The organism is Micromonospora sp. DT4 (genome assembly GCF_049841675.1).
Lineage (GTDB): Bacteria > Actinomycetota > Actinomycetes > Mycobacteriales > Micromonosporaceae > Micromonospora.
This window is the reverse complement of sequence record NZ_JBNCKT010000006.1, coordinates 57672-111996: the sequence shown is the minus strand read 5'-3', so window position 1 is coordinate 111996 and position 54325 is coordinate 57672. Positions and strand designations below refer to the sequence as shown.

52 protein-coding genes and 1 pseudogene (1 of these 53 running past the window's edge) are annotated in these 54325 nt (G+C 71.7%); 23 read left to right on the top strand and 30 right to left on the bottom strand.

The genetic code is table 11. The features are described 5' to 3' along the window. The coding region (locus tag ACLQ24_RS04365; protein WP_425889099.1) for a hypothetical protein at positions 1-227 on the top strand (227 nt) is incomplete at its 5' end. Positions 228-296: 69 nt separating this feature from the next. On the opposite strand, the pseudogene ACLQ24_RS04360 reads toward ACLQ24_RS04365, so the two are convergent. The 3 genes and pseudogenes from ACLQ24_RS04360 to ligD all read right to left on the bottom strand — a co-directional run. Further along, positions 297-919, bottom strand: a pseudogene (locus ACLQ24_RS04360) (DUF222 domain-containing protein); the annotation flags it as partial. 211 nt (positions 920-1130) lie between these two features. Next, on the bottom strand, positions 1131-1454 hold the full coding sequence (locus ACLQ24_RS04355; protein ID WP_425889091.1) for a hypothetical protein: 324 nt from the start codon (positions 1452-1454) through the stop codon (positions 1131-1133). Between the two features lie 245 nt (positions 1455-1699). Beyond that, complete coding sequence (gene ligD, locus ACLQ24_RS04350; RefSeq protein ID WP_425889090.1) at positions 1700-2722, bottom strand: non-homologous end-joining DNA ligase; 1023 nt, start codon at positions 2720-2722, stop codon at positions 1700-1702. Between the two features lie 47 nt (positions 2723-2769). On the opposite strand from ligD, the gene msrB reads away from it, so the two are divergent. Next, positions 2770-3174, top strand: coding sequence for a peptide-methionine (R)-S-oxide reductase MsrB (gene msrB, locus ACLQ24_RS04345; protein WP_425889089.1), 405 nt, complete (start codon positions 2770-2772; stop codon positions 3172-3174). A gap of 9 nt (positions 3175-3183) precedes the next feature. Here the strand turns inward: msrB and ACLQ24_RS04340 are convergent, their stop codons facing one another. The 3 genes from ACLQ24_RS04340 to ACLQ24_RS04330 all read right to left on the bottom strand — a co-directional run bounded on the left by ACLQ24_RS04340 (position 3184) and on the right by ACLQ24_RS04330 (position 5014). Beyond that, complete coding sequence (locus ACLQ24_RS04340; protein ID WP_425889088.1) at positions 3184-3822, bottom strand: DUF305 domain-containing protein; 639 nt, start codon at positions 3820-3822, stop codon at positions 3184-3186. 61 nt (positions 3823-3883) lie between these two features. After that, a complete protein-coding gene (locus ACLQ24_RS04335; RefSeq protein WP_425889098.1) occupies positions 3884-4606 on the bottom strand; it encodes a lytic polysaccharide monooxygenase in 723 nt (240 codons plus the stop codon). A 132-nt stretch (positions 4607-4738) separates the two neighbouring features. Beyond that, entirely contained in the window at positions 4739-5014 is a 276-nt protein-coding gene (locus ACLQ24_RS04330; RefSeq protein WP_425889087.1) for an isoamylase early set domain-containing protein, read from the bottom strand. Between the two features lie 652 nt (positions 5015-5666). Between ACLQ24_RS04330 and ACLQ24_RS04325 the strand changes: the two genes are divergently transcribed. Further along, complete coding sequence (locus tag ACLQ24_RS04325; RefSeq protein ID WP_425889086.1) at positions 5667-7196, top strand: substrate-binding domain-containing protein; 1530 nt, start codon at positions 5667-5669, stop codon at positions 7194-7196. A gap of 138 nt (positions 7197-7334) precedes the next feature. Continuing rightward, positions 7335-7814, top strand: coding sequence for a GNAT family N-acetyltransferase (locus ACLQ24_RS04320; RefSeq protein ID WP_425889085.1), 480 nt, complete (start codon positions 7335-7337; stop codon positions 7812-7814). Between the two features lie 64 nt (positions 7815-7878). Here the strand turns inward: ACLQ24_RS04320 and hemQ are convergent, their stop codons facing one another. Genes hemQ through hemE form a run of 3 tightly spaced genes read right to left on the bottom strand, consistent with a single transcriptional unit; the run spans position 7879 to position 11091 of the window. Continuing rightward, positions 7879-8580, bottom strand: a complete 702-nt coding sequence (gene hemQ / locus ACLQ24_RS04315; protein ID WP_425889084.1) for a hydrogen peroxide-dependent heme synthase — start codon at positions 8578-8580, stop codon at positions 7879-7881. Next, positions 8577-9986: a protoporphyrinogen oxidase gene (gene hemG, locus ACLQ24_RS04310; RefSeq protein ID WP_425889083.1), complete on the bottom strand. Its 1410-nt coding sequence runs from the start codon at positions 9984-9986 to the stop codon at positions 8577-8579. The genes hemQ and hemG overlap by 4 nt, the downstream gene beginning before the upstream one ends. A 7-nt stretch (positions 9987-9993) precedes the next feature. Next, positions 9994-11091, bottom strand: a complete 1098-nt coding sequence (gene hemE, locus ACLQ24_RS04305) for a uroporphyrinogen decarboxylase (RefSeq protein ID WP_425889082.1) — start codon at positions 11089-11091, stop codon at positions 9994-9996. Between the two features lie 137 nt (positions 11092-11228). Here hemE and ACLQ24_RS04300 point away from each other — a divergent pair, with 137 nt between their 5' ends. Beyond that, a complete protein-coding gene (locus tag ACLQ24_RS04300; RefSeq protein WP_425889081.1) occupies positions 11229-11801 on the top strand; it encodes a DUF3000 domain-containing protein in 573 nt (190 codons plus the stop codon). Positions 11802-11832: 31 nt separating this feature from the next. On the opposite strand, the gene ACLQ24_RS04295 is transcribed toward ACLQ24_RS04300, so the two are convergent. Both ACLQ24_RS04295 and ACLQ24_RS04290 read right to left on the bottom strand, forming a co-directional pair. Next, positions 11833-12735, bottom strand: a complete 903-nt coding sequence (locus ACLQ24_RS04295) for a hypothetical protein (protein ID WP_425889080.1) — start codon at positions 12733-12735, stop codon at positions 11833-11835. 141 nt (positions 12736-12876) lie between these two features. After that, positions 12877-14100, bottom strand: coding sequence for a S1C family serine protease (locus ACLQ24_RS04290; RefSeq protein WP_425889079.1), 1224 nt, complete (start codon positions 14098-14100; stop codon positions 12877-12879). Positions 14101-14310: 210 nt separating this feature from the next. On the opposite strand from ACLQ24_RS04290, the gene ACLQ24_RS04285 reads away from it, so the two are divergent. The 3 genes from ACLQ24_RS04285 to ACLQ24_RS04275 all read left to right on the top strand — a co-directional run bounded on the left by ACLQ24_RS04285 (position 14311) and on the right by ACLQ24_RS04275 (position 19260). Beyond that, positions 14311-15636 (top strand): ribonuclease D, encoded by a 1326-nt coding sequence (locus tag ACLQ24_RS04285; protein WP_425889078.1) that lies wholly within the window; start codon positions 14311-14313, stop codon positions 15634-15636. A gap of 361 nt (positions 15637-15997) precedes the next feature. Next, the gene (locus tag ACLQ24_RS04280; protein WP_425889077.1) at positions 15998-17194 is read left to right on the top strand and encodes a thiolase family protein; all 1197 of its coding nucleotides are present in this window, start codon (positions 15998-16000) and stop codon (positions 17192-17194) included. Continuing rightward, positions 17191-19260, top strand: coding sequence for a 3-hydroxyacyl-CoA dehydrogenase NAD-binding domain-containing protein (locus tag ACLQ24_RS04275; protein WP_425889076.1), 2070 nt, complete (start codon positions 17191-17193; stop codon positions 19258-19260). The genes ACLQ24_RS04280 and ACLQ24_RS04275 overlap by 4 nt, the downstream gene beginning before the upstream one ends. A 229-nt stretch (positions 19261-19489) precedes the next feature. Here the strand turns inward: ACLQ24_RS04275 and ACLQ24_RS04270 are convergent, their stop codons facing one another. Next, positions 19490-20665: a sensor histidine kinase gene (locus ACLQ24_RS04270; protein WP_425889075.1), complete on the bottom strand. Its 1176-nt coding sequence runs from the start codon at positions 20663-20665 to the stop codon at positions 19490-19492. Then, complete coding sequence (locus tag ACLQ24_RS04265) at positions 20662-21330, bottom strand: response regulator transcription factor (protein ID WP_425889074.1); 669 nt, start codon at positions 21328-21330, stop codon at positions 20662-20664. The genes ACLQ24_RS04270 and ACLQ24_RS04265 overlap by 4 nt, the downstream gene beginning before the upstream one ends. A 272-nt stretch (positions 21331-21602) precedes the next feature. On the opposite strand from ACLQ24_RS04265, the gene ACLQ24_RS04260 reads away from it, so the two are divergent. Then, the gene (locus ACLQ24_RS04260) at positions 21603-23432 is read left to right on the top strand and encodes a hypothetical protein (protein ID WP_425889073.1); all 1830 of its coding nucleotides are present in this window, start codon (positions 21603-21605) and stop codon (positions 23430-23432) included. Here the strand turns inward: ACLQ24_RS04260 and ACLQ24_RS04255 are convergent, their stop codons facing one another. Together ACLQ24_RS04255 and ACLQ24_RS04250 are read right to left on the bottom strand one after the other, a co-directional pair. Further along, positions 23433-25211, bottom strand: a complete 1779-nt coding sequence (locus tag ACLQ24_RS04255) for a hypothetical protein (protein ID WP_425889072.1) — start codon at positions 25209-25211, stop codon at positions 23433-23435. Continuing rightward, on the bottom strand, positions 25211-27031 hold the full coding sequence (locus ACLQ24_RS04250) for a hypothetical protein (RefSeq protein ID WP_425889097.1): 1821 nt from the start codon (positions 27029-27031) through the stop codon (positions 25211-25213). Before ACLQ24_RS04250 ends, ACLQ24_RS04255 begins: the two co-directional genes overlap by 1 nt. A 413-nt stretch (positions 27032-27444) precedes the next feature. Between ACLQ24_RS04250 and ACLQ24_RS04245 the strand changes: the two genes are divergently transcribed. Beyond that, entirely contained in the window at positions 27445-28641 is a 1197-nt protein-coding gene (locus ACLQ24_RS04245) for a hypothetical protein (RefSeq protein WP_425889071.1), read from the top strand. A gap of 263 nt (positions 28642-28904) precedes the next feature. Here the strand turns inward: ACLQ24_RS04245 and dxs are convergent, their stop codons facing one another. The 3 genes from dxs to ACLQ24_RS04230 form a co-directional block, all read right to left on the bottom strand. Next, positions 28905-30851: a 1-deoxy-D-xylulose-5-phosphate synthase gene (gene dxs / locus ACLQ24_RS04240; RefSeq protein ID WP_425889070.1), complete on the bottom strand. Its 1947-nt coding sequence runs from the start codon at positions 30849-30851 to the stop codon at positions 28905-28907. 81 nt (positions 30852-30932) lie between these two features. Continuing rightward, the gene (locus tag ACLQ24_RS04235) at positions 30933-32198 is read right to left on the bottom strand and encodes a class I SAM-dependent RNA methyltransferase (RefSeq protein WP_425889069.1); all 1266 of its coding nucleotides are present in this window, start codon (positions 32196-32198) and stop codon (positions 30933-30935) included. Then, on the bottom strand, positions 32191-34260 hold the full coding sequence (locus ACLQ24_RS04230) for an APC family permease (protein ID WP_425889068.1): 2070 nt from the start codon (positions 34258-34260) through the stop codon (positions 32191-32193). Before ACLQ24_RS04230 ends, ACLQ24_RS04235 begins: the two co-directional genes overlap by 8 nt. Positions 34261-34432: 172 nt before the next feature. Here ACLQ24_RS04230 and ACLQ24_RS04225 point away from each other — a divergent pair, with 172 nt between their 5' ends. Together ACLQ24_RS04225 and ACLQ24_RS04220 are read left to right on the top strand one after the other, a co-directional pair. Further along, entirely contained in the window at positions 34433-35098 is a 666-nt protein-coding gene (locus tag ACLQ24_RS04225; protein WP_425889067.1) for a potassium channel family protein, read from the top strand. A 3-nt stretch (positions 35099-35101) separates the two neighbouring features. Next, positions 35102-35791, top strand: a complete 690-nt coding sequence (locus tag ACLQ24_RS04220; RefSeq protein ID WP_425889066.1) for a potassium channel family protein — start codon at positions 35102-35104, stop codon at positions 35789-35791. A 27-nt stretch (positions 35792-35818) separates the two neighbouring features. Here the strand turns inward: ACLQ24_RS04220 and ACLQ24_RS04215 are convergent, their stop codons facing one another. From ACLQ24_RS04215 to dut, 4 genes are all read right to left on the bottom strand, one after another. Next, positions 35819-36502, bottom strand: coding sequence for a DUF3159 domain-containing protein (locus tag ACLQ24_RS04215; protein WP_425889065.1), 684 nt, complete (start codon positions 36500-36502; stop codon positions 35819-35821). A gap of 25 nt (positions 36503-36527) precedes the next feature. Then, positions 36528-36908, bottom strand: coding sequence for an OB-fold nucleic acid binding domain-containing protein (locus ACLQ24_RS04210; RefSeq protein WP_425889064.1), 381 nt, complete (start codon positions 36906-36908; stop codon positions 36528-36530). Positions 36909-37034: 126 nt separating this feature from the next. Next, entirely contained in the window at positions 37035-37691 is a 657-nt protein-coding gene (locus tag ACLQ24_RS04205; RefSeq protein WP_425889063.1) for a DUF3710 domain-containing protein, read from the bottom strand. 25 nt (positions 37692-37716) lie between these two features. After that, on the bottom strand, positions 37717-38253 hold the full coding sequence (gene dut, locus ACLQ24_RS04200) for a dUTP diphosphatase (RefSeq protein WP_425889062.1): 537 nt from the start codon (positions 38251-38253) through the stop codon (positions 37717-37719). A 91-nt stretch (positions 38254-38344) separates the two neighbouring features. Here dut and ACLQ24_RS04195 point away from each other — a divergent pair, with 91 nt between their 5' ends. Then, the gene (locus ACLQ24_RS04195) at positions 38345-38872 is read left to right on the top strand and encodes a DUF3093 domain-containing protein (protein WP_425889061.1); all 528 of its coding nucleotides are present in this window, start codon (positions 38345-38347) and stop codon (positions 38870-38872) included. Between the two features lie 23 nt (positions 38873-38895). Here ACLQ24_RS04195 and ACLQ24_RS04190 read toward each other — a convergent pair whose 3' ends face one another. Continuing rightward, positions 38896-39693, bottom strand: a complete 798-nt coding sequence (locus ACLQ24_RS04190; RefSeq protein WP_425889060.1) for a hypothetical protein — start codon at positions 39691-39693, stop codon at positions 38896-38898. A gap of 121 nt (positions 39694-39814) precedes the next feature. Continuing rightward, positions 39815-40111: a DUF4193 domain-containing protein gene (locus ACLQ24_RS04185; protein ID WP_007075406.1), complete on the bottom strand. Its 297-nt coding sequence runs from the start codon at positions 40109-40111 to the stop codon at positions 39815-39817. A gap of 434 nt (positions 40112-40545) precedes the next feature. Between ACLQ24_RS04185 and ACLQ24_RS04180 the strand changes: the two genes are divergently transcribed. Then, positions 40546-41064 carry a LytR C-terminal domain-containing protein gene (locus ACLQ24_RS04180; protein WP_425889096.1) on the top strand — a complete coding sequence of 173 codons (519 nt, stop codon included), beginning with the start codon at positions 40546-40548 and terminating at the stop codon, positions 41062-41064. A 31-nt stretch (positions 41065-41095) separates the two neighbouring features. Here the strand turns inward: ACLQ24_RS04180 and ACLQ24_RS04175 are convergent, their stop codons facing one another. After that, positions 41096-41917, bottom strand: a complete 822-nt coding sequence (locus ACLQ24_RS04175) for an inositol monophosphatase family protein (RefSeq protein WP_425889059.1) — start codon at positions 41915-41917, stop codon at positions 41096-41098. 290 nt (positions 41918-42207) lie between these two features. On the opposite strand from ACLQ24_RS04175, the gene ACLQ24_RS04170 reads away from it, so the two are divergent. Both ACLQ24_RS04170 and ACLQ24_RS04165 read left to right on the top strand, forming a co-directional pair. Continuing rightward, a complete protein-coding gene (locus tag ACLQ24_RS04170; protein WP_425889058.1) occupies positions 42208-43815 on the top strand; it encodes an RNA polymerase sigma factor in 1608 nt (535 codons plus the stop codon). A gap of 245 nt (positions 43816-44060) precedes the next feature. Beyond that, the gene (locus tag ACLQ24_RS04165; protein ID WP_355234582.1) at positions 44061-44294 is read left to right on the top strand and encodes a DUF7455 domain-containing protein; all 234 of its coding nucleotides are present in this window, start codon (positions 44061-44063) and stop codon (positions 44292-44294) included. Positions 44295-44728: 434 nt separating this feature from the next. Here the strand turns inward: ACLQ24_RS04165 and ACLQ24_RS04160 are convergent, their stop codons facing one another. The 3 genes from ACLQ24_RS04160 to ACLQ24_RS04150 all read right to left on the bottom strand — a co-directional run bounded on the left by ACLQ24_RS04160 (position 44729) and on the right by ACLQ24_RS04150 (position 47542). After that, positions 44729-46462: a DEAD/DEAH box helicase gene (locus ACLQ24_RS04160; protein ID WP_425889057.1), complete on the bottom strand. Its 1734-nt coding sequence runs from the start codon at positions 46460-46462 to the stop codon at positions 44729-44731. A gap of 179 nt (positions 46463-46641) precedes the next feature. Further along, positions 46642-47283 carry a trimeric intracellular cation channel family protein gene (locus tag ACLQ24_RS04155; RefSeq protein WP_425889056.1) on the bottom strand — a complete coding sequence of 214 codons (642 nt, stop codon included), beginning with the start codon at positions 47281-47283 and terminating at the stop codon, positions 46642-46644. Positions 47284-47323: 40 nt separating this feature from the next. Beyond that, on the bottom strand, positions 47324-47542 hold the full coding sequence (locus ACLQ24_RS04150) for a DUF3039 domain-containing protein (protein ID WP_007456912.1): 219 nt from the start codon (positions 47540-47542) through the stop codon (positions 47324-47326). Between the two features lie 88 nt (positions 47543-47630). Here ACLQ24_RS04150 and ACLQ24_RS04145 point away from each other — a divergent pair, with 88 nt between their 5' ends. Together ACLQ24_RS04145 and ACLQ24_RS04140 are read left to right on the top strand one after the other, a co-directional pair. Then, the gene (locus ACLQ24_RS04145; protein WP_425889055.1) at positions 47631-48566 is read left to right on the top strand and encodes a pseudouridine-5'-phosphate glycosidase; all 936 of its coding nucleotides are present in this window, start codon (positions 47631-47633) and stop codon (positions 48564-48566) included. Continuing rightward, positions 48566-49465 carry a carbohydrate kinase family protein gene (locus ACLQ24_RS04140; RefSeq protein WP_425889095.1) on the top strand — a complete coding sequence of 300 codons (900 nt, stop codon included), beginning with the start codon at positions 48566-48568 and terminating at the stop codon, positions 49463-49465. The genes ACLQ24_RS04145 and ACLQ24_RS04140 overlap by 1 nt, the downstream gene beginning before the upstream one ends. Before the next feature lie 30 nt (positions 49466-49495). Here the strand turns inward: ACLQ24_RS04140 and ACLQ24_RS04135 are convergent, their stop codons facing one another. Then, entirely contained in the window at positions 49496-49855 is a 360-nt protein-coding gene (locus ACLQ24_RS04135) for a DUF3099 domain-containing protein (RefSeq protein ID WP_425889054.1), read from the bottom strand. 104 nt (positions 49856-49959) lie between these two features. Here ACLQ24_RS04135 and ACLQ24_RS04130 point away from each other — a divergent pair, with 104 nt between their 5' ends. Further along, complete coding sequence (locus tag ACLQ24_RS04130; protein WP_124771959.1) at positions 49960-50247, top strand: hypothetical protein; 288 nt, start codon at positions 49960-49962, stop codon at positions 50245-50247. 14 nt (positions 50248-50261) lie between these two features. Continuing rightward, positions 50262-50573, top strand: coding sequence for a hypothetical protein (locus ACLQ24_RS04125; RefSeq protein WP_363660806.1), 312 nt, complete (start codon positions 50262-50264; stop codon positions 50571-50573). Between the two features lie 3 nt (positions 50574-50576). Here ACLQ24_RS04125 and ACLQ24_RS04120 read toward each other — a convergent pair whose 3' ends face one another. Then, entirely contained in the window at positions 50577-51152 is a 576-nt protein-coding gene (locus ACLQ24_RS04120) for an HhH-GPD-type base excision DNA repair protein (protein ID WP_425889053.1), read from the bottom strand. 184 nt (positions 51153-51336) lie between these two features. On the opposite strand from ACLQ24_RS04120, the gene ACLQ24_RS04115 reads away from it, so the two are divergent. The 3 genes in view from ACLQ24_RS04115 to ACLQ24_RS04105 are tightly spaced (at most 56 nt apart) and all read left to right on the top strand, a layout consistent with a single transcriptional unit that may run on beyond the window. Beyond that, positions 51337-52917 (top strand): DUF262 domain-containing protein, encoded by a 1581-nt coding sequence (locus tag ACLQ24_RS04115; protein ID WP_425889052.1) that lies wholly within the window; start codon positions 51337-51339, stop codon positions 52915-52917. A 25-nt stretch (positions 52918-52942) separates the two neighbouring features. After that, positions 52943-54118: a type II toxin-antitoxin system HipA family toxin gene (locus tag ACLQ24_RS04110; RefSeq protein ID WP_425889051.1), complete on the top strand. Its 1176-nt coding sequence runs from the start codon at positions 52943-52945 to the stop codon at positions 54116-54118. 56 nt (positions 54119-54174) lie between these two features. Then, positions 54175-54325, top strand: partial view of a DUF7059 domain-containing protein gene (locus ACLQ24_RS04105; protein ID WP_425889050.1) — the 5' end (the start) only. It continues 1334 nt past the right edge of the window; 151 of the gene's 1485 nt are visible here — the first part of the coding sequence; the start codon lies at positions 54175-54177; its stop codon lies beyond the right edge, outside the window.

Below are 54325 nucleotides of genomic sequence, written 5' to 3'. Positions count from 1 at the left end.
TCGAACGCCAGGTCAGACACGCTCTGACCGCCCTGGGCCGGACCACCATCGCCGGTCTCTACGCCGGCCGGCCCGCCGTCCCGACCACCCGACTGATCTTCCAAGCCCTCGCCGGCATGAGACTCATCCCCACGACCAGCGGCGACCCACACACCATCCCCCAACCCACACCCCTGCAACTCGAAATCCTCGACCTGCTCGACGTCAATCCGCTGGAATGGTGCTGACGATCGCCGACGTGCGGAATGCAGGGCTAGCCCGTCGAAGCTGGTAGTGACGACGAGCTGCGCGGGGTCGCCGCCGGTCTCGGGCAGTTCGCCGGTGCGCAGCGCCAGCCTGCACACGTCTGCGAGGGCGTCATGGCGGCGCTGGCCGGCACAGCGGGTGTCATCCGGCCCGGAAGGCGCGCCAACGGGTCGATGGCGGCCCGCAGCAGCGCGGCGGCCTCCGCGTCGAGGATGCCGCTGAGCCGGAGCCGCCCGCCGGTCTGCTCAGAGATGGTGACGTGCCGGTCGCGAGCCGCCCGGGCGGCCTCGGCGTCCAGGGCCGCCGCGTCGGCGGCGTCGGCGAGGTCGGGAGCGACGTGGTCAAGGATCCGGGTGCCCATCCGCCGCAGCAGCGTCGGGTCGAACTGCCCCGCCCACTCGACGAGCACACCGACCGCCTTGTCGGCCACCTCGCCGCCCGCCGACGCGGTCACCGTGGCGGCCGTGTCGGCGATGACCCGGGCCTGCTCCACGCTGACCGTTCCGTCCGCCAGCGCCTTTCGCACGGCCGGTGGAGCCGCGTCGACCGAGGCCGCGAGCCCGACCAGCCGACGTGCGGCGGCGACGTCGAGCCGCAGCCGCTCACGCAGCCACACCGCCGTCGAGGACGCGCCCTGCGCGACCGCGGTGCCCCGACCGTCCAGCTCGCGCACGAGCGCCAACTGCGCCGCCGCCAACCGCTGCGTCAGCCGGTGGGTGGCGTCGAGCGCCGCGATCAGGTCGTGCTCGGAGAGAGCCCAGGCGGCGGTGTCGGCGCACGCCGCCACCACCCGGTCCGCCCGCGCCAACTCATCGATCACCAGCAAATTCTAGAACAGGCGTGCGACAAGAACAGGTCGCGCCGCTGGGCTGGACCTGGGGGACTCAGCCCTCGGCCAACTCCAGACGGTGCTCTCGAATCCAGGCCATCACGTCCGACCTTCGCCAGACCTTGCCCTGCACGAGATCAGCAACGGGCTCCGGAAAATTCCGGTGGCTGGTGATCACGTAAACACGCTGCTTGCCGATGCCGCCACGCATCACGCGAATCTCCGCAGCGCCCACCAGATCCAGATGGCCGACGGTAAACAGATGACCTGACTCCTTGACCCGGGTCAACTTACCGGTCACCGTCAGGGGCATGTCTACGTCGAACCGAACGCCGCCCCCGGCGGGCCACTGACCGGCTTGCATCCGGTGCACCAGCACCTACCGCGCAGGCCGACCTGGCTCTGCCGGGTGTGCGCCGCCACCTGGCCGTGCGCAAGCGCCCGCATGTTGCTGCGAGTGCAGTACGGAGCCGACCGGGTGGGACTGTCGGTCTATCGGGCGAGCCAGTTGTTCGAGGCTACGGCCGACCTGCTGAAGCTGAACCCGGACGCGGTACCCGACTCTCGAGGGTTGTTCGACAGGTCCGTGGCGTGGACGGCTCGGCCGCCCTCAGGAGAACGGACTTAGGGGGTGCGCTTGGCGCGGCTGGGCTGCACACGCTTGGGCTCACCGGGCATCTTCGGATGGTCCGGCGGGTACGGCAGGTCACCCTGCCCGGCGGCGGCGTCGCGTTCGGCCCACTCCAGCAGGGGCGTGATGTCCCACGGGGAGTCGTCGATGCCGGCGTGCGGGTCGCCGATCTCGGCCAGTCGGGCCGGGACGGTACGCAGATCGAAGTCGTCCGGGTCGACGTCCGGCAGCTCAGCCCAGGTGACCGGGGTGGAGACGGTGGCGCGCGCGTTGGCCCGCAGCGAGTACGCGCAGGCGATCGTCCGGTCCCGGGCCATCTGGTTGTAGTCGACGAAGACCCGGCTGCCGCGCTCCTCCTTCCACCAGGCGGTGGTCACCAGGTCGGGATTGCGGCGTTCGACCTCGCGGGCCAGGGCGATGGTGGCGCGACGCACCTCGGTGAACGTCCAGCGGGGTTGGATGCGCAGGTAGACGTGCACGCCGCGCCCGCCGGAGGTCTTCGGCCAGCCGGTCGCGCCCAACTCGTCGAGGAGCGCGCGGACCTGGGCGGCGGCCCGGGCCGCGTCGGCGAAGTCGGTGCCGGGCTGCGGGTCGAGGTCGATGCGCAGTTCGTCGGGGCGGTCCACGTCGGCGGCGCGCACCGGCCACGGGTGGAACACGATAGTGCCCATCTGCGCCGCCCAGGCCACGTGTGCCAGGTCGGCGGGGCACAGCTCGGCCGCGCCACGACCGCTCGGGAAGGTGATCTGGGCGGTGGTGATCCAGGCCGGTACGCCCCGGGTGGGCACCCGCTTCTGGAAGAATGCCTCGCCCTCGACGCCCTCGGGGAAGCGTTGCAGCGTGGTGGGCCGGTCCCGCAGGGCACGCATGATCCCGTCGCCGACGGCCAGGTAGTAGTGGAAGACGTCCGCCTTGGTGAACCCCCGCTCCGGGAAGATCACCCGGTCCGGGCTGCTCAGCCGTACGTTGTGCCCGGCCACCTCGACCTCGGCGACCGCTGCCTTGGTGCCACCCATCCCGCGACCTTATGCCACACCCCCGACGTTCGACGTACCGTTGACGGGTGAATCTTGATGACAACAACCTGCCCAAGACCGAGGACGAGTGGCGTGTCCGCCTGAGCCCCGAGGAGTTCCACGTCCTGCGGGAGCACGGCACCGAACGCCCGTGGGTCGGCGAGTACGTGGACACCAAGACTCAGGGGGTCTACCACTGCCGGGCCTGCGGCTTGGAACTCTTCTCCAGTGACACGAAGTTCGACTCGCACTGCGGGTGGCCGAGCTTCGACGACGCCATTCCGGGCCGGGTCAAGGAGATCGACGACCGCAGCCTCGGCATGGCCCGTACGGAGATCCGCTGTGCCCGCTGCGACAGCCACCTGGGGCACGTGTTCCACGGCGAGGGTTTCACGCCGAAGGACACCCGGCACTGCGTCAACTCGATCTCGGTCCGCTTGGAGCCGCGCTGATCCTCGCGCTCAGGGCGTACCCCTGAGCAGCTCGACCTCGGCGGTCCGGGACTGCTCGATCCGCCGGGCCAGGCCGCGGACCCGCTCGTCGCGGCCGACGCCGACCTGGGCCCGGGCCAGGTCGGCGGCGGCCCGCTGGTGATCCGTGAGGACCTCGCGTAGCACCTGGTCGACGTCGGCGTCCGGCGCGGCCCGCAGCCGGTCGGGCGCGCTGTCGTCGCCGTGCCCGGCGTGGTCGTGCCCGGCGTGGTCGTGCCCGGCGTGGTCGTCCCCGGCGTGGTCGTCCCCGGCGTGGTCGTGCCCGGCGGCGCTGGCGCCCGGCCCGGTCGTCGGCAGCCACCCGCGCATGGCCGACAGCTCGTCGGCCTCGGTCACCTCGATGGCGGCGGCCAGGGTGCGCAGCGTGTCGTCGCGCAGTCGGTCCCGGGCGAGCCGGACGATCTGCAGGGTGCGTTCGCTGTGCCCGACCATCGTGCTCAGGAACACCACGTCGATGCCGCTCAGGTCGACAGCGGTCGGCGCGGGCCCGGCCACCGCGGAATCGGCCACCACCGGGGACGCGGGGGTCGGTGGGCGCGGGGACGGCCCGGCGCAGGCGGCGAGCAGCGACGTGGCGACCAGGCACGTCAGCAGGGTTGCGCGGGGCATGCCGAGGGCTCCGATCATCCGGGACGGCGACATGGGTGCGGCCGGGGCCGCACCCGCGCGGTCAGACCTGTTGCCAGAGCGCCGGTACGTTCGGCGGCTCCCAGCCGGAGATCGCCGTGTGGGCCTGCCGGCAGCGGTACGTCAGCCCGCCGTAGGTGACCTGGTCGCCGACCTGGTACGCCCGGCCGGCCGTCCAACTGCCACCCGTCGCGGGCGGGGTCGTCGGGGCGGTGGTCGGGCTGGTGGTCGGCCGGGGCGTGGGTGAGGTGGTCGGCGTCGGGGTCGGCGTGGTCCCGCCGCCGCCGATCTGCACGTCGATGCAGGAGTAGAAGGCGTTCGCCGTGTCGGAGATGTTCCACACGGCGAGGATCTTCTGCCGCCCGGAGAAGCCGCCCAGGTTGACGGTGTGCGAGACCGTCGCGCCCGGCTGCTGCCCGTTGCCGTTGACCACGCCGACGCGGGTGCTGCCGATCCAGTACTCCCAGTTGCTGGTGGCGTGTCGGGCGGTGTTGACCCAGGTGAAGGTCAGCGAACTACCCACCGATGTGGCCGGCCAGCCCCGACTGTCATCGTTGAGGACGGCGAACTGGCTGACGCCGGCGTTGCAGCTCTTGAGGCCCTTGGGCCCTTCGACGCTCTGCGGCTCGTACTTGATCTGCCCGCAGTCGGGCACCCGGCCCTGCGCGCAGAGCGCCTGCCGGCTCGGTGGGGCGGAGACGTAGCCGTGCGCCTGGGCGGGCGCGGCGACGGTGAGGGTGGCGGCGACAGCGCCCACCGCCACCAGCGGGACGGTGATTCTTCGACGCGTGGGGGCAGCTCCTTCTGCAGGTGCGGTGAGGTGCCCCACGGTAATTTAAACTTTATTAACAGTAAAGACTGGGATCGATAAATACATCGATGGTGACGAGTTGACCTCTCAGAGTCGCAGCAGGCCACCGCCGTCGTCGATCTCGTCGGCCGACTCGTCGTCGAGCCATACACCGCCGCTGGCGAGGTAGCGGAACCGATACTCCCCCGGACCGAGCTTCACGGTCACCGTCCGGGTGCCGTCGCGGCGGGCCACCAACTCGTGCCGGCCGGGCTCCCAGTCGTTGAACGAGCCTACGACGCTCACCGGACCGGGCGGCGCGTCCCGCGGGAGACAGAAGGTCACCCGGGTCTGGCTGCCGAAGAGCTTGTTGCGTTTGATCATGGCGATCCTCCGGGGGTCACGGCGATTCACCGGGCCTAACGGTCGACACGCCGACGTCGACACGCCGCCCCCATCCCCGGCCGGCTGACGGCAATTCGTCCCCCGGCCGCCCCGCCGAGCCGAGCCGAACGCAAGGCTTGACCAGACCGTCGCCACTGACGCACCGGAAATTCATCTGGTTCCTTGCAAAAATCTTGCAAGGAACCATATGCCTGCTTACTACATCGGAGTACCCGCCTGTCCGAATCCTGGACTCCTACTGCCGATCGCCCTTAATGCAATTTTCGCGACCGGGTTCAGCTTCCTGAAACCTTATCGAGGTAAGTTGGATGAAGACTGGTTCCGTCTGTTGATCGGGGCTGGGTTCATCGCGTCTGAAACTGTGAGAGAAGACATGACTACCGATAGTGGTGGCACGGATCGTTTGCGGGCGAATACTGACCGCTATGGCCAGTACCGTGCGGACTGGGGCGGGGGTGAGCCGCCGCGAAGTCATCGCCACCGGCCTCGGCGCCGGAGTAATTTATTAGCGTTGGCCTCTATCATTGTCGCAGGACTGGTAATCGCCGCCACAACGAATTATGCAGGGCTTATTAACAGGCTGTCGCCGGGATCGTCCTGCGATAAGGGTACGAACTCCCTGCGCGTTGTCGTGGCTTCCGAGATCGTGCCTGTCGTGGCAGCGGCGGTAGGAAAGATGGGTAATCAGGGATCTGCCTGCAGCCCGGTTGATCTCATCGGGGAAGAGTCGGCGATGACGGCGCAGAAGGGCGCGCCGCGAGCGCTACAGGTGTGGATTCCGTCGTCTCGTGTCTGGCTGGACAGCGTCGACCCGGACCGGCGCGTCTACCCCGTCCACGACGACTACCTGGCGCGGTCACCTCTGGTTCTTGCTGTGCCCGCAGGTGTGGCCGGTACGAAGCGGTCCAGCTTTTCGTGGACGACGTTGTTGAGCGATGTTGCGGGAGGGTCGGTCACGCTCAGCATGGGCGACCCCTCGCGGGATACCGCCGGCCTGCTGTCGTTCATTGCGGTGCAGGCCGCCGCTGCCTCGCCCGGAACCGACGCCGGCGTGGCGCAGCTTCGGGCTCTCGCGCTACGTAGCAGGCTGCGCGACGCGGACGCCTCGGCCGGTGAGTTGCTCCGCGTGTCCGTCGAGCACCGCGACGACCCGAAGGCCCTCGCAGGCCTCGGAGTTTTCCCGGTGCTGGAGCAGCAGCTCTGGAGGCACAACGACGGCCGAGACAAGCCAGTGCAGAGCCTGTACGCCAGTGACATCGCAGTCGACGCTGACTACCCCGTGGCGATCGCACACGAGGCCAGCGCCACCGCCGTGCAGCGTCGACTGTTGAGCCAGTTCATTGGCAGTCTACGGTCGGTGGATACCAGTAACGCCCTGGTGGCCGCAGGTTTTCGCCTCGCCGGATTTGGTGGACCGTCGCCTCGGGTCGGTGTACCCAAGGGTCTGCCCTTGAAGATCGCTGACGCGACGGCGGTCGCCGACGCCAGTGTGGGTTTGAAGGCAGCCGAATGGTCCCGGTATCGTCCGGAGCGCTTTCAGGTGCTCGTGGTCATCGACCGTTCAGGCTCCATGGCCGCTCCCGTGGTCGTCGGGTCGGGTCGCATCGGGACGAAGGCGACGCTACTTCGGTCTTTCGGTGCTGTCGCCACGCAGACGTTCACTAATGACACGGAACTCGGACTGTGGTTCTTCGGCGCACCGACTGCCAAAAGCCCGCCAACCGAGGAGGTGGTTCCATTAGGGCCGGTCACCGGCACTGTCAAGGGCGAAAATCGTCGACAACTTATTGGTCGCAAGATTGCGGGATACACCCCTATTCCTGATGGCGGGACGCCACTGTACAGGGCGGTGCTCGATGCTGTTAGCTACCAGCAAACCAAGGCCAAGCCAGATCGCCGGACGATCGTCGTCGTCCTGACCGACGGCCAGGACGGTAACTCACCCTACGCTATGGACAAAGCACAATTCCTTAAACAGCTTACCCAGGCCCAAACCCCGGTGCCGGTTTTCTCGATCGGCATCGGCGAGAGCGCGGACCTGGACACATTGCGTGCGATCGCCGAGACAACCGGCGGCCGGGCCGAAGCCGCGCAGAATCCCAAAGACCTCGCCGTTGCCATGGCGCACATCTTCTTGGCGGCGGTCGCCGGAGCCAAGTAGCGGGCCCGGCTGCTGCACGAGCCACTCCCACCGCCGGTGCTTCTCGGCGGTGCGCTGCTGCTCACCGCGGTGGCCGCCACCTATCTCGCACCGACCCGCGAGGACGCCGCGTGAGCCGGCCCGACCTAGGATCGGCGGGTGCCCCAGCAGACCACCGACGTCCGGACGGCCTCCTTCGCCGAGCTGGACGCCCGTACCTTCCACGACCTGCTCAAGCTGCGCGTCGACGTGTTCGTGGTGGAGCAGAACTGCCCGTACCCCGAACTCGACGGGCGTGACGTCGAGCCGGACACCCGACATGTCTGGTTGACCGACGGCGGCGCGCCGCTGGCGTACCTGCGGATCCTCACCGACCCGGGCGGCGTCGCCCGGATCGGTCGTGTGGTGGTGGCCCCGAGCGCGCGCGGCGGCGGGCACGCCGGCCGGTTGATGACGGCGGCGCTCGACCTGATCGGCGACCGGCCGGCCGTGCTGGACGCCCAGTCGCACCTGGTCGCGTTCTACGCGCGGCACGGCTTCACGGTCAGCGGCCCGGAGTACGTCGAGGACGGCATCCCGCACACCCCCATGTGCCGCAACGCACGGTCCGCGCCGGCGGCGTCAGCCATTGACGCCTGACGATCGAACTGGCATCGTGCCGCCGCACCCGGGCGGGGGCGCGGCGCCGGCCGGCCGGCCGGTGTCAGACCAGGCAGTTGACGATCTCGGCGACCGAGCGGCGGCGACCCGTGTAGAACGGGACCTCCTCGCGGACGTGCCGGCGCGCCCCGGAGGCGCGCAGGTCACGCATCAGGTCGACGATCCGGTGCAGCTCGTCGGCCTCGAACGCGAGCATCCACTCGTAGTCGCCCAACGCGAACGACGCGACCGTGTTGGCCCGTACGTCCGGGTAGCCGCGCGCCATCTTCCCGTGCTCGGCCAGCAGCTCACGCCGCTCGGCGTCCGGCAACAGGTACCACTCGTACGAGCGCACGAACGGGTAGACGCACAGGTAGGGGCGGGCCTCCTCACCGGCCAGGAACGCCGGGATGTGACTCTTGTTGAACTCCGCCGGCCGGTGCAGCGCCATCTGCGACCAGACCGGGGTCAGCGCCCGGCCCAGCGTGGTGCGCCGGAACCGCAGGTACGCGTCCTGGAGCGCGTCGCTCGACGGGGAGTGCCACCAGATCATCACGTCCGCGTCGGCGCGCAACCCGGACACGTCGTACACGCCCCGGATCACCACGTCCTTGCCGGCCAGCTCGTCGAAGAGGGCCTCGACCTCGCCGGTGACGTTGTCCCGCAGCGACGGCAGCGGTGCGCTCGCCCGGAACACCGACCACATCGTGTAGCGGATGCTGTCGTTCAGCTCCCGCAGCCGGGCCGCGTTGGTCTGCTCGGTCATCTCGCCGGTCCTCCCAGTGCTGTGATGATCTCGTCGGCCGCCGTCTCGCCGGAGCGGACGCAGACCGGTATGCCGACACCGTCGTAGCCGGCGCCGGCCAGGACCAGGGTGGGGTGCGCGGCCCGCAGCGCCGTCCGTGCGGCGGCGACCCGGTCGGCGTGCCCCGGGGCGTACTGGGGCAGCGCGCCGCCCCACCGCTGCACGTGCCCGTCGACCGGGGCGGGCAGCGGGGTGCCGAGCACCGCCGACAGCTCCCGGTGCACGGTCGCGGCCAGGTCGGCGTCCGGGCGCTGGAGCTGCGCCTCCTCGCCGTAGCGGCCCACCGAGGCGCGCACGAGCGCCAGCCCGTCCGGCCGCCGCAGGTGCCCCCACTTCGTGGTGAAGAACGTCGCCGCCTTGATCAGCAGCCCCTCGGTGCCCGGCACCAGAAAGCCGGACAGCTCGGGCAGCGGCGGCTGCGGCAACGCCAGGGTGACCAGCGCGACGCTCGCGTAGTCCAATTCGCCGACGGCCGAGGCGGCCTCCGGGGCCGGACCGGTGAGCAGGCGGGCCGCCGGTCGGGCCGGCACCGCCAGCACCACGGCGTCCACGTCGATGCTCTCAGGGTCACGCGTCGGACCGACCGTGAGCCGCCACCCGGTGCCGGTGGGCGTGAGGTCACGCACCGCCGCGTCCCGTCGTACCGTCGCGCCGCTGGCCGTCACCGCCGCCTCGACCAGGGTGCCCAGCCCGCCGGCCAGGGTGCCGAAGACCGGGGCATCGGGCGCGCGGGGGGCGGCGGCCTGCGCGGCCCTGACCGCGCCGACCAGGGTGTGCTCCACCCGGGCGGCACGGGCCAGCGCCGGCATGGTCGTGACCAGGGACAGGTCGTCGGCGCGGCCCGCGTACACGCCGCCCAGCATCGGGTCGACCAGCCGGTCGACCACCTCGTCCCCGAAACGGGACCGGACCAGCGCGCCCACCGAGACGTCCGCGTCGGGTCCGACGAGCGGCCGACCGCCGTCGAGGTCGGCGTCCGCCGCCGGGCGCGCGACCATCGCCACCCGCTCCAGATCCCCGGGTACGCCCACCAACGTCCCGCCCGGGATGGGGCGCAGCCCCCCGTCGACGACCAGCGCGGCCTGCCCGACGGTGGGGTGGACGATCTTCTCGGCCAGCCCGAGCCTGCGGGCCAGCACCACCGCCGCGCTCTCGGCCCCGGTGGGGTCCCGCATCAGGAACGACTCGGCGCCGAACTCCACCGGTCCGCCGGCCAACGTCCCGGTGCGCAGCTTCCCGCCCAGCGCGCCGGACTGCTCGTACACCGTGATCTCGGTGCCCTCCGGCGCGCGGTCGCGCAAGCGGACCGCGGCGGCCAACCCGGCGATCCCGCCGCCGACCACCGCCACCCGCCAGGGCTGCCGCATCGCCGTGTCAGCCCTGGTCGGCCCGGCGGCTGGACACCTCGTGCACCAGCGCGACCACCCGGGTCAGCACATCCGGGTCGGTCTCCGGCAGCACACCGTGGCCGAGGTTGAACACGTGTCCGGGGGCCGCCCGGCCCTGCTCCAGGATGCGGCGCACCTCGGCCTCCACCACGGGCCACGGCGCGAGCAGGAGACACGGGTCCAGGTTGCCCTGCACCGCCCTGTCCGACCCGATCCGGCCGGTGGCCACGTCCAGCGGCGTACGCCAGTCGACGCCGACCACGTCCGCGCCGGCCTCGCCCATCGCGCCCAGCAGCTCGGCGGTGCCCACCCCGAAGTGGATGCGCGGCACACCGGCGTGCGCCAGCCCGCTCAGCACGGCCGTCGAGTGCGGCAGCACGTAGCGGCGGTAGTCGGCCTCGGAGAGCGCGCCGGCCCACGAGTCGAAGAGCTGGACGGCGGAGACACCGGCGGCGATCTGCACCCGCAGGAAGGCCAGCGTCACGTCGGCCAGCCGGGCGCAGAGCGCGTGCCACAACTCGGGATCGCCGTACATCAGGGCCTTGGTCTTGGCGTGGGTCCGCGACGGACCGCCCTCGACGAGGTAGCTGGCCAGCGTGAACGGCGCGCCGGCGAAGCCGATCAGCGGGGTGTCGCCCAGCTCGACCACGAGCTGGCGGACGGCCTCGTCCACGTACGGGACGTCGTCGCGGGTGATCGGGCGGATCCGGTCGACGTCGGCGGCGGTACGGATCGACTCGGCGACCACCGGGCCGGTGCCCGGCACGATGTCCAGGTCGATCCCGGCCGCGGCGACGGGCACCACGATGTCGCTGAACAGGATGGCCGCGTCCACCCCGTGCCGGCGCACCGGTTGGAGGGTGATCTCGGTGACCAGCTCCGGGCGGCGGCAGGACTCCAGCATCGGCACGTTGGCCCGGATCTCCCGGTACTCCGGGAGGGAGCGGCCCGCCTGGCGCATGAACCAGACCGGGGTGTGCGGGACGGGCCGACGCCGACAGGCCCGGATGAAGGGCGAGTCGGCCGGCCCGCCGGGGCGCGGGTGTCCGTCTCGGGCGGCAGTGCCCGTGGTATCCGTGGTCATCGCCGCAATCGTGCCACGCCGCCCGCCTCGGACCGGGTGGGGGTGAGAGGAAGGGCACGTTCCACACTCGGGCGCCCCGTCGCGAGTGTCGGCGCGCCGTCGAAGCGGGCGACCCCACGGCGGCATAGGCTGCCGACATGGCCCCCCCGATCGCGCTCCCGGAGACCTTCGCCCGCGCGGTCGCCGGGCTGCGGTCGTCGGCGCCCCGGCCGGAGATCACGCTGGAGGAGGTCGGCGCGCCCCAACGGCTCGCGCCGTTCACGTTCGCGCTCTCCGCGACGGTGCTGCGCGACGGCGACGAGGTGGCCACCGGCCGGCTGATCCTGCTGCACGACCCGGCCGGACACGAGGCGTGGCAGGGCACGCTACGACTGGTCACCTACGTGACGGCCGAGTTGGAGGTCGACCTCGCCGCCGACCCGCTGCTACCCGGGGTCGGCTGGACATGGCTGACCGACGCCCTCGACACCCAGGACGCCCGTCACCGCGCGATCGGCGGGACGGTCACCCAGACCATGTCGACCCGGTTCGGTGACCTCGCGGGCCCGCCCACAGCCGGCGACATCGAGATCCGCGCCTCCTGGACACCCGTCGACGACAACCTTGCCCCCCACCTGCTCGGGTGGTGCACCCTGCTCGCCTCGACCGCCGGCCTGCCCCCACCCGGGGTCACCGCTCTCTCCGACCGCCGCCCCGCCGCCACCGCCTGAACACTGTGGTGACGGCGGGCGGCGCGGCGGATCAGAGGTAGTTCTCCGCCTCGTCGCAGACCTTGTCGAGGCCCTTCATCGCCGCGTCGTACTTGCTCTTGTTGCCGGCCGCCGCCGCGCCCAGCGCCGTGGTCAGCTTGTCCAGGCAGCTGGCGATGACCTTCTTCTGCCGGGTCTGCTCGTCACGGTCGTTCCGGGTGCCGGTCAGATCCTGCTCGGTGTTGTCGAGCTTGTCCTGCATGACCTGCAGCTCGGTCTTGAGCTTGCCGATCTCACTGGTGTTGGCCGCGATGGTGCCGTCACGCTCGCTGACCTGGGCGGTGAGACGCTTCTCGGTCCGGTTCAGCTCGTTGTTCTTGGTCACGAACAGCCCGGTCATCACCCCGCTGACGACGAACAGCAGAGCGGCCACCAGAGCCAGCACCAGCACCGCGCGACCGCGCCGAGGAGCCGGCGCGGCACCGTACGGCGTCATACCGGGCGGGCCCGACATCGGCTGCCCGTAGGCCGGACCGGAGACCGGCGGCGCCGACATCGGCTGCCCGTAGGCCGGACCGGAGACCGGCGGCGCCGACATCGGCTGGCCGTACGGCGGGGCGCTGGCCGGGTAGGCCGACGTCTGCGGGGCACCGTACTGCGGGGCGGCCTGGCCGGGCGCGTACTGCTGCGGCGGCGCGGGCTGGGCCGGCATGGGTTGGGCTGGCGCGGGCTGGCCTGGCGCGGGCTGGCCTGGCGTGGGCTGGCCTGGCGTGGGCTGCTGGCCCGGCGCGTACTGCTGCGGCGTCGGCTGCCCGGCCGGGTACGGCACGGTCGGGTCGGTGCCCGGCGCGGACGGCAGCGTCGCGTGCGGCACCGTCGCGTCGGCCTCGGGCGAGACGGGCGGCGTCGGGGTGGCGGCCGGAAGGCCCTCCGGACCGGTCGGTGGCTGGGACATGTTCTTCCTCCAGATGAGCAGGTCCTCCGCCGGTGGGCGCGACGGACCGGATGCAGCGGCAGGTTCGTCCGGGGCCGAGGACCCGGAGACCTCGGGCACGGCCGGAAGGCCATGGGTGGCGCGAGCGGCCGGAGCCGCGGGTCAGCAGATCTTGAAACCGTCGCAGGCGACCTTGATCGGTACGGCCAGACCGATGCCCTCGGCGTCGCGCGCCTTGGCGGTGGCGATGCCGACCACCTGCTTGCTGCCGTTGATCACCGGGCCGCCGGAGTTGCCGGGGTTGATCGGCGCGTCGAACTGGATGGCCGGTCCGGAGCCACCCTGCGCGGCGCGCAACGCGCTCACCACACCCGTGGTGACGCTGTCTTCCAGGCCGAGCGGAGCACCGACGACGACGATCTGCTGGCCGGACTTCACGGCGGTGGGCGCGGTGACCAGGCCGGTGAACTTGCCGGTGGTACGCAGGTGCGCCACGTCGTTGGTCTTGTCGACCTTGACGATGGTGGCCGGGAAACGCTGGTCCGTGCGTTCCAGGAAGACCTCGCGTCCACCGGCCTCCCACACCGACTCGACCACGTGGAAGTTGGTGAACAAATTGGTGCCGCCGCCGGCCGCCGGCTTGCCCACCGCGAACGCGCTGCCGGTGAACTGGCCGGCCCGTACCCGGAACACGCTGGGCAGCACGGCGCTCGCCACCGCCTCCGGGTTGAACGCGGCCCCGGCCTGCTTCTCCAGGGCGTCCGCGCGCTTCTCCAGGCCGTCGAGACGAGCACCGTCGCCGTCCTGGGCCTGCGCCAACCGGCGGTCGGTGGCGGCGAGCCGGTCGCCGAGCCGGTCCAGCTGGTACGCCTGGAAGCCGGCCACGGCGGCCAGCGCGACGACGAGCAGGGCGGCGAGCACGACCGGCCAGCGGCGTCGGGTGGGTCGGACGGGCGGTGGGGTGACGCCCGGCCAGGTGGGCTGGCCGGCGGAGAACGGTGGTGCGCTGGCCAGGTCCCCCGCGGGCGGGTAGCCGCCGCCGTGCGACGCGGGGGCTGCCGGGGCGTACGGCGCGGCGCCGTAGGGCCCCGCCGGGTAGCCGGGGGCCATCCCCTGTCCCGCGGGCGCGGCGGGCGGGCCGGCCGGGGTGGGGCCCTGGCTCCACTGCCCGCTGTTGGGCGGCGCCGACCATCCGGTGCGGGGCGCCGGAACAGCCGTGGGCGGCTCGGTGCCGCCCGGCGTGCCGGACCAGGTGGCGCCGACCTGTGGATGCGGTTCGATGCGCGGGGGCAGGGGGCCGGGCCGTCCGCCGGACGAACCGCTCACACCGTCCGGCTCGGCACCGCCCATCGGTCGCCCGTCGCCCGCACCGAAGCCAGCCGTCATGATCGTCGTGCCCTTCCCCGTGGTCTCCCCGTGCGGCCGTCGTTCCGGAAGTCACACGATCGGGGCCGACGGCTCGATGGACCGTACCTGCGCGAACGGGCTTTGTCTGCCCCGATGTCCGGCATCCGAAAGAACACCTTGCGGACACCCGGCCGACACACGCCGGACCGGCTGCGCACGCCGGATCGGCGCGCGCACTAGGGTTGGCAGGTGACCGACGAACCACCCCTGCGCCGTCGGCCCGCCGCAGAACCTCCGGGACACGCACCCCAGCACCCGCTGTCGGCCCAGCCGCAGCCGGCGGGCGAGGGGCCCGACCCGACCGACGGTGGGCCCGTTCCGCTGACCGCCCCGCGTGACGGCACCCCCGAACCGGTGGCCACCCGGGCCGAGCTCGCCGAGGTCGTGGCCCGGTTCGCGGCGGGCACCGGCCCGGTGGCCCTGGACGCCGAGCGCGCCTCGGGCTACCGCTACAGCCAGCGCGCGTACCTCGTACAGCTACGCCGTGCCGGCGCCGGCACGGCGCTGATCGACCCACTGCCGCTGCCCGACCTCAGCGCGCTCGACGCGGTGATCGGCGACGCCGAGTGGGTGCTCCACGCCGCCAGCCAGGACCTGCCGTGCCTCGCCGAGGTGGGGCTGCGCCCACGCCGGCTGTTCGACACGGAACTGGCCGCTCGGTTGGCCGGGTTCGAGCGGGTCGGCTTGGCCGCGCTGACCGAGCAGCTACTCGGTTTCACCCTGGAGAAGCACCACTCGGCGGCGGACTGGTCGAGTCGTCCGCTGCCCGAGTCGTGGCTGACCTACGCCGCGCTCGACGTGGAGATGCTCACCGACCTGCGCGACGCGCTCGACGCCGAACTGACACGGCAGGGCAAGTCGGCCTGGGCCGCCGAGGAGTTCGCCGCCCTGGTCCGTACCGGCGCCCGGCCGCCCCGGGTACGCGCGGAGCCCTGGCGGCGTACGTCCGGCATCCACCGCGTACGCGGGGCGCGGGCCCAGGCCCGGGTCCGCTCGCTGTGGTACGCCCGCGACCAGATCGCCGCCCGGCGGGACGCCGCTCCCGGTCGGGTGCTGCCCGACTCGGCCATCGTCGCCGCGGCCGAGCTGGACCCGAAGGACGAGAAGACGCTGCTGACGCTGCCCGGTTTCGGTGGCCGCTCGGTCCGTCGACTGGCCCGCACCTGGCTGGCCGCGCTCGACGACGCCCGGGAACTGGCGGACGACGCGCTTCCGGTCACCCCGGCGGTGGAGGGTCCACCCCCACCGCACCGGTGGGCCGAGCGGGACCCGGTGGCGGCCGGTCGCCTGGCCCGTTGCCGGGAGGCGGTGGTCCGCATCGCGGGCGAGCACAACCTGCCCCCGGAAAACCTGATCACCCCGGATTCGGTACGTCGCCTGGCGTGGAGCCCGCCGGATGAGATCACCGAGGCCGCGGTGGCGGAAGCCCTGCGCGGCTTCAACGCCCGCGAGTGGCAGATCGGCCTGTTGAACCCGCACCTGACAGAGGCCCTGTCCCCCAACCCCATCCCCTAACACCCACCCACCCACCCACCCCACTGCCCGCCCCGCCCGCGCCCGCCACGCCCGCCCACGCCCGCCCGCCCCGCCCGCCCTCGTTGATCATGAAGTTATTGCCGCCGGCGTCGGCGTGTCCCGACAACAACTTCATGATCAACGGGCGTGGGGCCGGGGTGGGTCCCGGGCCGGGAGTGGGGCGTGGGCGGGGTTTCGGGGTGGGTGTTGTGGGGTGGGCCACAGCGGGGCGGTGGGGACGGAGTTGGTTACTGGCGAGTAGCATTCCGGGTGACGTGCCCCGCCCGGCCGAGACCCTCATTCGGTCCGGTGCGCCGCCCAGCGGCGCGGAGGCCGAATGATGGTCGAGAAGGAGGCTCAAGTGCCCCGTGAAGTTCGGGATGTCGTCTTCGTTGACGGCGTCCGTACCCCATTCGGCAAAGCGGGTGGCATGTACGCCAACACCCGCGCCGACGACCTGGTGATCCGCTGTATCCGTGAGCTGCTGCGCCGCAACCCGCAGCTACCGCCGGAGCGGGTCGAGGAGGTCGCCGTCGCGGCCACCACCCAGATCGGGGACCAGGGCCTGACCATCGGCCGTACCGCCGCCCTGCTGGCCGGTCTACCCAAGACCGTGCCCGGCTTCGCCATCGACCGGATGTGCGCCGGCGCGATGACCGCGGTCACCACCGTGGCCAGCGGCATCGCCATGGGCGCGTACGACGTCGCGATCGCCGGCGGCGTCGAGCACATGGGCCACCACCCGATGGGTGAGGGCGTGGACCCCAACCCGCGCATCATCGCGGAGAAGCTGGTCGACCCGTCCGCCCTGGTCATGGGCGCGACTGCGGAGAACCTGCACGACCTGGTCCCGCACATCACCAAGGAGCGCACCGACGCGTTCGCGCTCGCCTCGCAGCAGAAGACCGCCAAGGCGTACGCCAACGGCAAGCTCCAGGACGACCTGGTACCGATGTCGGTCCGCGACGCCGAGGGCGCCTGGGGTCTGGCCACGGTGGACGAGGCGCCCCGGGACACCTCGCTGGAGAAGCTCGCCACCCTGAAGACCCCGTTCCGCCCGCACGGCAAGGTCACCGCGGGCAACGCGGCCGGCCTGAACGACGGCGCGACGGCCAGCCTGCTCGCCGACGAGGCGACCGCCCGCGAACTGGGTCTGCCGGTCGCGATGCGGCTGGTGTCGTTCGGTTTCGTCGGGGTGGAGCCCGAGGTGATGGGCATCGGGCCGATCCCGTCGACGGAGAAGGCCCTGCGCCTGGCCGGGCTCAGCATCGACGACATCGGCCTGTTCGAGCTGAACGAGGCGTTCGCCGTGCAGGTGCTCGCCTTCCTCGACCACTTCGGCATCGCCGACGACGACCCACGGGTCAACCCCTGGGGCGGCGCGATCGCCATCGGCCACCCGCTGGCCTCCTCCGGCGTACGGCTGATGACGCAGCTCGCCCGCCAGTTCGCCGAGCACCCCGAGGTCCGCTACGGCGTCACCGCGATGTGCATCGGCATCGGCATGGGCGGCACGGTCATCTGGGAGAACCCGCACTGGACGGAGGGCGACAAGTGAGTGCATTGACCGCGCCGAGCGAGGTCGTCACGAAGGCGCTGCTGCGCCAGGTGAACGTGCCGGGGCTGGACCGACCCGCCGCCCTGATCACGTTGGACAACGGCCTCGACCACACCAAGCCGAACACCTTCGGCCCGGGTGGGCTGGCCAGCCTGGACAAGGCGATCACCGCCGCGCTCGCCGCCGACCCAGCGTTCATCGCGGTCACCGGCAAGCCGTACATCTTCTGCGTGGGCGCGGACATCGTCGGCCTGCCGCAGCTCGCCGACCGCGCGCAGGCGCTGGAGATCGGCCGGCTCGGTCACCGGGTCTTCGCCCGGCTCAAGGACAGCACGGTGCCGACGTTCGCGTTCGTCAACGGCGCGGCGATGGGCGGCGGCCTGGAGTTGGCGCTGCACTGCCACTACCGGACCCTCTCCGGTGGCGCGGCGACGCTCGCCCTGCCCGAGGTGTCCCTCGGCCTGGTGCCCGGCTGGGGCGGCACCCAACTGCTGCCGAACCTGATCGGCATCCCCGCCGCCACCCAGGTCATCATCCAGAACCCGCTCATGCAGAACAAGATGCTCAAGCCGAAGCAGGCCGCCGAGCTGGGCATCGCGGACGTCCTGCTGGAACCGGCCGACTTCCTGGAACGCTCGCTCGAGTGGGCCGCCGGTGTGGTGCGTGGTCAGGTGACGGTGACCCGACCCGAGGTCGACAAGGACATGTGGGCGGGCGTGCTCTACTTCGCCCGGGAGACGCTGAACCAGCGGCTGCACGGCGCGGTCCCGGCCGCGTACAAGGCGCTCGACCTGTTGGAGACGGCGAAGGACGCCGACTTCGCGGCCGGCACCGCCGCCGAGGACGAGGCCCTGGCGGACCTGGTCTTCTCCGAGGAGCTGCGCAGCGGCCTGTACGCGTTCGACCTGGTGCAGCGGCGGGCCAAGCGGCCGGCCGGCGCACCGGACAAGGGCCTGGCCCGCACGATCACCAAGGTCGGCATCGTCGGCGCCGGCCTGATGGCCAGCCAGTTGGCGCTGCTGTTCGCCCGCCGTCTCCAGGTGCCGGTCGTCATGACCGACCTGGACCAGGCCCGGGTGGACAAGGGCGTCGGCTACGTGCACACCCAGATCGAGAAGGCCGTCACCAAGGGCCGGATGGACAAGCGCACCGCCGCCAAGCTGTACGGCCTGGTCTCGGGTACGGTCGACAAGAGCGCCTTCGCGGACGCCGACTTCGTCATCGAGGCGGTCTTCGAGGACCTGGGCGTCAAGAAGCAGGTCTGGGCCGAGCTGGAAAAGATCGTCTCGAAGGAGGCGGTGCTCGCCACCAACACCAGCTCGCTGTCGATCACCGAGATGGCCGCGGAGCTGGAGCACCCGGAGCGGGTGGTCGGGTTCCACTTCTTCAACCCGGTGGCCGTGCTGCCGCTGCTGGAGATCGTCCGAGGCGAACGCACCGACGCCGCCACCCTGGCGACCGCGTTCGCGGTGGGCAAGCAGCTCAAGAAGTCGAGCGTGCTGGTCAAGGACGCCCCGGCGTTCGTGGTGAACCGCCTGCTCACCCGCTTCCTGGGCACCGTCTTCGCGGCCGTCGACGCCGGCACCCCGCTGGACGTCGCGGACAGCGCCCTGGACCCGCTGGGCCTGCCGATGCGACCGCTCGCCCTGCTCCAGCTCGTCGGGCCGGCCGTGGCGTACCACGTGGGCGGCACCCTGCACACCGCGTACCCGGACCGGTTCGGCGTCAGCGAGAACCTCAAGCGGATCGCCGACTCGGGTCAGCCGATCGTGGTCGACGACCAGGTCAACGCCGAGGTCGCGAAGCTGCTGGTGGTGGGCGACCAGCCGCTGACCGCCGAGCAGGTACGGCAGAACGCCCTCGACGCGCTCGCGCAGGAGATCCGGCTGATGCTGGACGAGGGCGTGGTCGCCGAGGCGCAGGACATCGACCTGTGCATGATCCTGGGCGCCGGCTGGCCGTTCCACCTGGGCGGCGTCACGCCGTACCTGGACCGCACCGGCACCTCCGAGCGGGTCACCGGTCGGAGGTTCCTGCCGCGCGGGGCGGCGAGCCTGCCCGCCTGACCGTTCAGCTCCACCGTCGCGGTGGCCGGATCGTCTCTCATGGACCGGTCCGGCCACCGCGATCGTCTTCCCACGCGGCCGCGATCGGCTTCACCCGGGCGACGGGCAACTTCGAGGCGGTCGACGGCGATGGGGTGATCGCCGAGGCGATGGACGGCGCGGACACCGCCAACCGCGCCGACCGCGCCGACCTCCCGACCGCGCCAACCGCGCCGACCGCGCCGACCGCTCAACTGGCAGCGGACAGCGGGCCGGTCACCGCCGGGGCGTCCGCGGTCGGCAGGGTGACGGTCACCTCCAGGCCACCACCGGGCTGGGCGACCACCCGAACCGTGCCGCCGTGCGCCTGACAGACCGCGCGGACGATGGACAGCCCCAGGCCGGAGCCGCGCGCCCCGGTACGTTCCCGGCCGCCGCGCCGGAACGGCTCGAACAGTCCCGGCACGTCGGCCTGGTCCACCTCGAAACCGGTGTTGCCCACCACCAGCCACGAGCGGTCGCCGTCGGTGCCGGTACGCACCCAGAGCCGCCCGTGCAGGTGGTTGTAGCGGACGGCGTTCTCGATCAGGTTGCCGGCCAGCCGGTCGAGCAGCCCCGGATCGCCGACCACCGGCGCGGACTCCAGCGACGTCTGTACGTGCAGGCCGATCCGCTCCACCTCGCGGCGCATCGCCGACAGCGCGTTCGCGGTGCCCGTCGCGAGGTCACACTCGGTACGCCGGCCCAGCCGCCGTCCGGTCTGCGCCTCGCTGCGGGCCAGCACGAGCAGCGCGTCGACCAGGCCGTTCGCCCGCTCCGAGGCGTCGCGGACCACCGTGGCCATCCGGCGGTACTCGGCGGCGTCCGCGTCGTCGTCGCTGAGCGTCACGTCGATCTCGGTCCGCATGACGGCGAGTGGGGTCCGCAGCTCGTGCGAGGCGTTCGCCACGAACCGCTTCTGCGCCTCGAACGCGGACGCGATCCGGTCCAGCATCGCGTCGAACGTCTTCGCCAGCTCGGCCACCTCGTCGTCCGCGCCCGAGTAGCCGATGCGCTGGTCCAGCGTCGCCTCGCCGAGCCGCTGTGCGGTCGCGGTGACCTGGTGCAGGGGCCGCAGCGCCCGCCCGGCCACCGCGTACGCGCCGGCGACCCCGACCACGCTGATCGCCAACAGCGCCACGAGGCCCTTGGCCAGCAACTCCCCGGAGGCGGCGTCGACCAGTTGGCGTTGCCACTGGGCGGCGTCCATCTCGCCGCCGTCGGAGAGCACCACTGTCGTGCCGGGGAGCAGCTCATCGGTGGGCCGCAGCGCGTCGCGGACCAGCAGCCAGGCCAGGAACACCAGGATCGCGCCCGCGCCGACCAGCAGCACCCCGTTGAGCAGGGTCAACCGCAACCGCAGGGTGGGCCGCAACCAGCCCCTCACGGCTGGACCTCGGCCGTGCGGTAACCCGCGCCCACCACCGTCTCGATCAATGGTGGATCGCCGAGCTTCTTTCGCAACGTCATGACGGTCACCCGGACGATCGTGGTGAACGGGTCGGTGTTGGCGTCCCAGACCCGTTCCAACAGCTCCTCGCTGGACACCACCGCGCCCCGGGCCTTGAGCAGCTCGCTGAGCACCCCGAACTCCTTGTTCGTCAGGTCCATCGGCACACCGGCGCGGGTGGCGACCCGCCGTCCCGGGTCCAGCACCAGGTCGGCCAGTTCGAGCACCGGCGGCGCGGCCGGGGTGGCCCGCCGGCCCAGCGCCTGCACCCGGGCGACCAGCTCATCGAACGCGAACGGCTTGGGCAGGTAGTCGTCCGCGCCGAGTTGCAGCCCCTCCACCCGGTCGGCCACGGTGCCGCTCGCGGTCAGCATCAGCACCCGGGTCAGCGCCCCGGACGCGGCGAGGTCGGCGCAGATCTGGTCGCCGTGCACACCGGGTAGGTCACGGTCGAGCACCACCACGTCGTACCGGGTGACGAATGCCGCCTCGTGGCCGGCGTCACCGTCGTACGCCACGTCGACCGCCATGCCCCGCTTGCGCAACCCGCGCGCGATCGCGTCGGCGAGGTTGCGTTCGTCCTCCACCACCAGTACCCGCATGCCGGCCTCCTCGCTGCTGACCACCGACAACCTAGCGCCGGCCGGCAACCATCCTCCCTCGCCGACCGCCGGGACCCGCCGACGGTCAGCGGGGCAACCGCCACACCCCGAACGCGGCGTCCTGACGGCGACAGAGCAGCATCGCCGGTGCGGCCCGACCGGGCGGTCCGGCAAACCGGCCGTGGCCGTACCGGCCCGGCAAAAGCGACGCGTCCTCGCCTGTACGATGGCGCGTCGTGGCTGTGCCGGTGGTAGACCCTTCGCTGAATCCCGTGACCGACGCCGAGCCGGCCGAGGTCGAGCCGACACGGCGGCCTCGACGCCGTCCGGCCCGAGCCGACCTGTTGGCCCTCGGAGCCTATGTGGTGCTGGGCGTCTTCGTCTGCCTCAACTACTGGGGGGACGTGACCGGTCGGGTCTCGTCGCACCTGCCCACCGACCACAGTTGGTTCGAGTGGCTGTTCGCGCACGGCGCGTACTCGGTGCGGCACCTGGAGAACCCGCTGTTCACCGCCCGGCAGAACGCCCCGGACGGGGTGAACATGATGGCCAACACCTCACTGCTCGGGGTGACCCTGCCGCTGGCACCGCTGACCATGCTGCTCGGCCCTCAGGTGATGTACGCGCTCTACCTGGGCGGGGCGCTGGCCGCCACCGCCGGTACCGGGTACTGGATGCTCTCACGGCACCTGGTGCGCTCGCGGGCGGCGGCCTTCGTCGGCGGGGCCTTCCTCGGCTTCGCGCCGGGCATCATCCACCACGCCAACGGTCAGCCCAACTTCGTCTCCAACTTCCTGCTCCCGTTGATCGTGGTGCGGGTGCTGCGGCTCGGTGAGCCGGGCCGGTGGCGGCGCAACGGGCTGGTGCTCGGCGCGCTGGTGACGTACCAGATCTTCATCAACGAGGAGATGCTGCTGCTCACCGCGCTGGCCTGCCTCGTCGTCGTGCTGGCGTACGCGGTGCAGCGGCCACGGGCCACCCGCGCCATGGCCGGGACGTTCCTGGCCGGGATGGGTGTGGCCGGCGGGCTCGCCCTGGTGCTCACCGCGTACCCGATCTGGTTCCAGTTCGACGGCCCCCAGTCCTACCGGGGCCTACAGGGTGGCGTCTTCCACAACTGGGGCGAGGACCTGGTCGCCTTCGTCACCTTCGCCCGGGACACCTGGGCGGGTGACCCGGAGGTCGAGAAGACGATCGGGCTGACCGAGCAGAACACCTGGTTCGGCTGGCCGCTGGTCTTGCTCTCGCTGGTGGCTCTGGCGCTGCTCGTACGCCGCTCGCTGGCTGCCCGGGTCGTCGCGGTGCTCGTCGTGGTGTTCACCGTGGCCGCGATCGGGCCGTGGGTGCGCTTCGACGGGGTGGAGACTCACGTCCCCGGCCCGTGGTCGTACGTGTCGGACGATCTGCCGCTGGTCGAGATGATGATGCCAACCCGTCTGGCGCTGGTGGTCGCCGCCGCGGTGGGCGTACTACTGGCGCTCTTCTGCGAGGCGGCGTCCCGCCAGGGCCGCGCGGGCCTCGCGCCGGCCCCGCGCGCCGGGGAGCCGGCCGCCGCCGCGCCGGTCGCGCCGCGCCGACGGTGGCTACGTCCCCTGGGGTACGCGGCGGTCGCCCTCGCCCTGCTGCCGCTGTTCCCCCGGCCGCTACCCGCGCAGCAGATCGCCCCGCCGCCGCACTTCATCACCGCAGGCGGCTGGCGGCCGTACGTGCCGGCGGGACGGACCCTCGTGCCGGTACCGATCCCGAGCAACGTGCACGGTCTGCCGACGCTGCGCTGGAGTGCCCTCACCAAGCAGGAGTTCCCCATTCCGGGCGGCTACTTCATCGGCCCGAACGAGTTGGGCGAGGGCGTCTTCGGCGCACCGAACCGGCCCACCAGCAGCCTCGTCTACTCCACGATGGACGCCGGTGTCGTGCCCGCGCTCACCGACGAGAACCGGCGGCAGGCCGTCGAGGATCTGCGGTTCTGGCGGGCGTCGGTGGTGGTGCTCGGAGCGCACCCGCGCGAGGCGGTGCTCCGCGAGCTGGTCACCGCGCTGCTCGGGCAGCCGCAGCGGGTCGACGACGTCTGGGTCTGGGACGTCCGCGCCCTGGTGGGCTGATCAGCCCACCAGCGGCCGGACGTCCCACATCCACCCACCGTCGACCGGGCGGCCCGCGCCGAGCAGGCCGTCGACGGTCCGCCGGACGGCGTCGGCATTCGGCAGCCAGCCGAGCACCACGACCGCCGCTCGCCAGTGCCGCAGATCCTCGACGGCCTGGCGGCGGTCGGCCTCGCCGAGCACCGGCGTCACGCCCGTCTCGACGGCCCTGCGCAGCAGCACGGCGGTGGGCCGGTCCGGGGCACCCCAGCGGGCCGCCGGGTCGTCCGGCCCGCTGGGGCCGATGAAGTACCCACCCGGGGCGTCGAACGACAGCCCGGTACGCGCCGACCAGAGCATGACCGGGCTCAGCGCGGCACCGGTAACCGGAGGCACCGCCACCACGGTCCGCCCGGCGGGCACCAGCGGCCGCCACCCACCCGCGTTGACGAAGCCCGGCACCGGCGCAACCGGAACCACACGGATCGGTGTCGGCGTCAGGGGCAGCAGCGCGGCAGCCACTGCTCCGGCCCACAGCAGTCGTACCGGCAGCCCCGGTATGGCCGCCCGGCGGGCCTCGGCGACCCGGTCCACGGAGAGCGCCACGAGGACCCCCAACACCGGCACGCAGACCAGCGCGAACCGGGCCGGCACCGCGAGGTCGAGCAGCGGCAGTCCGGCGACCAGCCGGTATGGGCCCGGGATTCCGGTGGCAGCGCCGTCCACCCGCAGCTCGGTGCCGAGCGACAGCAGGGCGAACACCACGCCGCAGACGGCCAGCGCGCGGACCAGCGGTCGTCGCCACAGCCAGACCACGATCACGACGGCGAGGACGAGTAGCCCGGGGCCGAAGAACGAGTTCTCCTCCGTCGGGTTCGGCGAGAGCAGACCCGGCAGCCAGTCGTCGCCGAGCACGGTCTGCCGGGCCGACGCGGTGAACGACGCCGCGTCGAGCTGGAAGCCGGGCGCGGCGAAGGCCATCCCGGTGTAGTGCTGCGGTCCGTGGAACTGGAACCACAGCGGGTACGCCAGCAGCACCGCGCCCACCACGGCCGCCACCGCGAGCCGACCCAGCAGGGCCGGCGCGAGGCGACGGGCCCCGGCCCGGTCGGCCAGGGCGTAGCCCAGCGCGAAGACACCGGCGGCGAGCGCCAGGAAGACCAGCACCTCCTCGCCGATGAAGACCTGCCAGACGAGCAGCAGCCCGAGGCCGACACCGGGCCGCCACGCCCGCGCGGGGCGCGAGTCCGGCCGGAACACAAGTGCGAGGATCGCCGGCAGCAGGAACTGGGCGGCCACGTGCAGGTGCGCACCGGCCTGGGCGACCAGGCCGGGGGCGAAGCCACAGACCAGCCCGCCGAGCGCCGCCGCCGAGCGGACGGTGACGAGCCGACGGCGCAGCAGCGCATACCAGGCCGTGGCGGTGCCGGCGAGGCAGCCGACCACCGCCACGCAGTACGCCACCTGCGAGCCGAACAGCAGCGTGACCGGGGCCAGCGGGACACCCAGGCCGAGCACCGAGGTGTTCGCCATCAGGTTGACCCCGTCCGGCGCGTTCAGGGCGGTGCTGAAGAGCGGGTTCTCCCCCTCGATGACGGCGTGTGCCGCGTGGGCCAGCATCCACTCGAAGAGCACCTGGTCACCGGCCTGGTGGAACAGTCGGTGCGGGTGGCCCCACTGCGCGCTGGTCAGCACCACGGCCAGCCCCAGGTAACCGGCGACCACCAGCGCGTCCGACAACCGCGCCGTCCATGGTGGACGGGCGGGCGGCACCTCGACCGGCGCCGTTCCGGTGGTCATCAGACCGAGCGGTCGGTCAGCATCCGGACATCCCACACCCAGACGTCCAGCTCCTGGCGACCGGGACCGACCAGCTCCTCGACGGTACGCCGCAGCGGCTCCGCGTTCTGCTGACGGATCGGCAGCACGAGGATCGCCGCTCGCCAGTGCCGTAGCTCGTCCGTGAAGCGCCGGCGCTGCCGGTCGTCCAGTTTGGAGGTACGACCGGTGGTCGCCACCTCCTCCAACAGTTGGCTCACCCCGCTGGGTCGGCCGCCGAACCGACCCGGGTCACCGGTGTTGCCGTTGCGGGGGGCGAGGAAGTATCCACCCGGGATCTTGAAGTCGAGGTTGGTGGCCGCCGCCCAGCGCATGCCGTGCGTGTTGCCCATGCTCGGCACCGGGATCGGCACGAGCGTCTGGTCCGGACCGACGTACGCCCGCCAGCGGTCGGCGGTGATGAACTCCGGCACCGGCGGCCGGGAGACCATCCGCAGCGGCATCGGAGCGATCGGCAGCAGCGCGAACGCCAGGCCTGCGGCGGTGAGCATCCGGACGGTACGCCGCTCGGCCGGACGCAGCGCCCAGGCCCGCTCGACGGCGAGCGCGAGCAGCAGGCCGATGACCACCGTGGTGATCAGACCGAACCGGGTCGGCACCACCGCGTCCAGCAGGGGCAGGTGCACCAGCAGCTCCCACGGCCCAGTGATCAGGTCCCGGCCCCACCAGGAAATCTGCTCACCGAGCGAGAGCAGGGCGAAGAACGCGCCGGTCGTGGCGAGCGCCCGGACGATCATCTCCCGACGCAGCCAGACCACGACGCCGACGGCGAGCAGCGACAGGCTCCAACCGAAGAAGGCGTTCTCCTCAGAGTAGTTCGGCGCCAGGTTGACGTTGGCCCGCTGGTTGCCGCCGAGCGTGGCCGAACCGGGCGCGAAGAACGCGGCGATGTCGTTGCCGTAGTCCTGCACCGCGTCGCTGAGCCCGTGGTACGCCATCGGCCCGGCGAACTGCACGTACAGCGGGTACGCCAGCAGCGCCCCGGCCAGCACCGCGCAGGCGGCGACACCGGCGGCCAACGGTCGCCACGCCGCCCACCAACGGGCCGGCTCCTGGACCACCACCGCGAGCAGGAAGATCCCGCAGGCCATCGCCGTGAAGAGCAGGATCTCCTCGTTGATGAACGCCTGCGCGGTGACGAGCAGGGCCAGCAGGGCGCCGTCGAGGACGGGCCGGCGCGAGCGGGTGAGCACCAGAACCCGCCAGACGATGAACGGCAGCAGGAACTGGCTGATGATGTTCGGGTGCCAACTGGCGTGCGAGAGCATCGCCGGGGAGAAGCCGCAGAACCAGCCGCCGGCCGCCGCCGCGAGCGGCGTACGCACGATGTGGCGGCGGAGCACGAGATACCAGGCCATGGCGGTGCCGGCGAGGCCGAGCGTCACCAGCACGACGAAGGACACCGCCGGGCCGAACAGCAGGGTCACCGGCACCATCGGGATGCCCAGCGCCAGCACCGCCGTGTTGGCCATCAGGTTGACGCCGTCAGGGTAGTTGAACTGCTCGGTGTAGAACGGATACTCCCCGTGCAGCACCACCCGTACCGAGTGGGCAAGGAAGAACTGCACCTGAGCGGGGTCACCGGTGTAGAGCGACGCCACCCGGCCGGCCGGGTCCAGCCAGATCCGGCTGGTCACCCAGAGCGCGGCGAGCAGGAACAGCGCGCCGACCGCCAGGTGCTGCCGCCGCCGGGTCCAGCCGGGCCAACGGCTCCGCCTGGACCCGGACGCCGCGACCGTCTCATCCGGCGCGGTCGGTCCCGGCACGGCCTCGTCCGGCAGGGTCGAGGCCGGGGCACTCGCCTCCGGCGCGGTCACGGGCGGGGCGATCGAGGCCGAGGTCGACGCGGCCGAGGTCGGGGTGGCCGGGGTCGACGCGGCCGAGGTCGACGCGGCCGATGTCGGGGTGGCCTGGGTCGGGGTGGCCGGGGTCGAGGTGGCCGGGGCGGTGTCGACGCGGTCGGCCGGAGCGGCGGAGTCGCCGGGCGCCCCGACGGACCTGGCCCGGGGAGCGAGGGCGCGGGACTCGGCAGGCGTCACAGTCGGCGGAGTCTACCGGAGTGCCGAAAGGGCACTAAAGCCCCGGTGATGTCCATTGTGGTGGGAGCGGAACCGGCCAGCGGCGGCGTCGCGTCGGACATCTCGTACTATGGCGCTTTCCGAGAACGACGGCGAGGCGATCGGGGGCGGATCAGGTGACTCCGGGCCGCCGGCACGGCAGGACGCTCGCCGTCCTGCTCACCGCACTGTTGGCCGCCACCGCGTGCGGTCCCGTCGCGGACCGCGCGCCCCGCGATCTGCGGGTGGGGTACGACAGCCTCGACGGCACGCTGGCCGTGTGGCCGCCACGGGGTGACCTGTCCGGCGACACGGCGGTGACGAGGGCGGTCACCGAGGCGGTGCGCGAGTGGCGCTCGCCAGCAGACGACCGGGCGCACCTGCCCTCGTCCGGCATTCTCTTCTCCGGGCGCATCGACGGGGCCCCGGTGGCCCTGGTCGCGGTCGACGTACCGGGTGAGAGCGCGTCCTGGCTGCTGCAACTCACCGGCGACGGCGGCCGGTACGCCATCACCCGCGCCACCGAATACACCGACCCCGGCTACCTGGTCTACTCCGACGTGCTGCCGGTGCAGACGGCCGGCGGCCGGCGCTACCTGGTCTCGGCCCGGGTGCAGCAGCTCCTCGGACCGCAGGGGCGGGCGTTGGCCGTCGCCGACGGTCTCAGCGCGCCGGTCGACGTCCCGGCCTGCATGGCGGTCGGCGTGACGGCGACCCTGCGGGCCACCGAGTCTCTGCCCCGAGGGCGGGCCGCCGACCGCCTGCTCGACCTGGGCACCGGTACGACCGACCCGCGCTATCCGCTGGTCCGGGACGAGTCCGGCGCGGGCCGGCGGGCGCTCACCGGCCTGGACACCTGCGTGCTGGCGGGCGAGCGGGGTCCGTTCGGCAGCATTCCGCGCCGGATCGGTGACCGGGACGCACCGAAGTCGGTGCCGACGTCCTGGCCGATGGCGAAGCTCTCGGTCCGGTCGCTCGGCGAGGTGGCGCTCGGCGGCGGCGAGCCGGCCGAGTTGCAGCAGCTCAGTTGGGACACCGACGCCGGCACGATGACCGCTGTCGTCTACCGCCCGGCGGACGGGAGCGCGCCGGTGGTCTCGCCGGCCGACCGGGCCACCCCGCTGCAGACGTACCAGCTCCCGGTCCCCGGCCAGCCGCTGCTCGTACTCAGCTGGCGGGCCACCCGGGACAGCTCGCTCTCGGTGCCACCGGGCACCCCGCTGCTGGTGGAACGCCCCGGCCTGGTGGTCGTGCCCGAGCCATCCCGCACCCAGACCTACAGCCTCGCCAACACCGACAAGACCCACTACCGCTCGGTAAGCCCCCGCCGCTAACCCGCCCCAGCCCCAGCCCCAGCCCCAGCCCCAGCCCCAGCCCCAGCCCCAGCCCCAGCCCCAGCGATCTTGCACTTTCTGCTGCGACATAAGGCGCGAACGGTGCGTTACGACAACCGAAAGTGCAAGATCGGCGCGCCGCAGAGGGCGGGAGGCCGCGCGCAGAGGGCGGGAGGCCGCGCAGAGCGGTGCCAAGGTAGCGCGCACGGAAGGCGGGCGCGTCCCGGGAGAGGGGCGCGCCCGCCGTCGTGACGTTCCAGGGACTAGTTCTGGGCGGCGGTCCTGGTGGGAGTCAGGTGGTCCGGGGTGGCGTCCAGGCGGGAGATCCAGCCGGTGACGTCGCGGGCCACGTCCTGCGCGGTAAGGCCGAGGTCGGCGAAGATCTGCGCGCGGGTGCCGTGCGGGTGCCAGTCGGCCGGTACGCCCAGGTCCTTGAGCGGCACCCGGACGTCGGCGTCACGCATCGCCTGGCCGAGAGCGTCGCCGACACCGCCGACGCGGACGCCGTCCTCGATGCTGACCACGAGCCGGTGGCGGGCGGCCATGTCGACCAGCTCGGCCGGGACCGGGCGCACCCAGCGGGGGTCGACGACGGTGACGCCGTAACCGTGCTCGGCGACCCGGGCGGCGACCTCCATGCCCATCTGACCGAAGGAGCCGACGGCGACGAGCAGCACGTCGGTACGCGTCGACTCGGCCAGCACGTCGACGGTGCCGACCCGGCGCAGCGCCGGCAGGTCCGCGGCGACCGCGCCGGTCGGGAAGCGCAGGACGGTCGGGCCGTCGTCGGTGGCCACCGCCTCGCGCAGCTCCTCCCGGAGGGTGGCGGCGTCACGGGGAGCGGCGATCCGCAGACCGGGCACCACGCCGAAGACCGACATGTCCCAGATGCCGTAGTGGCTGGGGCCGTCCGGGCCGGTGATGCCGGCCCGGTCCAGCACGAAGGTCACCGGCAGCTTGTGCATCGCCACGTCCAGCAGAACCTGGTCGAAGGCGCGATTGAGGAAGGTGGCGTAGACGGCGACCACCGGGTGCAGGCCGCCGAGCGCGAGGCCGGCCGCCGAGGTGGCGGCGTGCTGCTCGGCGATGCCCACGTCGTACACCCGCTCGGGGTACTTGCGGGCCAACTTGGCGATGCCGGTCGGCTCGGCCATGGCGGCGGTGATGCCCACCACGTCGGGCCGTTCGTCGGCGACGGCGAGCAGCTCGTCGGCGAAGACGTGGGTCCACTTCACCGAGGGGGCGGCCAGCAACGTGCCGGTCTCCACGTCGAAGGCGCTGCTCGGGCCGTGCAGGCAGTCGGCCTCGTCTTCCTCGGCCGGGCGATAGCCATACCCCTTGCGGGTGACGGCGTGCACGATCACCGGGCCGCCGAAGTTCTTCGCGGCGCGCAGGGCCGACTCGACGGCCGCCACGTCGTGCCCGTCGACCGGGCCGACGTACTTGATGCCCAGGTCCTCGAACATGGCCTGCGGGGCGACGGCGTCCTTGATGCCCTTCTTGACCGCGTGCAGCACCTCGTACATCGGCTTGCCGACGAGCGGGGTGGAGCCGAGGGCGTCCTTGACGGTGTCGAGGACCTTCTCGTAGCCGGGGTTGAGCCGCAGCGAGGAGAGGTGGTCGGCCAGCCCGCCGATGGTGGGCGAGTAGGAACGGCCGTTGTCGTTGACCACGATCACCAACGAGTTGCCGGCGGTGGCGATGTTGTTCAGCGCTTCCCAGCACATGCCGCCGGTGAGCGCGCCGTCGCCGACCATGGCCACGACGCTGCGCTGCTCGCCACGCAGGGCGTACGCCTTGGCGAGGCCATCGGCGTAGGAGAGCGCGGTGGAGGCGTGCGAGTTCTCGATGAGGTCGTGCTCGCTCTCCGCCTGGCTGGGGTAGCCGGAGAGGCCACCGCGCTGGCGGAGCTTGTCGAAGCCGGCCTGACGCCCGGTGAGGATCTTGTGCACGTACGCCTGGTGGCCGGTGTCGAACAGGAGCCGGTCCCGGGGGGAGTCGAAGACGCGGTGCATGGCCAGTGTCAGCTCGACCACACCGAGGTTGGGCCCGACGTGCCCGCCGGTGCGGGAGACCTTGGCGATCAGGAAGTCCCGGATCTCGGCGGCGAGCACATCCAGTTCCTCGCCCGACATCCGCTTGACGTCCTGCGGACCGCGGACCGTCCCCAGCAGCCGGCCCTGGTTGGCCGTGTCCTCTTCAACGCTCATGACCGGAGAGTCTATCGGCCGCCCGGTACTCCGCAGCCTGGCCCGAGCCACTCACGCCGCTCCGGTCGGCTGAGCTCCTGGTCAGGCCGGCGGCAGCAGCAGTCCGACGCACTCGACGTGCTGCGTCATCGGGAACAGGTCGAAGCCGCGCAGCGCCGCCAGGCGCCAGCCCAGCTCGGCGAAGGTGCGTACGTCCCGGGCGAAGGCCGCCGGGTCACACGCCACGTACGCGACCGCCCGGGGGCCGGCGGCGACCAGCGCGCGCACCACCGGGGCGCCGGCGCCGGAGCGCGGTGGGTCGAGCACCACCACGTCGACCGGGCCGGTGATCCGTCGGCGGGCCAGCGCGGTCTCGACCCGGGCCGACACCACCTCGACGCGGGGCAGGTCGGCCAGGTTCTCCCGGGCGGCGGCGACGCCCTGCGCGGAGGCCTCCACCAGCGTCACCCGACCGGACGCGCCGACGCGGGCGGCCAGCCCGGCGGCGAACAGCCCGGCACCGCCGTAGAGGTCCCAGGCGACCTCGCCCGGCCGTGGGTCGAGCTGTTCCAGCACGGCCGTGTTCAGCGTGTCGGCCGCCGCCGGGTGCACCTGCCAGAAGGCGGACGCGGGCAGCGCCCAGTCCCGCCCGGCGGCCACCTCGCGGACGTCGGTGGGCCCGGTCACCGGCGTGGCGACCCCGTCGCGGACCTCGGCGACGCTCACGTCCCCGCCACTGCTGGCGACGGTCTCCACCGCCTCGGCTGCCGGCCAGCGCGCGCCGGTCGGGCTGAGCACCGGTAGCTGCTGGATGGCCGGGTGGGCGATCCGGCAACGATCGATCGGTACGACCTCGTGCGAACGGTGCTTGAGCAGGCCGGCCCGGTCGGCGGCGTCGACCGCGTAGCGGACCCGGGTACGCCAGCCGAGCAGCCCACCCGGCAGCGCCTCGACCCGGACGCCGAGCCGGTCCAGCTCGGCGTCGGTGAGCCCGCCGAGGCGGGTCAGCTGCTCGCGCACCACGGCGGTCTTCCAGGCCAGCTGCGCGTCCGGGGCGACGTGTTGCAGGTCGCAGCCACCGCAGGCGCCGGGCTTCGCGTACGGGCAGGGCGGCTCCACCCGGTCCGGCGAGGGGTCCAGCACGGTCACGGCGTCGGCCCGGACGAACCCCCGGTGCACCTCGGTGACCTCGGCGATCACCCGTTCCCCGGGCAGCGCGTGGCGGACGAACACCACCTGCCCGTCCACCCGGGCGACGCAGTGCCCGCCCGGGGCGACCGCGTCAACGGTCAGCTCGACCCGCTCGGCCTCCGCCAGGCCACGTTCGGCCCCGACGGGTGACGAGGCCGCAGCGGTGTGCTCAGTCACGGCCGTTCCCGACCGTCTCGCTGTCCACCGGGCCGGCCTCGCTGGGCGGTGGCGCGGTCACCGCCGCCGGCACGGTGCCCCGGGGCCCGCGCGCCGGCGTGTTGGAGAGCGTGGCGTCCAGCCGGTCCAGGTTCTTACTCGCGGTCGAGGCGAGCTGCCACGGCACGCTGACCACCATCACCCCCGGCTCGAAGAGCAGCCGGCCCTTGAGGCGCAGCGCGCTCTGGTTGTGCAGCAGGTTCTCCCACCAGCGCCCCACCACGTACTCGGGGATGAAGACGGTGACCACGTCGCGCGGCGACGTACGGCGGGTGGAGGCGACGAAGTCCAGGATCGGCCGGGTGATCTCCCGGTACGGCGAGTCGACCACGGTGAGCGGGATCGCCATCTCCCGCCGCTCCCAGTCGGCCTGCAGGTCGCGGGTGTCCTTCTCGTCCACGTTGACGGTCACCGCGGTCAGCGTGTCCGGGCGGGTGGCCCGGGCGTACGCGATGGCCCGAAGCGTCGGCTGGTGCAGCTTGCTGACCAGCACGATCGCGTGGTTGCGCGCGGGCAGCACGGCCCGGCTCTGGTCCGGCGGGGTCAGCTCGGCGGCGACCCGGTCGTAGTGCCGGCGGATGGCCAGCATCAGCACGTAGATCACCGCCATCGCCGCGATCGCGATCCACGCGCCGAGCAGGAACTTGGTGATCAGGACGATCACCAGCACCGTGCCGGTCAGACCCATGCCGAACGTGTTGATCGCCCGCGAGCGGTGCATCCGCTTGCGCGCCTCCGGGTCCCGCTCGGTGCGCAGCCGCCGGTTCCAGTGCCGGATCATGCCGGCCTGGGAGACGGTGAACGAGACGAACACCCCGACGATGTAGAGCTGGATGAGCCGGGTCACCTCGGCCTGGAACCCGACGATCAGGACGATCGCGAAGAGTGCGAGGAAGGTGATGCCGTTGGAGAAGGCCAGCCGGTCGCCCCGGGTGTGGAACTGCCGGGGAAGGTAGCGGTCCTGGGCGAGGATCGAGCCGAGCACCGGGAAGCCGTTGAACGCGGTGTTCGCGGCCAGGAAGAGGATGAGCGCGGTCATCCCGGCCACCACGTAGAGCAGGAACGAGCCGGAGCCGAAGACCGTCTCGCCGAGTTGGGTCGTGACCGTCTTCTGCACGTACCCGTCGGGGCCCGACACGATCTGCAGGGCCGGGTCCTCGACGAACTGCAGGTGGGTCAGCCGGGCCAGCCAGATGATCCCGACGAGCAGGCTCACCGCGATCGCGCCCAGCAGCAGCAGCGTGGTGGCGGCGTTGCGGCTCTTCGGCTCCTTGAACGCGGGAACGCCGTTGGAGATCGCCTCCACGCCGGTGAGCGCGGCGGCGCCCGAGCTGAACGTCCGCAGCAGCAGGAAGACCAGCGCGAAGCCGGTCACGCTGTGCTCGGCCTGGATGACCAGGTCGGCGCTCGGGGCCCGGAGGTCGTCGCCCAGGACGAAGACGCGGAACAGCCCGGTGAGCAGCATTCCGCCCATCACGATCACGAAGCCGTAGGTGGGGATGGCGAACGCGGTGCCCGACTCGCGCAGGCCGCGCAGGTTGACCGCGGTCAGCAGGATCACCGCCAGCACCGCGATCATGACCTTGTGGGTGGCCACGAACGGGACGACCGAGCCGAGGTTGGCGACGCCGGAGGAGACCGACACGGCCACCGTGAGCACGTAGTCGACCAGGAGAGCGCTGGCCACCCCGACGCCGAACTTCGGGCCGAGGTTGACCGTGGCCACCTCGTAGTCGCCGCCGCCGGAGGGGTAGGCGTGCACGTTCTGCCGGTAGCTGGCCACCACCGTGAGCATCACCACGACGACAGCGAGGGCGATCCACGGGGAGAACACGAACGCCGACGCGCCGGCGATGGACAGCGTCAGCAGGATCTCGTCGGGCGCGTACGCGACGCTGGACAGCGCGTCGGAGGCGAAAACGGGCAGCGCGATGCGCTTCGGCAGGAGGGTGTGCTGCAGGCGGTCGGACCGGAACGGTCGACCGAGGAGCAGGCGCTTCAGAAGTGAGGTGGGACTGGCCACGAACGCCAAGGGTACGACCACCACGGTGAGAACGCGGGGGTGGGCGATCACCACCGGTCTACGCGACGCGGTACGGTCGGTCCCGCTGTCCACCCGGACGTGGCAGGCTCGGACTCGGAGCAACCGGCGGCGGTAGGCCAGCGGCAGCGGTTCGCACCTTGGGAGGGACAGCGTGCACGTCGTGATCATGGGATGTGGCCGGGTCGGGTCGACCCTCGCCCACAGCCTGGAATCCCGGGGGCACTCGGTGGCGGTGATCGACCAGGACGCCGACGCCTTCCGCCGGCTCGGCCCCGACTTCGCCGGGATCACGGTGACCGGGGCGGGCTTCGACGGCGAGGTGCTGCGCCAGGCCGGCATCGAGCGGGCGGACGCCTTCGCCGCCGTCTCCAGCGGCGACAACTCCAACATCATCTCGGCGCGGCTGGCCCGGGAGACCTTCGGCGTGTCGCGGGTGGCCGCCCGGATCTACGACCAGCGCCGGGCGCAGGTCTACGAGCGTCTCGGCATCCCCACCGTGGCAACGGTGCGCTGGACGGCCGACCGCATGCTGCGGCACCTCGTGCCCGAGGGCAACGTGGAGATCTTCCGCGACCCGACCAGCACCGTGTCGATCATCGAGGTTCCGGTGCACAAGGAGTGGATCGGCCGCCCGGTGCGCGTGCTGGAGGAGGCGTCGGGTGCGCGGGTGGCGTACCTGATTCGCTTCGGCATCGGCATGCTGCCCACCGCGTCCACCCTCGCGCAGGAGGGTGACCAGGTGTTCATGCTGGTCAGCGACGACATCATGGCGACGGTCACGGCGGTGGCGGCGACGCCGCCGGAAGGAGGGCACTGAGCCATGCGGATCGCCATTGCGGGCGCCGGCAACGTGGGCCGCTCGATCGCCCAGGAGCTGATCGAGAACGGCCACCAGGTGATGCTGATCGAGCGTCAGCCGAAGATGCTCCGACCGGACCGGGTGCCCGCCGCCGAATGGGTGCTCGCCGACGCGTGCGAGGTGGCCAGCCTGGAGGAGGCCAACGTCGCCGGCTGCGACGTGGTGGTCGCGGCAACCGGCGACGACAAGACCAACCTGGTGCTGTCGCTGCTGGCCAAGACCGAGTTCGCGGTGCCCCGCGTGGTCGCCCGGGTCAATCGGGCGGAGAACGAGTGGCTCTTCACCGAGCAGTGGGGCGTCGACGTCGCGGTGAGCAAGCCCCGGGTGATGGCCGCCCTGGTCGAGGAGGCGGTCACCGTCGGCGACCTGGTCCGGCTAATGACCTTCCGGCAGGGCGAGGCCAACCTCGTCGAGATCACCCTCCCGCCGACCGCCCCGTACGTCGGTCAGCCCCTGCACTCGGTGCCGCTGCCCCGCGACTCCGCCCTGGTGGCGATCCTGCGCGGCAAGCGGGTCCTGGTACCCAGCCCGGACGACCCCATCGAGGCCGCCGACGAGTTGATCTTCGTCTGCACCGCTGAGGTGGAGGACGAGGTCCGCGCGGTCATCCTCGGTCCGGACAGCGTCGAGCGGACCCGCGGCTCGCGCTGAGAGACCCGGTGCGCCCGGCGCGGACTCTCAGGCGCCGGGCAGCGGATTGGGCTGTGACTCCCGGGTGACCCGGCGCACCGTCCAGACGGTGATGAGCAGCAGCAGCGCGTACGGCGGATAGCCCAGGGTCAGCCGGGCCACGCCCAGCGCCGTGTCCTGGTGGGCCAGGTAGAGCCCGGCCTGTACGCCCACCTTGGCGAGCCACACCACGCCCCAGAGCACGGTCAGCCGGGTGAAGGTACGCACCAGCTTCGGGTCGGCCCGCCACTCGGAGCGGCCCTTGGCGACCAGCACCGACCAGATCCACCCGACGAGGGGCTGCCGGACGGCCGCCGAGATCAGCAGGGCGATGCCGTACCCGATGCCATAGAGGATGCCGGGCAGGTAGAAGTCCCGCTCGTCACCGGTCCGCCATGCGATGGCGGCGCCGATGCCGACGCCGAACAGCCCGTTGACCGCATGCCGGACCGGCCGGCGCTGGGCCAGCCGCAACCCGGCGATCAGCAGCGCGACGGCCACCGAGGCGATCACGGCGGGCCGCAGGTCACCGATGATGTTGGCGAACACGAAGACGACCACCGGGATGCTGGACTCGACCAGCCCCCGCCAGCCACCGAGCTGGTCGGCCATCTGCTCGGCGATCGTCGGCAGCGCCTCGTCGTCCCCCGGACCCGTCTCCGGCTGTGCCGCCCGGTGCTGTCCCGTCGTCATGGCCGGCCCTCCGTCCGCGGCCCCGTCACTTCGGCGAGTCCAGCTCGTAGTACGGGTTGTAGATGACCTTACGGTCGTCGCGCATCGCCACCCGGCCACGCGCGGTCAGGTGCCGCCCCGGCTCGATCCCGGAGATGTGCCGCCGGCCCAACCAGACCAGCGTGACGACGTCGCTGCCGTCGTACAGGTCGGCCTCCAGCGTGGGCAGGTTGGTGCGGGGCGTGTAGACGACCGTGCGCAGCCGACCGGCGACCGAGACCAGCTGGCCCCGGGAGCACTGCTGGGCCAGGACTCCGCCGCACTCGGCGCTCTCCTGGCGCAGCTCCTGCGCGTCGATCTCGGCCTCGCTGGCGGTGAACCGTTGCAGGATGCGCCGCAGCGACACCTTGCCCTCGTCGGTCGTCATGACCTCCGCGTCACCCTCTCCACGCTCGCCGGCTCGCGCCGGGACCGGCCCAGCTCCGACGACGCCGGAACCGTCCCGCCAGCGTACGCCGACAGGGCCGGTTCCGGCGCTCCGGTGCGCGGTCGGTCAGACCTGGCGGGTCTCGGCGTCGGCGGACGCGTCCCCGGCCTGGTCGGCGATCTCCCGGGGCAGGCGCAGCGGCAGCGGCTCACGGACCGGCTTCGCCTCCTGCCCACGGTCGACCACCAGGTCTTCCAGGCACTCGGTGAGCGGGCCCGAGCTGGCCGGATCGGTGGCCACCGGGCCCTGGAAGACGCCACGGACCATCCAGCGCGGCCCGTCGACGCCGACGAACCGCAGGTTGGTCGGGCCGTCCGGGGTCCGCACCTGGGCGTGCAGCTCCGGGCCGTACTCGCCGTCGACCTCCTGGGCGGACGCGCCGTCACTCAGCAGCGACTGCCGGATCTCCTCGCGCACCTCGTCCCAGATCCCCTCGGACCGGGGGGCCGCGAAGACGCCGAGCTGCAACGCGTTGTCCCCGTGCACCAGCACGACCTGCTGGACCACACCCTGCGGGTCGGCCTGCACCCGCACCTCCACCTCGGCGACCGCCGGGATGTGCAGGCTGCCCAGGTCGAGCCGCTGCACCTCGTCGTCGACCTCGGAGATGTCGTACGGCCCGCGCACGAGCGCCGGCGCCCCCGCGCCCTCGTCGAGGACCTCGGTGGTCCGCTCGTCGCGGGTGTGCCGCCCGGCATCGGCCCGCTTTCGGGAGAAGATCACTGCGCCCACCCTCCGCTGTTCACAATCACCCTGCCACCTCTTCCGTCTGCCCGTGGCCCGGCTCGGCCCGCCGTTGGTCGGCCCACTCCTGGCCGGCCGGTGACGGCACCAGCTGAGCGTGCCCGCCGGTCGAGCCGTGCCCGCCGGTCCCGCGCGCGGACCGGGGCAGCTCGGCCACCGGCTCGAACCGCGCCCGCGCGACCCGCTGGATCACGAGCTGGGCGATCCGGTCGCCACGGGAGATCTTCGCGGGCGTGTCGCGATCATGGTTGATCAGGTTGACCATGATCTCACCCCGGTAGCCGGCGTCGACCGTACCGGGCGCGTTGAGCACCGTCACGCCGAGCCTGGCCGCCAGGCCGGACCGCGGATGGACCAGGCCCACGTACCCGTCCGGCAGGGCGACGGCCACGCCGGTGGGCACCAAGGCCCGACCGCCGGGCGGCAGCTCCACGTCCGCGGCGGCCACCAGGTCGGCCCCGGCGTCGCCGGGATGGGCGTACGTGGGCAGCGGCAGCTCGGCATCGAGCAGCCGTACGGGCACGGGTACGACGTCGGTCACGGGTCCCCTCTTCGGTCCGGTTGTCTCCGGTGACCCTGCCATCCTGCCGGTTGGCCGGCCCGCCGTGCGCCGTACCCTCGCAGGAGTGAGCATGTCGCCCTCCCCGTCCGCCGATCGGCCACCGGTTTCGGCCCACCCGGCGTACGCCGAACGGCTGGACCTGCCCTGGTGGCTGTGGCTGTCCGGGTTGGTCGCCGCCGCGCTGCTGGCGGTCGAGATCTGGATGGGCGGCTCCGGCGCCCGCGCCTGGCTGCCCTTCGTGGTGCTGCTCCCGGTCACCGCCGTCGGACTGTGGTGGCTGGGCCGGATCCGGGTGGCGGTCGTCGACGGTGAGCTACGTGTGGACGACGCCCGGCTACCGGTGCGCTTCGTGGCCGACGTGGTCCCGTTGGACTCGTCCGGCCGTCGCGAGGTGCTCGGGGTTGGCGCGGACCCGCTCGCCTTCGTGGTGCAGCGACCCTGGGTCGGCGGCGCCGTGCAGGTCGTGCTCGACGACCCGGCCGACCCCACCCCGTTCTGGGTGGTGAGCAGCAGGCATCCGGTCGAGCTGGCCGAGGCGGTGCTGACCGCGCGGGACACCGCCAGGCCCACCGACCGTACGGCTGGCGAGCCGGACTGACCGACCGACGCCGGGGGCCCGCCTCAGGTGCCCGTCGGCGGGCCGGGCAGGGCCTGCGGTGGCGCCGGTCGGGCGATGCCGCGACGACGCAGGTCCGTCTGGAGCTGGTCGGCCATCTGGCGGGTGGCCCGGCGGTTGAGGAAGCTGGCCACCGCCGCGCCGGTGAGGAACGGTCCGAGGGTGGTGAGGTTGCGCCCGAAACGGCGCAGCAGCATGTCCCGCATCTCCTTGCGGGCGGCGGTACCGAGCACCGCGCCGACGCCCACGCCGGGCACCATCGGGTTGACGCCGCGCTGGGTGGCCCAGGAATGCACCAGGGCCACCGCCCGCTGGCCACCGGTGTCGGGCAGCGCCACGCCGTGGATCTCGTGCAGCTCGCCGATCAGTTTCAGCTCCACCGCCACGACGGCGACGGTCTCGGCGGCGAGCAGCACGGGCGCGGAGAGCAGCGTGGGCGTGACCGCCCACTCGACGGCGGCGACTCCCCCGCCGGCCGCGCCGATGCCGGCCGTGGCGCGGGAGGCGTTGCGGATCAGTCGCTCGGCCAGGGCGGCGTCGTCCAGGCCGGGGAAGTGCCGGCGCAGGGTGGCCAGATCCCGGACCGGCACGTGCGGAGCTGTCTCGGCCACCGTGTCGACCATCCAGCGCACGGCGGCACGGGGCTTGAACAGGTCGGAGATGCCCCGGCTGCGGGCCTGGGACACCACTCGGGTGAGCAGTTGGCGTCGCCGGGCCGGCGCGATGTCGTCCTCGGTCAACGCCGCGACGGTGGCGCCGAGGTCGTCCGCGCCGCCGTCGGTGGTGTCGCCTCGATCGCTCATGGGTGGAACCTCCCGGTGCTGTGGCTACCCGCTAACGAGTCAAGCAGGTACCCACCGGCGCCGCATGCCTACACCGGTAGCGGCGGCCCCGATCAGGAGGCCGCCGCCGGTGTCGTGAGTGTCAGACGCACTCTCGGCAGATCAGCTCGCCGTTGCGCTCGACCGCCAGCTGGCTGCGATGGTGGACCAGGAAGCAGCGGGCGCACCGGAACTCGTCCTGCTGCATCGGTAGCACCTTGACAGTGAGCTCCTCGTCGGCCAGGTCGGCACCGGGCAGCTCGAAGCTCTCGGCGACCTCGGCCTCGTCGACGTCCACCGCGCCCGACTGTGAGTCGACGCGCCGTGCCTTGAGCTCTTCCAGGCTGTCCTCGCCGAGGTCGACCTCGTCGCGACGCGGGGCGTCGTAGTCGGTGGCCATCGGATGTCACTCTCCCATATCGATGTTGTCGCTTCCGGTTGTAACGCCGGACGACGCTGTTTCGGTTCCGCTGGCCGGCAACCACTTGTGTCGGGCACCCGACCCGCGGGACCGTACGGGTCGGGACCGCTGGGGCCACTCCCCTGCGAGCGCGGAACCTTACCCCCCTTGGGCGAGGCATGTATACCGCCCTTGCGGCTGAGATGTACGCCCCCGCACGCGAAGTTGTTCCCAATGTGATTCAGGCGACACGAAGATAGGGGTAGTAGTACCTGGTTCACGGTCGGCGCGCCGGCATGTCGGACTGTTTCCACGCGACGGCCGGACAACCGTTAACCTCAGCGGCGTATTCGACGGCCGGCGGTCAGTGCGATCGTTGGCGGCCGCCGCCACCCACCTGAAGTCCCGGGAGCGCCCAGATGAGTTTTGCGCGAGTGCGAGCACTCGTCGTCGTCGGCCTGCTGGGGGTCCTGGCCCTGGCGTTCGTGATCACCGCGATCGTCCGAGACAGCCAGGGCGAGGCCGGCGCGGCGGGCGGTTGCCCGGACGGTTGGCCGCTGGCCGACGTCACCCTGCACGAGCCCAAGGACGTCAAGATCAACGTCTTGAACGCGACCGACGAGCCAGGCCGCGCGGGCGCCGTCGCCGACGACTTCCGCAACCGCAAGTTCCAGGTCAAGAAGGTCGGCAACGCGCCCAAAGGCATCGACGACGTCGCCGTGCTGAAGTTCGGCCCCAAGGGCGTCAGCTCCGCCCACCTGCTCAAGGCGTACTTCCTCAACAACGCCGAGCCGGTCTACGACGAGAAGCGCGCCGACGACACCGTGGACGTGGTGTTGGGCAACGGCTTCCAGCAGCTCGCCACCACCACCGAGGTCAACCAGTCCCTCGGTGACCTGGGCCCGCCAGTCGCGCCGGCCGGCTCCTGCCCGTCCCCCGCCGCCAAGAAGTGACGGCCTGACCGGTGGCCCCTGCCCTCCGGGGTCAGGGGCCGCCGGAGGCGTCCAGGGCGGCCAGCCGGTCGTGCAGCCCGGCGAAGAGGGCCGGTGGGGCCGCGATGACCAGGTCCGGACCGGCCGGGCGATCGGCCAGGCCGGCGACCCGCGCGCCCGCCTCGGCGGCGACCAGGCCGCCGGCGGCCTGGTCCCAGGCCGACAGACCCTTCTCGAAGTACGCGTCCAGCCGCCCCTCGGCGACCATGCAGAGGTCCAGCGCGGCGGCGCCGAGGCGGCGGATGTCGCGTACCGAGGCGATCAGCCCGGCCACCACCGACGCCTGGTGTGCCCGCCGGCCGGCGTCGTAGCCAAAGCCGGTGCCGACCAGCGCCTGCCCCAGGTCGGTCTCGCCGGAACAGCGCAGCCGGACGCCGTCGCGCCACGCCCCGCCACCGGCCGTGGCGGTCCACTCCTCACCGGTGTGCACGTTGCGCACCACGCCGGCGACCACCACCCCGTCCACCTCGGCAGCCAGCGACACCGCGCTGTACGGCAACCCGTAGAGGTAGTTCACGGTGCCGTCGATCGGGTCGACGATCCACCGCACGCCGCCCGGCGCCACCGGACCGGTGTCCCTGGTGCCGTACTCCTCGCCCAGGACGGCGTCCCCCGGTCGGAGCTGGCGCAGCGCGTCGAGGACCTGCCGCTCGACGGCCCGGTCCGCGGCCGTGACCACGTCGGTGACCGTGCTCTTGGTCGCCGCCACGGAGACACCCTCGACCCGCATCCGGTACGCGGTCGCCGCGGCGTCCCGCGCCACCTCGATCGCGATCGACAACAATTCCCGCGGTGACGGCGCCGAACGGTCCATTCCAGGGTCCCCTTCCCGCACGACCGGGGCATTGCGGGCCGCGCGCGAGTATCATCCTTACAAATTCCACATCTGCGCCAAATCGGCGGTCCTGCCGCCGTTACGCCGTGCGGCGCAGGATGATCGCCGCAGACGGCGTTACAATTCACCCCTACCCACGCGCCACGGACCGCCGAGACACCGGCCGGCCCGGGACACGGGGGTCCCTCAACCACATCGCCCGGCCCGGTTGCCCCACGCTGTGCCGGACGACCCGGCCGTGCCCGCTCTTCGCCTCCGGAAGGTCATTCGTGACAGAACCCCGCCAGCCCGGCGCCGACGTTCGCTCGCTCACCGACACCCTGATCGCCCACGCGCAGAGCGCTGGCGGTCAGCTCACGTCGGCTCAGCTCGCGCGCACAGTCGAGACCGCCGAGGTGACTCCGGCCCAGGCCAAGAAGATCCTGCGGGCGCTCTCCGAGGCGGGAGTGACCGTGGTGGTGGACGGCTCGGCGAGCACCCGCCGCCGGGTCGCCGCAGCTCGCTCGACGACCCCCGCGTCCCGAGCCACCACCGCCAAGACGACCAAGAAGGCCGCCGCGCCCGCCCCGAAGCAGGCGCCCGCCTCCGACGAGGCGCCGTCGACGCCGGCCTCGCGCAAGGTGGCCGCCGGCAGCACCGCCGAGGTCGCCACCGCCGCGGCCACTCCGGCCAAGACCAAGTCCACCCGCGCGACCAAGGCGACGGTCGCCGCGGCGGCCGGCGCCAAGCCGGTCAAGGCCGGCGGCAAGGCCAAGGGTGAGGGCGAGGCCGCCGAAGGCGAGATCGACCCGGAGGAGCTCGCCGCCACCATCGAGGACGTGGTGGTGGAGGAGCCGGCCGAGCTGGCCCAGGCCGCCGAGACGGACGCCGCCGCGTCGGCCACCGACAACGACTTCGAGTGGGACGACGAGGAGTCCGAGGCCCTCAAGCAGGCCCGGCGCGACGCCGAGCTGACGGCCTCCGCCGACTCCGTCCGGGCGTACCTGAAGCAGATCGGCAAGGTCCCGCTGCTCAACGCCGAGCAGGAGGTGGAGCTGGCCAAGCGGATCGAGGCCGGGCTCTACGCCGCCGAGCAACTGCGCGCGGCCGACGAGGGCGAGGAGAAGCTCGCCCGGGAGATGGTCCGCGACCTGGGCTGGATCTCCCGCGACGGCGAGCGCGCCAAGAACCACCTGCTCGAGGCGAACCTCCGTCTGGTCGTGTCCCTGGCCAAGCGGTACACCGGGCGCGGCATGGCCTTCCTGGACCTCATCCAGGAGGGCAACCTCGGCCTCATCCGCGCGGTCGAAAAGTTCGACTACACCAAGGGCTACAAGTTCTCCACGTACGCCACCTGGTGGATCCGGCAGGCCATCACCCGCGCCATGGCCGACCAGGCCCGCACCATCCGCATCCCGGTGCACATGGTGGAGGTCATCAACAAGCTCGGCCGCATACAGCGTGAGCTGCTCCAGGATCTGGGCCGCGAGCCCACCCCAGAGGAGCTGGCCAAGGAGATGGACATCACACCCGAGAAGGTGCTGGAGATCCAGCAGTACGCTCGGGAGCCCATCTCACTGGACCAGACCATCGGTGACGAGGGTGACAGTCAGCTCGGTGACTTCATCGAGGACTCCGAGGCTGTGGTCGCCGTCGACGCGGTCTCGTTCTCGCTCCTGCAGGACCAGCTCCAGCAGGTGCTGCAGACGCTCTCCGAGCGTGAGGCGGGCGTCGTACGCCTGCGTTTCGGCCTGACCGACGGTCAGCCGCGGACGCTGGACGAGATCGGTCAGGTCTACGGGGTGACCCGGGAGCGGATCCGCCAGATCGAGTCCAAGACGATGTCCAAGCTGCGGCACCCGTCCCGGTCGCAGGTTCTCCGGGATTACCTGGACTGAGCCTGTTTCGTCAACCGAGCGTGTCGTTTTGACCACCTGGTGTGCAACGCCACATGGTGATCGTCCGGATGCACGAATGTGATCGTTGACGTGGCACCCTGGGTTCACGGCACACTGTCCCTGCCATGTGTGACCTCGGTCCCCCGCGGGCACACAGGGAAGGCAAGGCTCAGCACAGGTGTTGCACGATAGGTGAGCAACGACCGAAGAGATTGTTCATCGGTGACGACCAGAGGAGGAAGGCGATGACCCCGACCCTCACGCCGCCGCCCGAGACGGTGGCTCCCCCAGCCGCCGATGAACGGTGCGACCGCTGCAATGCTGCCGGCAAGCTCCGGATCACTCTCTCGGGTGGGAGCGAGTTGGTGTTCTGTGGGCACCACGCGAACAAGTACGCGGAGGATCTCGTGAAGATCACCGTCCGGTTCGCGACGGACCCCGAGTTCAGCTGGCGTGGCGCCGATCTGATGGCGAACTAAGTCCGCAAACCGACATAGCCGACCGGAGGCACCCTGTGGGGTGCCTCCGGTCGGCTTTTCCTACCTGGCCGCGCCCCCAGAGCGCCCGACCGCCCGACCGAGCGTCCGAGCGTCCGAGCGTCCGAGCGTCCGAGCGTCCGACAAGATCCACGCAGCTTCAGGGATGTTGCTGCCTCCCGCGCGTCCGAGGCAGCAACATCCCTGAAGCTGTGCAGATCTTGAGCGCGCCGCGCCGCGCAAGATCGTGCTCGAACCAGGATGTCACCAGGATGTAGTGGTCTCGCAGAGGCGCTGACACCACTACATCAACGACACATCAACGAGCGAGCGCGATCTTGATGCGGAGCGCGGGCGTGGCGGAGCCGCGCGGGCGTGGCAGGGGGTGCTTGTGTGCGTGCGCGTGCGCGTGCGCGAGGGTGTTGGGGTCCGTGGGGCTAGAGGGTCTGCACGGTGGCGATGCGTTCCTCGAGCTGCTCAATGGTGGCCTGGGCGCTCGGGGGTCCGCCGCAGAGCCGGCGCAGCTCGGCATGAATCTTGCCGTGCGGTTGGCCGGTGCGGTGGTGCCGGGCAGCCACCAGAGCGTTGAGTTGGCGTCGGAGCGCCACACGGCGCTGGGCGGCACTCATGGGTACCGGCGGCGCCGCCGAGGGCGCAGCGGCCGGCTGAGCGGCCCGCTCGGCGGTACGGCGGCGCTGGGCGGCGAGTTGGTCGGCCTGCCGCTTGGTGAGTAGCAGGGAGACCTGGTCGGCGGTGAGCAGACCGGGCAGGCCGAGGTACTCCTCCTCCTCGGGCGTGCCGGCCTGGGCGGCGGTCCCGAACGACGCGCCGTCGAAGATCACCTGGTCCAGTTCGGCGGTGGCCGAGAGGGCGGCGAAGCGCTTCTCCAACTCCCCGCTGGCCTGCTCGTCGCGCTGCGCGCGCTCCAGCAGGTCGTCGTCGAGGCCGTCGGACTCCTTGGGTTTGCCCAGAACGTGGTCCCGCTCGTTCTCCATCTCGCTGGCCAACCCGAGCAGGTGCGGCACGCTGGGCAGGAAGACCGAGGCGGTCTCGCCGGTGCGGCGGGCCCGCACGAACCGGCCGATCGCCTGGGCGAAGTAGAGCGGCGTGCTGGCGCTGGTGGCGTAGACACCCACGGCGAGCCGGGGGATGTCGACGCCCTCGGACACCATCCGCACCGCGACCAGCCACCGCTGGTCGGACGCCGCGAACGTCGCGATCCGCGCGGACGCACCCTGGTCGTCGGAGAGGACCACGGTGGCCTTCTCACCGGTCACCTGCTCGATCAGCTTGGCGTACGAGCGGGCGGTCTGCTGGTCGGTGGCGATGATCAGACCACCGGCGTCGAGCATCCCGGCATTGCGCAGCACGGTGAGCCGGGCGTCGGCGGCACGCAGCACCTGCGGCATCCAGTCGCCCGCCGGGTCCAGGGCGGTACGCCATGCCTGCGCCACCAGATCCTGGGTCATCGGCTCGCCGAGGCGGGCCGCCAACTCGTCTCCCGCGTTGGTACGCCAGCGGGTCTCCCCCGAGTACGCCAGGAAGAGCACCGGCCGGACGACTCCGTCGCGGAGCGCGTCGGCGTAGCCGTACACCGAGTCGGCGCGGGAGCGCAGCAGCCCGTCACCGCCCCGCTCGTAGCTGACGAACGGGATCGGGTTGTCGTCGGAGCGGAACGGCGTACCGGTGAGCATCAGCCGGCGTACGGCCGGCTCGAAGGCGGCCTTGACCCCGTCGCCCCAGGAACGGGAGTCGCCGGCGTGGTGGATCTCGTCGAGGATGACCAGGGTGCGACGGGTCATGGTGCGTCGACGGTGCACCTGCGGCGCCATCCCCACCTGGGCGTAGGTGATCACCGCGCCGTGGAAGTCGGCGGCGGAGTGCACGTCGGCGTTACGGAACGCGGCGTCGAGCTGGATGCCCACCCGGGCTGCGGCCTCGGCCCACTGGGTCTTCAGGTGCTCGGTCGGTGCGACCACGGTGACCGCCTCGACGGTGCCGTCGGCGAGCAGTTCGGCCGCGATGCGCAGGGCGAAGGTGGTCTTGCCGGCGCCCGGCGTGGCGACCGCGGTGAAATCGTCGGTACGTCGCCGCAGGTACTCCACCAGGGCCTTGCGCTGCCAGGCACGCAGAGCCGGGAACGTCTCGAGCACCGGCGTCCGGGCTGCCACGCGAAGCTCCTCTCCGACCGCACGACGGCGGACACCGGGCGAGGGCCACGAGTACCGCCGCCCATGAAAACGCCTCCGCGCAGAAGCTGCCGCGAAGGCCGACTCAGCATAACCAGCGCGCGCCTGTGGGCCCAGGCGACGCCACGCTGGTCACATCCGCCACCCCGCCACCGCGGGCCTCACCAGGGGTCGCCGGTGTGTGGTGGCCGCAGCGTCGCCACCGGCGCGGACCAGCGTCGACGCAGCGCGACCAGGCGCAGACCGAACACGCCGACGGCAGCGGCGGTGAGCGGCGCCGGGCCGGTCTGGCCGGTCAGGTGGAGCAACGCCACCGCGACCGAACCGACCAGCGCGGCCACCGCGTAGATCTCCCGGCGCAGCACCACCGGAATCTCCGCGGTCAGCAGGTCCCGGCCGAGCCCGCCGCCGATCGCGGTCAGCATGCCGATCAGGCAGGCGCCGACGGCCGGCACGCGGGCGTCGAGCGCCTTGAGCGTGCCGGTCACGGTGAACAGGGCGAGGCCCGCCGCATCGAGCACCAGCACGGTGGTGCGCAGCCGGGCGAGTTGTGGGTGCAGCCAGAAGACGGCGAGCGCGGTGACCGCTGCCGTCGTGGCGTACCGCCAGTCGGCGAAGGCCAGCGGCGGCGCCTCGTCGATGACCAGGTCACGAAAGATGCCACCGCCGAGCGCGGCCACGAAGCCGACGAACGCGACACCGAAGAGGTCGAGCCGTTTGGCCACCGCGGCCGAGGCCCCGGAGGCGGCGAACACCGCGACCCCGGTCAGGTCGGCGAGGAGCAGGGCGGTGGAGGTGGTCACCGCCGCAGGCTACGTCGCCGGCCGGAGGGCCGACCGGCCTTCACTCGCGGTACGAGTCGTAGATCTCCTTGCACTTGGGGCAGACCGGGGAGCCCGGCTTGGCCGCCTTGGTGACCGGGAAGGTCTCTCCGCAGAGCGCGACGACGAAGGTACCCATGACGGCACTCTCAGCGATCTTCTCCTTGCGGACGTAGTGGAACATTTCCGGACCCGTGTCGGCGTCCTTCAGCTCCGGACGCTCGAGAACCTCTGTGCTCACGTCTGCACCTCCAACCGACAAGTTTGGCAGGTCATCACGGCCGGGTCCACTTGAGGCCGGCCGGGGCCGGAACCCGTACGGTGCCCGTGTGACTGACTTTCGCATCAGCTACGGCACCGAGGTCGCCGAAGCCCTGCGCGACGGCCGACCGGTCGTCGCCCTGGAGAGCACCATCGTCTCGCACGGCCTGCCGCGCCCGCAGAACCTGCGGGTGGCGCGGGAGATCGAGCAGACAGTCCGGGACGCCGGAGCGGTGCCCGCGACGATCGGCATGATCGGCGGCGAGCTGGTGGTCGGTCTGGACGACGCGCAGCTGACCCGACTCGCCACCGTCGATGGTGTGACGAAGCTCTCGGTGCGTGACCTGGCCGTGGCGGCGGCGACCGGCGCGGACGGCGCCACCACCGTGGCCGCCACCAGCGCCGTCGCCGCCGCGGCCGGGATCGGGGTGTTCGCGACCGGCGGGCTGGGCGGTGTGCACCGGGAGGCCGCGCACACCTTCGACGAGTCGGCGGATCTGGTCACCCTGGCCCAGACGCCGATCACGGTGGTCTGCGCCGGGGTCAAGTCGATCCTCGATGTGGGCGCGACGCTGGAGCGTCTCGAGACCCTCGGGGTCGCCGTGATCGGTTACCGCACCCGCCGGTTCCCCGGCTTCTACCTCACCGACGCCGGTTTCGACCTGGACTGGTCGGTGGACTCGCCGGAACAGGTCGCCGCCGTGCTCGCCGCCCGGGACGAGCACGCCGTGCACACCGGCGGCCTGCTCGTCGCCAACCCGCTACCGGTCGACGAGCAGCTCGACCCGGAGCTGCACGACCGGACCCTCGCCGAGGGCCTGGCCCTGCTGGAGCGGGACGGGGTGACCGGCAAGGCCGTCACGCCGTACCTGCTGGCGCACTTCCACTCGGCCACCGAGGGCGCGAGCCTCACGGTGAACGTCCGGATCATCCTGCGCAACGCCGATCTGGCCGCGCGTATCGCGGTCGCCGCGGTCGCCCGCACCTCCGCCGTTCCGGCATGATCCGTCCGACCCGTGTGGTCGTCGTCGGAGACGTGATCACCGACGTGGTCGCGGTGCTCTCCGGACCACTCGCGGCCGGTACGGACACCGGCGCCGAGATCAGTCTCGGCGGCGGCGGACAGGCGGCCAACACCGCCGCCTGGGTGGCCGCGCAGGGGGTCGCCGTCACGCTCGTCGGCGCGGTCGGCGACGACGACGCGGGGGGCGACCGGGTGGCCGAGCTGGCCCGCGCGGGCGTGGACTGCGCGGTCGAGCGGGTGCCGGGCGTACCCACCGGCACGGTGATCGTGCTGGCCGCCGACGGCGAGCGGACCATGGTGACGTCGCGGGGCGCGAACCTGCGGTTGAGCGCCGAGCACGTCGAGAAGGCCATCGCGGCTGCGCCCGACGTGGGGCATCTGCACCTGTCCGCGTACACCCTGTTGGACGCCGCGTCGCGCGACGCCGGGTTGCGGGCGTTGGCCGCCGCCCGCGAGCGCGGGCTCACCACCAGCGTCGACGCGGCCTCCGCGGCGCCGCTACGGCGCGTGGGCGCGCGGACCTTCCTGGGTTGGGTACGCGATGTCGACCTGCTGCTGGTGAACGCGGACGAGGCCACGGTGCTGGCCGGCGGTCTGGACCCGGCGGCGCAGGGGCGGGCGTTGTCGGCGACGGCCCGGCGGGTGGTGGTCAAACGTGGCGCGGCCGGCGCGGTCTGGGTCGAGGGACGCACGGCCACGGTCAGCGTGGCGGCGGCCCGGCGGGTGGCGGTGGTGGACGTCACCGGCGCCGGTGACGCCTTCGCGGCCGGCCTGCTGACCGCCTGGCTCGGCGGTGCCACCGCGAGCGTGGCCCTGGACCGCGCGACCGAACTGGGGGCGCTGGCCGTCTCCAGCATCGGCGCCCGACCACCGGCCTGAGGTGTCGAGCCGTGACCCGCGCGGCGCGGGTCAGGGCTCGACGTCGATGACCTTGTGGGGGTGCTCGTCGGCGGTGAGGCTCATCGGCGGGGTGTCGTCCCGCCGCCGGGGGTGGAACCGGTTGGCCAGCCGGTGCTCCGCCTTGGGTGGCCGGTCGTTGGCCAGCAGCACGGCCAGCCACGGGATGAGAACCATGCCGAGGGCACACAGCGGCAGCCAGAGCCAGAGCAGTGGGGCGTTCGCGCCGACCAGGATCGCTCCAGCGATGATGCAGGCCACCCGGATGCCCATCATGAGGACGTAGCGGCGCTGACGGCTGGTGAGCTGATCGTTCTGGCTGCGCGAGGCATCGGTGATCAGAATCGGCTGGTACGCCTGACGCTTCACCACGGACCTCCTCGAGGGGATTACGCCCCATCCTGTCACCAGGAAGCCGTGATCAGCGAAAATTGACTCATCCCGGTACGTGTTACGCACGTGGTACGCTGCGCGTCGTGGGCAGCAGGTTCAGCTTCACCGACGAGGCGTTGGCCAACCTGAGGGTCTACGACGTCACGCCCGGGGAAGTCTGGGAGGCGCTGCACAGCGCACGACGGGTCATCCGCCACCTGGGCGACGACGTGATGGTGGTCTACGCCGCCGCCCGCCGGGGTCGTCGCCTGGCGGTGCTGCTCGCCGAGGCCGATGGCACCGACAACGACTGGGACATCCTCTCCGCCCGTGAGCTGAGCGACGTCGAGTCCAAGCGCTACGACGAGGCCGTGCGGAGAGATCGCCGATGAGGGGAGCCGTGACGATGCACCGTAACGACGCGACGAAGCAGTTCCACAGCGGCGACGACCGGCTCGCCGAACTGATCGACGAGAGCCCCGCGGTGGACCTGCCGACACCCGACACCGACGTGCCCATGGTGAGCCGGTCGGTCCGGCTGCCGCTGGAGACCTACGAGCGGGTCCGCGCCGCCGCCGACGCCCGGGGCATCGGGGTCACCACGCTGATGCGGCAGTGGATCGAGGCCGGCCTCGCCGACCTGGACGACTCGGCCACCGTGTCGCTGGCCGACGTCCGGCGCGCCTTGGCCTCCCTGGCGCACCCCACCGCCGCCTGAGCGTCAGTCCCCCGCAGCCTTGGCCGCGGCCTTCATCTGCTGCTTGTACTCCCGCACCCGGCGCAGCGAGTCGGCGTCCGTGACATCGGCTACGGACCGGTACGCGCCGGGGTCGCCGTACCCACCGGCCGCCTCCCGCCAGTCCTGCGGGGTCACCTCGAACCGCTTGCCGAGCAGCGCCACGAAGATCTGCGCCTTCTGCTTGCCGAAGCCGGGCAGCCCGGCGACCCGCCGCAGCAGTTCGCGCCCGTCGGCGACGTCCGACCACAGCAGCGCCGCGTCGCCGTCGTAACGCTCCACGAGCACCCGGCAGACCTCCTGCACCCGGGTCGCCATCGCCTTCGGGAACCGGTGCAGCGCCGGCGGCTGAGCGAAGAGCGCGACCAGCGCCTCGGTGTCGTAGCCGGCCAGCTCGGCCGCGTCCAGGTCGTGACCCAGCCGCTGCGCCAGCACGTACGGCGAGGAGAACGCCTTCTCCATCGGCACCTGTTGGTCCAGGGTCATGCCGATGAGCAGGGCCAGTGGGCTGCGCTCCAGCAGCCGGTTGGCCTCGGGGTCGATGGGAAGCACGAGCGTCATGTCATGATGCTGCCACCACCTGGTCGCGCTGCCGAACATAACCGGTGGGCGATGTCGCGTCTCTGACGCCACGCCCGACCGCGGCACTCGTCCGTACCGAACGAACCGGACGGCGGCGCTCGCGCCTTCGCCGTCGCATCCTGTGCAGCCGATACCCTCGAAACGTCACCGAGGGAGGGGTCCCGTGCCGCGCATTGAGCGAGCCCGCATCGAGCAGCGGACACCGATCGACCTGATCCGTGAGGTTAATCGGGGGAACATCAGGTTTCCGCAGTTCCAGCGGTCCTTTCGCTGGCGGGCGACGGACGTGGTGAAGCTCTTCGACAGCTTGCTGCACGGCTATCCGATCGGCAGCCTGTTCCTGTTACGCCGCCCGGCCCCGGCACAACATCTGGTTATCGGTCCACTCACGATCGAGGCCCCGGAGACCGACTCGGCGCTATGGGTTCTCGACGGTCAGCAACGGATCGTCTCGCTGGTCGGCGCACTCACTCAAGCACAGTCGGCGATCGACCCACGGTTCCGGGTACATCTCGACCTAGACAGCGGAGAGTTTCACACGGTCGACAGCAGGCGGCAGGTGCCCGGCACCTGGATACCGGTGAACCTGCTGCTAGACAATCGTGAGCTGTACCGGTGGTTGACGGACAATCCCGCCGGGCTCTCCGAACACCAGCTTAGTTTCGCCGAGCAGGCAGGCCAGGCCATCCGGGACTACCCCATCGCCACCTATGTCCTGTCTGATGCCGACTACGAATCTTCCATGGAGATCTTCACCCGCTTGAACACGAGAGGCAGCCAGCTGACCGTCGAGGAGCTCACGCACGCAGCTCGGGCGAGCTCGTTGGAGGACCAACCTGACACCATTGCCGGCCTGCGTCTCCTAACGGAGCGTCTCGGCTTCGGCGGCCTCGACAGCCAACTGCTTGAACAGTGTGTTGTCGTATGGCGCGGTGGCGAGGCTGCGGCACCGGGTGTTCACCCGGAGCTGGCGTCAGTTGACGAGCCAGTCGAGCCCCCACCTGAGGTGGCTGGCTCGTTACGTGAGGCCATCACCTTTCTTCAGACCTCCTGCGCCATACCTCACGTAGCGGTGCTGCCGTACCCCCAGGTGCTGCCGGTTCTTATGCGATTCATCCGTATGCACGGTGCACCGGCCGGTCGCACCGCCCAGCTGCTCCGCCGCTGGATATGGCGAGGAGCGGTGACCGGCGTTGGCGGCAGGGCGTCAGATCTTCGCGAGCAGTTGGTGGCGGCCAACGTGCCTGAGGCGGTGGACGCCGCGGCGGCTCTGCTGCACGGCGTCCCGCGCGTCCTCGATTTTCGGCCCGACATTAACCGGGTCCACATCGAAGACGCCATGGGAAAAGTAAATGTACTAGGGCTGCTATCCGTTCAGCCGCGCGACCCGGCCGACGGCGAGATCGTGGCTCTGAACTCCCTTACCAGGGGGAAATTTCTACTACGACCGCTGCTGCTCGACAACGAACTCGCACTAGCTGACACCATCGCCAACTATCTGGTCCTGCCCGGCGCCGAGCCCGTACGCCCGGATCAGATGGCCTCCGCCCCAGCGGCCATCGCGGCCAGTCATCTCATCGATGAGCAGGGGCAGCACCTGCTCGCACAGCGGGACTGGCAGGGGTTCCTGTCACATCGAGCTGAAGCCTGTAAGCGCACGATCCTCGACCATGTGGATCATCTGGCAGAGTGGGGTGCCCGAGACGGCCGAGCAGTGACTGACATTCTCCGCTCGGCCGCCTGACATGCCAGACCACACCGTGGCCCAGGTGCGGCTGCACAACCGTCTCGTCGGAGAACTCCGCTACCACCAGGGAGGCTCGGAATTCGCCTACCAGGACGACCTGTCTCGGGATGACCATCAAGTGCTCGGCCAGATATTCGAGGACGATCCCCGATCGCTGCGGCGGGCACGGGTTGGCGTACCGGCCTGGTTCGCCAACCTCCTTCCCGAAGGCGCCCTCCGTCGACAGATCGTCCGCGAGCTGGGTGGGGGAAACGTTGGTGACTTCACCCTCCTGCTTCGCGTGGGCAGCAACCTGCCCGGCGCAGTGACCTTGCACGGGGACGAGGAACCAGAAGACGACCTGCAACTCAACGACGATGGAGTCGACCACCCGCTCCGGCACTCGCTCGCAGGCGTCCAGCTCAAATACTCCGTCTCCGCTAAACGGCTCGCGATTCCGGTCAGCGGCAAAGGCGCTTGGTGGATAGTCAAGCTCCCTGACCGGAGCTTGCGCAGCCTGCCAGACAATGAGTTCCTGACGATGCGCTGGTTGGCCGCCGCAGGATTCCCAGTCCCAGCCGTCGAGCTGGTGCCGGCCGAGAATGTGGCAGGCCTACCGAATGGCATCGTCGACCCGGCTGACCTGGTCTATTTGATCAGCCGGTTTGACCGGACCTCGACCGGGCGCCTCCACGTCGAAGACTTCGCCCAGGTTGCGGACGTGCATCCAAAGTTCAAGTACAGCGACTCCGGAGTCACCTACGACACGCTCGCTGCGGCCATTCGAGAGCTGACGGGCGAAAGAGGGTACCGCGATTTCGTTCGTCGGCTTGTGGCCATGGTGATCGTTGGCAACACGGATGCACATTTGAAGAACTGGGCACTGATCTATCCGGACGGCCGGACCCCGTCGCTCGCGCCCGTCTACGACTTCCATTCACTCACCATCTACCAGAATTACCGCTACCAACCGTTGGCTCTGAGCCTGAATGGCGAAAATGTTCCCTCTGCCATCAAGGCTGACGACTTCCGATGGATGGCCGATCGGGTCGGAGCGGATGCGGACATGACCGCCGACCTACTCGCCGAGACCGTCACGCAGCTTCGCGACGCCTGGCGTGGAGAGATCCGTGCCGACGCGGCCAGACGCTTTGCAGCGCTGGCCGAGCATTACACCCACCGCCTCGATTCGCTTCCACTCGCGCGAGGCTCGAATTGAGCCCGAAGATGACGGGCGGTGATTGTCCGGCACACGATGCGGGGCAGGATGGCCACGTGGACGAACACGACATACTGCTCTCTCCCGCCGGCGTCGACGCGCTGCGGACCGCGCTGACCCGGACCGGGTTCACCAGCCACGGGATCGCCGAGCGGCTGGGCCCGCAGGCCACCGCCGCAGTCTCCCGCAACGACTACCGGTCCGCGC

Coding starts and splice junctions, on each gene's coding strand:
- ACLQ24_RS04185 (WP_007075406.1), bottom strand. CDS start 40,111: ATGGCCACCGACTACGACGCCCCGCGTCGCGACGAGGTCGACCTCGGC.
- ACLQ24_RS04340 (WP_425889088.1), bottom strand. CDS start 3,822: ATGCCCCGCGCAACCCTGCTGACGTGCCTGGTCGCCACGTCGCTGCTC.
- ACLQ24_RS04165 (WP_355234582.1), top strand. CDS start 44,061: ATGACCCCGACCCTCACGCCGCCGCCCGAGACGGTGGCTCCCCCAGCC.
- ACLQ24_RS04220 (WP_425889066.1), top strand. CDS start 35,102: ATGCGGATCGCCATTGCGGGCGCCGGCAACGTGGGCCGCTCGATCGCC.
- ACLQ24_RS04215 (WP_425889065.1), bottom strand. CDS start 36,502: ATGACGACGGGACAGCACCGGGCGGCACAGCCGGAGACGGGTCCGGGG.
- ACLQ24_RS04195 (WP_425889061.1), top strand. CDS start 38,345: ATGTCGCCCTCCCCGTCCGCCGATCGGCCACCGGTTTCGGCCCACCCG.
- ACLQ24_RS04120 (WP_425889053.1), bottom strand. CDS start 51,152: ATGACGCTCGTGCTTCCCATCGACCCCGAGGCCAACCGGCTGCTGGAG.
- ACLQ24_RS04330 (WP_425889087.1), bottom strand. CDS start 5,014: ATGATCAAACGCAACAAGCTCTTCGGCAGCCAGACCCGGGTGACCTTC.
- hemE (WP_425889082.1), bottom strand. CDS start 11,091: ATGACCACGGATACCACGGGCACTGCCGCCCGAGACGGACACCCGCGC.
- dxs (WP_425889070.1), bottom strand. CDS start 30,851: ATGAGCGTTGAAGAGGACACGGCCAACCAGGGCCGGCTGCTGGGGACG.
- ACLQ24_RS04255 (WP_425889072.1), bottom strand. CDS start 25,211: ATGACCACCGGAACGGCGCCGGTCGAGGTGCCGCCCGCCCGTCCACCA.
- ACLQ24_RS04175 (WP_425889059.1), bottom strand. CDS start 41,917: ATGGACCGTTCGGCGCCGTCACCGCGGGAATTGTTGTCGATCGCGATC.
- ACLQ24_RS04210 (WP_425889064.1), bottom strand. CDS start 36,908: ATGACGACCGACGAGGGCAAGGTGTCGCTGCGGCGCATCCTGCAACGG.
- ACLQ24_RS04190 (WP_425889060.1), bottom strand. CDS start 39,693: ATGAGCGATCGAGGCGACACCACCGACGGCGGCGCGGACGACCTCGGC.
- ACLQ24_RS04265 (WP_425889074.1), bottom strand. CDS start 21,330: ATGCGGGTACTGGTGGTGGAGGACGAACGCAACCTCGCCGACGCGATC.
- hemG (WP_425889083.1), bottom strand. CDS start 9,986: ATGCGGCAGCCCTGGCGGGTGGCGGTGGTCGGCGGCGGGATCGCCGGG.
- ACLQ24_RS04300 (WP_425889081.1), top strand. CDS start 11,229: ATGGCCCCCCCGATCGCGCTCCCGGAGACCTTCGCCCGCGCGGTCGCC.
- ACLQ24_RS04125 (WP_363660806.1), top strand. CDS start 50,262: ATGCACCGTAACGACGCGACGAAGCAGTTCCACAGCGGCGACGACCGG.
- ACLQ24_RS04290 (WP_425889079.1), bottom strand. CDS start 14,100: ATGACGGCTGGCTTCGGTGCGGGCGACGGGCGACCGATGGGCGGTGCC.
- hemQ (WP_425889084.1), bottom strand. CDS start 8,580: ATGACCGAGCAGACCAACGCGGCCCGGCTGCGGGAGCTGAACGACAGC.
- ACLQ24_RS04295 (WP_425889080.1), bottom strand. CDS start 12,735: ATGTCCCAGCCACCGACCGGTCCGGAGGGCCTTCCGGCCGCCACCCCG.
- ligD (WP_425889090.1), bottom strand. CDS start 2,722: ATGGGTGGCACCAAGGCAGCGGTCGCCGAGGTCGAGGTGGCCGGGCAC.